Genomic DNA, 56,518 nt, shown 5'->3' on the forward strand with positions numbered 1-56,518 from the left:
CACCGGACCCGGCACCCTCCCCATGCCCCTCCAGGGCCTGCTCGTCGCCGAGGCGGTCTCCCGCATCCAGAAGTACGAGGTGGAGCCCCTGCTCGGCACGCCGGTCGGCCAGATCGTCGGCCGTATGAACAGCGAACGCAGCGTCCAGGCCGTCTTCGACGACCTCACCCGGGGTTTCGAGCAGGCCGTGGACCGCATCAACCGGATCGCCGGAAGGAGCGAGGGACAGTGAGCCGAGCCCCCCAGGACCGACCCGCCCAGGACCGACCCGCCCAGGACCCCTCCCAGGGCCGTGCCCCTCGAAGCCGGCCCGCGCAGGGCGGAGCCCCGAACGCCCAGCCTCCCCAAGGCTTCTGGGCCCAGGCCACCGCCGACCCCGACCGTGCGGTGCTCATCGCCCCCGACGGGCAGGAATGGACCGCCGGGCGTCTGCACGCCGAGACCAACCGCCTGGTGCACGGACTGCGGGCAGCCGGGCTGGAGCGCGGTGACGCCTTCGCCGTCGTCCTGCCCAACGGTGTCGAGTTCCTCACCGCCTACCTCGCCGCCACCCAGGCCGGCTTCTACCTCGTCCCCGTCAACCACCATCTGATGGGCCCAGAGATCGCCTGGATCGTCTCCGACTCGGGCGCCAAGGTGCTCATCGCGCACGAGCGGTTCGCCGACGCGGCCCGGGGCGCGGCCGACGAGGCGAGGCTCCCCGCGAGCCACCGCTACACGGTCGGTACGGCCGAGGGCTTCCGCCCGTACGCCGAACTCCTGGACGGACAGCCCGGGTCGGCGCCCGGGGAGCGCACCCTCGGCTGGGTCATGAACTACACCTCCGGCACCACCGGCCGCCCGCGCGGCATCCGCCGCCCGCTACCGGGCAAGCTCCCCGAGGAGTCCTACCTCGGCGGCTTCCTCGGCATCTTCGGCATCAGGCCCTTCGACGACAACGTCCACCTGGTCTGCTCGCCGCTCTACCACACGGCCGTCCTGCAGTTCGCCGGCGCCTCCCTGCACATCGGGCACCGACTGGTGCTGATGGACAAGTGGACGCCCGAGGAGATGCTCCGCGTCATCGACGCCCACCGCTGCACGCACACCCACATGGTGCCCACCCAGTTCCACCGCCTGCTCGCCCTCCCCGAGGAGGTGCGCGCCCGCTACGACGTGTCGTCCATGCGGCACGCCATCCACGGGGCCGCGCCCTGCCCGGACCATGTGAAGAGGGCCATGATCGAGTGGTGGGGCGAGTGTGTGGAGGAGTACTACGCGGCCAGCGAGGGCGGGGGCGCCTTCGCCACCGCCGAGGACTGGCTGAAGAAGCCCGGCACGGTCGGCAGGGCCTGGCCCATCAGCGAACTCGCCGTCTTCGACGACGACGGCAACCGGCTGCCGCCCGGTGAACTCGGCACCGTCTACATGAAGATGAGCACCGGCGGTTTCTCCTACCACAAGGACGAGGGCAAGACGCGCAAGAACCGCATCGGCGACTTCTTCACCGTGGGCGACCTCGGACTCATCGACGAGGACGGCTATCTCTTCCTCCGTGACCGCAAGATCGACCTCATCATCTCCGGCGGCGTCAACATCTACCCCGCCGAGATCGAGTCCGCCCTGCTCACCCACCCCGCCGTCGCCGACGCCGCCGCCTTCGGCATCCCGCACGACGACTGGGGCGAGGAGGTCAAGGCCGTGGTGGAGCCCGCCCCCGGCTTCGCACCGGGGCCGGGGCTCGCCGAGGAGATCCTCGCCCACTGCGCCCGTCGGCTCGCCGGGTACAAGCGGCCGAAGAGCGTCGACTTCACCGAGGCGATGCCGCGCGACCCCAACGGCAAGCTCTACAAACGGCGGCTGCGCGAGCCGTACTGGGAGGGACGGCAGAAGGCCGTCTGAGGGCCGCTGTCGCGCGTGCCGTGCGCGGGCCGCACGGCTCGCGCACGGTTCTCAGGGCATGCGCGCGCGGCCCTCATGGCTTGCGGGCCACCCCGCCCACCGCGATCACCTCGCCGGATCCGCCGGCCGCCGTGGGGTCCGGCCGCCAGTCGTTCAGCGGGACCACCCCCGGCGGCAGCAGTTCCAGACCGTCGAAGAAGCCGGCGAGTTCGGCCGGGCCGCGCAGGTGGTAGGGGGCCGCGCCGCTCTCGTTGTAGCCGCGGGTGGCTTCGGCGTTGTCCTCGTGGGTGTCCACGCTGTCGTTGAACGCGAGGTAGCTCCCGGACGGCAGGGCGGCCATGAGGGAGCCGACGATGGAACGGGCCTCGTCATAGTCGGCTATGTGCCCGCTGACCTGCATCATCGTCAGCCCGACCGGCTGGGAGAGGTCCAGCGTCCTGGCCGCCTCCCGCAGGACCGTCCGCGGGTCGTGCAGATCGGCGTCGACGTAGTCGGTCGCCCCCTCGGGGGTGCTGGTGAGCAGCGCCCGCGCGTGGGTCAGGACCAGCGGGTCGTTGTCCACGTAGACGATCCGCGCCTCCGGGGCCACCCGCTGGGCGATCTCGTGGGTGTTGTCGGCGGTCGGCAGACCGGTGCCGATGTCCAGGAACTGGCGGATGCCCGCCTCGGCGGCGAGATGGGTGACCGCGCGGCCGAGGAAGGCCCGGGAGTCGCGGGCCAGGTCGGTGATGCCGGGGAACACCGCGCGGAAGGCGTCGCCCGCCGCGTGGTCGACGGGATAGTTGTCCTTGCCGCCCAGCCAGTAGTTCCAGATGCGGGCCGAGTGCGGCACCGTCGTGTCGATCCTGGCGGTCGAATCCGTCCACGGACGTAACGAGTCCTGCGCCACCGGGCGGCCTCCTCGGGGAAAGCGGTGATATGCCAACGGCAAGGTGCCGCCATGAAAATGGTGCCGCCCCGGACGGGGCGGCACCACCTCCCTTCGCTCATTGGCTCACACGGACCACCTTCAGCTTCGGCGAGGACAGGATGTCCTTCTCGCAGAAGCGGGACGTCACCCACCTCTCCGCCGCGAACAGCCGCGTCTGGTCCAGGTGGTGCGGCGAGTTCGGGTTGGAGGACTGCGAGTACGTCAGCAGCGTGCGGGCCACCGGGCAGCGGCCGCCGTCCCAGCCGACCGCCTGAATATGGCTGGAACCCGACGAGACCTCCGGGTAGCCGCCCTCGGCCGGACGCCAGGACGACTCGATCTTGTTCCACACGCCCAGCGACTCCGTGCCGCCGGACACGGGGATGCGTCGACCGTCGCGTACGACGAACTGGTGGTCGCCGAGCTTCGCGTCCAGGGGTATGCCGGCCGCCCGCAGTTCCGTCACCGTCTCCGCGAGGGCCGTCCCGAAGCCGGGCACGTCGGTGTTCAGCGTGTTCGGGGTGCCGACCGGGTCCGCCGCCGAGAACGGCACCTTCCACAGCTGCGCGCGCGGCACCACGGCGTTCAGCCGTCGCCAGAACCGGTCGAAGAGCAGCGCGCCCCGGCTGTCGCTGTCGGCGGTCCGGTTCCAGGCGCGCAGCACCCGGCACGCCTCGGAGACGTCGACCGCCTGGCCGTCACCCGTGCTCGCCGTGCCGCCCGGCAGCGCGGCACACGCCCGCGCCGCGTCCCGGGCGGCGAGGTCGGCCGCGGGCACCCGGTTCGCGAACTGCTGCCGCTGCAGGTCCCGTACGGTCAGGCCGCCCTCGTCCGCCATCGCCGCCACGTCCTCGATCGCGCCGCGTGTGCGCATCGAGCGCTGCGTGCCGAGGTTGCCGAAGACCCGCTCGTACCCGGTCAGCGGCTGGTCCGCGTTGGCCAGCCACGCGCTGTCGTTGGAGTTCTCCGCGTACGGCGCGTCCTTCAGCGTCGGCATCTTCGCGGGCCCGAAGATCCCCGGCTGCACGGCGTCGGCGTCACTGCCGAGCGCGCAGTCGGCCCGGGAACCGTCCAGGATCGCGACGCCCGCCGAGGGATACGTGGCCCTGCCCAGGGGCGTCGAGCAGCGGGCCGCCAGGTCGTCGGTGATCCGGGGCAGCGTCTGCGACTGGGTGAACAGGGTGTGTCCGGCGGAGTCCGCGGCCACGGTGTTCACCCAGGGCAGGCCCTGGTGCCGGGCGAGGGACCTGAGGACGTCCGCCGTGCCGCCGGCCTTGGCGAAGCCCAGCGAGGTGTCGGTGAAGCGGATGTTCGCCGTGTTGGGGTCGTTCAGCGCGTACGCGGTGCCGGCCGTCCAGGGGAGCGGGAGATCGGCACCGAGCGAGGTGACGACCGGGCCGTAGCGGGTCCACCACTGGGTACGGGTGACCGGGGAGCCGTCCTTGACGCCGACGGTCACGGTCCGCTTCGTCATCCGCTCCGCCGCGCCGTCCACCAGGTACGTGGTCGGGTCGGCCGGGTCCAGCGTCAGCTGGTGGACGTTCATGGGGACGCCGGTCGCCACGGTGTGGCTCCACGCGACCTTCGCGTTGAAGCCGATCTGGGTGATCGGCGAGCCGAGCAGCGACCCTCCCGAGACGTTCAGCTCCCCGGGGATGGTCTGCTGCGCCTGCCAGAACCGACGGCCGCCGGCCCACGGATAGTGCGGGTTGCCCAGCAGCAGGCCGCGGCCGTTCGCGGTGGTGTCGCCGCGGAAGGCGACGGCGTTCGACCCCATGTCCGCGTCGGCGGCGTCGAACAGTTCGCGCGCGGCGCGGGCGGCGGCCGCGGGGTCCGCGGCGGTGGCCCTGTCCGTGGTGCCGGGGACCGGCGGCTGCGCGGTGGTGATGGCGTCCACCAGGCGCCCCTCGCCGCCGAGCACGGCGAGGGCGTACGCGCGGGAGAAGACGTCGAGCGTGGAGACCGGCCGCACCCAGGCGGCGCCCTCGCAGGCCGGGTCGGTGATCCGGTTCTTCCTCAGCCACGCGTTGTAGCCGGCCGCCCAGCCCCGCATCAGGTCCTTGACCGCACGGCTCGGCCCGAGCGGTTCGGGCCGGTCCAGCAGCCGCTGTACGGTGCCCGCGTCCCGGACGCCCCGGAAGTACAGGTCGCTGGTGAGGTTCTTGGAGGCGGAGGAGAGGGAGAAGTCGGGTGCCGCGTCGGGCCCGAAGTGGCGGGAGCGCTCCCCCCTCACGGTCACGAACCCGTCGGCGAGGACACACACCTGGTCGGCGGCCTGCGCCCAGCCGGTCCCGAAGCCGAGGTTCGCGTAGTCCTTCGCGACGATGTGCGGTACGCCGTACTCGGTGTAGCGGATCACGGCGGACAGGCCGCCGTGGGAGGTCCGGCGCTCACCGGTTCGCGCGTCGTCGGCGGTGGCCGAGGGCAGGACGGCGAAGGCGGTGAGCAGGGCGACGGCCGAGACCACCGACTGTCTGAGGCGGGTGCGCATACGGGCTCCCAACATCGTTGTGGAAAAGGATGGTTGAGCATGTCGACACGTGTCTGCGTAGTCCATACGGGTGCGGGATCTTCCCTCAAGGTGACTCGTCGTCCGGCGGTCGGAGTTGAGCCACTTCTCGCCATGCGTGCCGGATTCCGGCCGCGCGGGTGGCGCGCTTGACCTCGCTCGTGGGACGGAACGAGGATCGGGCGTCGGAAACGTGGACGAAGGAGCGGGAAACATGACGGCAGGCCGCAGTGTGACGGTCGACGGGACGCTGCGCCGCAGCGCCCGGCGGGTTCCCGCCCGCGTCGCGATCCACTACGGCGAGCGGTCGTGGACCTACGCCGAACTGGACGACGCGGTCTCCCGCGCGGCCCGCGCCCTGCGCGACACCGGACTGCGGCCCGGCGACCGGGTCGCCGCCTACGGCCACAACTCGGACGCCTATCTCATCGCCTTCCTGGCCGCCGCCCGCGCCGGCCTGGTGCACGTCCCCGTCAACCAGAACCTCACCGGCGACGACCTCGCCTACCTCCTCGACCAGTCCGGCAGCACCCTCGTCCTCACCGATCCCGACCTGGCCGGCAACCTCCCCGAGGGCACCCGCGCCCTGCCCCTGCGCGACGCGGACGACTCGCTCCTCGTACGACTCGCCGGCACCGAGCCGTACGACGGCGAGGAGCCCCGGGCCGAGGACCTTGTCCAGCTCCTGTACACCTCGGGCACGACCGCGCTCCCCAAGGGCGCGATGATGACGCACCGCGCGCTGGTCCACGAGTACCTCAGCGCGATCGCCGCCCTCGACCTCCAGGCGGGCGACCTGCCCGTGCACTCCCTGCCGCTGTACCACTCCGCCCAGATGCACGTCTTCCTGGTGCCCTACCTCGCGGTCGGTGCCACGAACACGATCCTCGACGCCCCCGACGGCGACCGGATCCTCGACCTCGTGGAGGAGGGCCGCGCCGACAGCTTCTTCGCCCCGCCCACGGTGTGGATCGCCCTCGCGGGCCGCCCCGACTTCGACACGCGTGACCTCGGCGGCCTGCGCAAGGCGTACTACGGGGCGTCGATCATGCCGGTGCCCGTCCTGGAGCGGCTCCGGGAGCGGTTGCCCAAGCTGGCCTTCCACAACTGCTTCGGGCAGAGCGAGATCGGCCCGCTGGCGATGGTCCTCGGACCGCACGAGCACAAGGGGCGCATGGACTCCTGCGGGCGTCCCGTCATGTTCGTCGAGGCGAAGGTCGTCGACGAGGACGGCGAGGAGGTGCCCGACGGCACTCCCGGCGAGATCGTCTACCAGTCGCAGCAGCTCTGCGAGGGCTACTGGGAGAAGCCGGAGGAGACCGCCGAGGCGTTCCGCGACGGCTGGTTCCACTCCGGGGACCTCGCCGTGCGCGACGCCCACGGCTTCTTCACCGTCGTCGACCGCGTGAAGGACGTCATCAACTCCGGCGGCGTGCTCATCGCCTCGCGCCAGGTGGAGGACGCGCTCTACACCCATGAGGCGGTCGCCGAGGTCGCGGTGATCGGCCTGCCCGACGACCACTGGATCGAGGCCGTCACGGCGGTCGTCGTACGGCGGGGAGAGGTCACGGAGGACGAACTCCTCGCCCACGCCCGCGAGAAGCTCCCGCACTTCAAGGCACCCAAGTCGATCCACTTCGTGGACGCGCTGCCGCGCAACGCGAGCGGGAAGATCCTCAAACGGGAGCTGCGGGACCGCCTCACGCGGACGTGAGTGCCGGCGGCGTCGTGAACCCCGTTGCGGCGCACACCGCCCGTCCTCGAAGATCGACACCATGCCGGCCTTCACCGCACCCGACGGAACCGAACTCGCCTACCACCTGCGAGGCGAGGGCGACCCGTTGATCGTCCTCCCCGGCGGAGCGATGCGCGCCTCCGCCTACCTGGGCGACCTCGGCGGTCTGACGGCCCACCGGCGCCTGGTCCTGCTCGACCTGCGCGGAACGGGCGACTCGGCCGTCCCCGCCGATCCCGCGACCTACCGCTGCGACCGCCAGGTCGACGACGTGGAAGCACTCCGCGCCCACCTGGGCCTGGACCGCGTGGACCTGCTCGCCCACTCGGCCGGCGGCAACCTGGCCACGCTCTACGCGGCCCGCCACCCCGAGCGCGTCTCCCGTCTGGCGCTGATCACCGCCACCCCCTGGGCGGTGGGCCTGCCGGTGACCGTCGAGGACCGCCTCGCCGCCGCCCGCCTGCGCGAGGGCGAACCGTGGTTCGCCGAGGCGTACCCGGCCTTCGAGGCCGCCTGGACCGGCCACGGCCCCTTCGCCGACGCCATGATGCCGCTGTTCTACGGCCGTTGGGACGACACCGCCCGCGCCCACATGGCCGCCGAGGAGGACCAGACGAACGACGAGGCGTCCACGGTCTACGGCTCCGCGGGCGCCTACGACCCGCCCGTCACCCGAGCCGCCCTCACCGCACTGCGGGCGCCGGCCCTGGTGTACGCGGGCGAACTCGACACCGGCCCCCCGCCCGCACTCGCCCACCGCGCGGCCGCCTTCTTCCCGGACGCGCGGTTCGTGGTCCAGCCGGGCGGCGGCCACTTCCCGTGGCTGGACGACCCAGAGTTCTTCGTCGACCGTGTGACGGCCTTCCTCGACGGGCGGTGAGTCCATCGCGGAAGCGAAACCCCGCCGTGGAGTACGGCACCCGGGCCCTCGCCGCACACGGGCGAGCGGTTACCGCAGGGGTCAGGCGGAGGCCCTGGAGATCCTCGGGTGGGCCGCGGCGACGACCTCCGGCGCCGACCCGTCGCCGTACTGGACCGCGGCCCTGGAGATCTTCGACGCCCTTCGGCACCAGCGGCAACGGCCCTGCGGCACCGGCTGGCCGCCGGGCGGAGCTGACCGTGCGAGAGCCGCACGCGGTCAGTGCTCGGCCGCCACCGCCACCGACCGCGCCCAGCGGTAGTCCGCCTTGCCGCTGGGGGAGCGCTGGATCGCGTCGGTGAGGACCAGCTGGCGGGGGATCTTGTAGCCGGCGAGGCGGGCGCGGCAGTGGCTCTGGATGTCCTGGAGGGACGGCAGGTCCGCGCCCTCGCGTAGCTGGACCACGGCGGCGACGTGGTTGCCCCAGCGGGCGTCGGGCACCCCGGCCACCAGCGCGTCGTACACGTCGGGGTGGGCCTTCAGGGCCTGCTCGACCTCCTCCGGGTACACCTTCTCGCCACCGGTGTTGATGCACTGGGAGCCCCGGCCGAGGACCGTGACGACGCCCTCCTCGTCGACGGTCGCCATATCGCCGAGGAGCACCCAGCGTTCGCCGTCCCGCTCGAAGAAGGTCTCGGCGGTCTTCCGCGGGTCGTTGTAGTAGCCGAGGGGGACATGGCCGCGCTGGGCGACCCGGCCCGGCACGCCGACCGGCACGGGTTCGTACGTCACCGGATCCACGACCTGTGTCCGGGAGTGGACCCGTATCCGGAACCCGGCGCCGGCGCCCGAGTCCGCCGTCGCCGTGCCGTTGAAACCGGACTCCGACGACCCGAAGTTGTTCAGCAGCATCGCGTTCGGCACCAGGGCCTGGAACTGCCGCCGGACGGTCTCCGACATGATCGCCCCGGACGACGACACGCTGAACAGGGAGGAGCAGTCCGTGCCCCGCATCGGGCCGTCGAGCGCGTCGATGAGCGGGCGCAGCATGGCGTCGCCGACCAGCGACACACTGGTGACCTTCTCCTTCTCGATCGTCCGCAGGGCCTCCTCGGGCACGAACTTGCGGTGGATCACCACCCGTTGGCCGAAGTTGAACCCGATGAACGCGGTGAGCGTGGAGGTGCCGTGCATCAGCGGGGCCGTGGGGAAGAACGTGATCCCCTCGCCGCCGGCCGCGACGCGCTCGGCCAGCTCCTCCGGTGACTTCACCGGCTCCCCGGTGGGGGAGCCCCCGCCCAACCCCGAGAAGAACAGGTCCTCCTGACGCCACATCACGCCCTTGGGCATGCCCGTGGTGCCGCCGGTGTAGATGATGAACTGGTCGTCGCCGAAGCGCGCGGGGAAGTCCCGCTCGGCGGACGCGGCAGCCGCCGCGTCGGTGAAGTCGACCACGTCGAGCGGGGGCGCGTCCGGCGCGGGGGTCCCCACCCGCACCAGGTGCCGCAGCTTCTCCGTGCGCGGCAGCGTGGCCGCCACCCGCCCCGTGAACTCCGTGTCGAAGACCAGACCGGCCAGATCCGCGTCCCGGTAGAGGTAGACCAACTCCTCTTCCACATAGCGGTAGTTGACGTTGACCGGCACGATCCGGGCCTTCAGGCACCCGAGCGCGGTCTGCAGGTACTCGATGCCGTTGTACAGGTGCAGCCCCACGTGCTCGCCGGGCCGTATCCCGCTGTCGAGCAGATGGTGTCCGACCCGGTTGGCCGCCGCGTCCAGTTCCGCGTAGGTGAGCCGGTGCTCCGCGCCCGTGCCGGGGATGTCGAGATACGCGAGCGCCGCCCGGCCGGGCACCACGTCGACCACCGACTCGAACAGGTCGGCAAGGTTGTACTCCACCGCGCTCCTCCTGACCTCGCTGCCCCTCGGTTGCCGGTCATCAGAGCAAAGGGCGGCACAACTGTGAAGAGTCCCCGCACAGAAATCTGACTGTCTGTCAGAAACCCCTTGAAGTGCCGCCCCGTCTCCTGCAACCTGTTCTCGTTTCCTGTGGAGGGAGAACCCCGATGGGCGGCACCGAACACCTCACCGTGCGGCGCGAAGGCGGCACACTGGTGCTCACGCTCAACAGGCCCGAAGCCAAGAACGCGCTCTCGCTGCCGATGCTCGTCGGCCTGTACGACGGCTGGGTCCAGGCCGACGAGGACGAGGAGGTCCGCTCGATCGTCCTCACGGGAGCGGGCGGCGCCTTCTGCGCCGGGATGGACCTCAAGGCCCTCGCGGGCAAGGGGATGGAGGGACAGCAGTACCGGGACCGGCTCAAGGCCGACCCCGACCTGCACTGGAAGGCCATGCTCCGCCACCACCGGCCGCGCAAGCCGGTGATCGCCGCCGTCGAGGGGCACTGCGTCGCCGGCGGCACGGAGATCCTCCAGGGCACCGACATCCGGGTCGCGGGCGAGTCGGCGACGTTCGGCCTCTTCGAGGTCAGGCGCGGGCTCTTCCCGATCGGCGGCTCCACGGTCCGTCTCCAGCGGCAGATCCCGCGCACGCACGCGCTGGAGATGCTGCTCACCGGGCGGCCGTACAGCGCGCGCGAGGCCGCCGGGATCGGGCTGATCGGGCAGGTCGTGCCCGACGGCACGGCCCTGGCCAAGGCCCTGGAGATCGCCGAGCGGATCAACGCGTGCGGGCCGCTGGCCGTGGAGGCGGTGAAGGCGTCCGTGTACGAGACGGCCGAGATGACCGAGGCGGAGGGGCTGGCCGCCGAGTTGAAGCGGGGGTGGCCCGTCTTCGACACGGCCGACGCGAAGGAAGGGGCTCGTGCCTTCGCCGAGAAGCGGTCCCCCGTCTACAAGCGGGAGTAGGCGTCCGGCCGGTGCCGTGTCTCGGCTGCGGACCGGACGTGGCTGGTCGCGCAGTTCCCCGCGCCCCTGAAGGGGCGCCCCTGTCGCCCCTCTTTCGAAGGAGGCAAGCCCTGATGGCCGCGATCCTCAAGGCCCCGCTCACCGTAGAGTTTCCCTTCACCCGCTCCGTCGGCCCGGTACAGAGCGCCTTTCTCACCGGGCTGCGTGAGGGGACCGTCCTCGGTGTGCGCACCGGTGACGGGCGGGTCCTCGTGCCGCCCGTCGAGTACGACCCCGTCACCGCCGAGGAGATTCGCGATCTCGTCGAGGTCGCCCCCACTGGGACAGTCACCACCTGGGCCTGGAACCACGACCCCCGTCGTGGCCAGCCCCTCGCCACCCCCTTCGCCTGGGTACTGGTGCGGCTCGACGGCGCCGACACGGCCCTGCTCCACGCCCTCGACGCGCCCGGCCCCGACGCCGTCCGCACCGGCATGCGCGTCCGCGTCCGGTGGGCCGAGGAACGGTCCGGCGCCATCACGGACATCGCCTGCTTCGAGCCGTACGCCGGGCAGGCGGCAAAACCGGCGGGCCACAGCGGCGAGTTCGAGGACGCGGTCACCGGGATCGTCGCCCCCGCCCGCCTCGACTACACCTACTCGCCCGGCCGCGCCCAGACCGGCTACATCAACGCCCTCGGCGGCCGCCGCACGGTCGGTGAACGCTGCCCCTCCTGCCGCAAGGTGTACGTCCCGCCGAGGGGCGCCTGCCCGACCTGCGGGGTGGCCACGGCCGAACAGGTGGAGGTCGGGCCCGGCGGGACGGTCACCACGTTCTGCATCGTCAACATCAAGGCGAAGAACCTGGACATCGAAGTCCCCTACGTCTACGCCCACATCGCCCTCGACGGCGCCGGACTCGCCCTGCACGGCCGGATCGCCGGCATCCCCTACGACCAGGTGCGCATGGGACTGCGCGTCGAGCCGGTGTGGACCGAGGGGGCCCGCTACCCCGACCACTACCGGCCCACCGGCGAACCCGACGCGGACTACGAGACGTTCAGGGAGACGCTGTGACACGCGAGGCAGCACGAGAGGCGGGCGCACGTGACATCGCCGTCGTCGCCTTCGCCCAGACCGACCACCGGCGCACCAGCGACGACGTCTCCGAGGTGGAGATGCTCATGCCGGTGCTCCACGAGGTCATGGAGGCCACCGGACTGAAGACCGCCGACATCGGCTTCACCTGCTCCGGCTCCAGCGACTACCTCGCGGGCCGGGCATTCTCCTTCACCCTGGCCCTCGACGGCGTGGGCGCCTGGCCGCCGATCTCCGAGTCGCACGTCGAGATGGACGGGGCGTGGGCGCTGTACGAGGCCTGGGTGAAACTGCGGACCGGCGACGCCGACACTGCGCTCGTCTACTCCTACGGCAAGTCCTCGCCCGGATCGGTACGGGACGTCCTGACCCGGCAGCTCGACCCCTACTACGTGGCCCCGCTGTGGCCCGACTCCGTCGCCCTCGCCGCACTCCAGGCGCAGGCGCTCATCGACGCGGGCACCACGGACGAGCCGGCACTGGCGGCCGTCGGGGCCCGCAGCCGCGCCGACGCCGCCGCCAACTCCCACGCCCAGCTGCGGGGTTCGGTGCCGCAGGGGGACTATCTCGTACGGCCGCTGCGCACCGGGGACTGTCCGCCCATCGGCGACGGCGCCGCCGCCGTGATCCTCGCGGCGGGGGACCGGGCCCGTGACCTGTGCGAGCGGCCCGCCTGGATCCGGGGCATCGACCACCGCATCGAGGCGCACGGCATCGGCGTACGCGATCTCACCGACTCGCCGTCCACCCGGCTCGCCGCCGAGCGCGCCGGAGCGTTCGCCCGCCCGGTGGACACCGCCGAACTGCACGCGCCGTTCAGCTCCCAGGAGGTGATCCTGCGCGAGGTGCTGGGGCTCGACGACAGGGTGCGCGTCAATCCGTCGGGCGGGGCCCTGGCCGCCAACCCGGTCATGGCCGCCGGCCTCATCAGGATCGGCGAGGCCGCCGCCCGCATCCACCGGGGCGAGTCCGACCGGGCGCTGGCACACGCCACCTCCGGCCCCTGTCTGCAGCAGAACCTGGTCGCCGTCCTCGAAGGGGATCCCCGATGAGCAAGGAGCCCGTGGCCGTCGTAGGCGTCGGCCAGACCAAGCACGTGGCGGCGCGCCGGGACGTGTCGATCGCCGGGCTCGTCCGCGAGGCCGCCCGACGGGCCCTGGACGACGCCGAGTTGACGTGGGCCGACGTCGAGGCCGTCGTCATCGGCAAGGCGCCCGACTTCTTCGAGGGCGTCATGATGCCCGAGCTGTATCTCGCGGACGCGCTCGGCGCGGTCGGCAAGCCCATGATGCGGGTGCACACGGCCGGCTCGGTGGGCGGTTCGACCGCGCTGGTCGCCGCGAGCCTGGTCGCCGCCCGCGTCCACGGCACCGTGCTGACCCTCGCCTTCGAGAAACAGTCCGAGTCGAACGCCATGTGGGGCCTGTCCCTGCCGATCCCGTTCCAGCAGCCGCTGCTGGCCGGCGCCGGAGGCTTCTTCGCCCCGCACGTGCGGGCGTACATGCGGCGCAGCGGCGCCCCCGACACCGTCGGCTCCCTGGTCGCGTACAAGAACCGCCGCAACGCGCTGAAGAACCCCTACGCCCACCTCCACGAGCACGACATCACGCTGGAGAAGGTCCAGGCCTCGCCCATGCTGTGGGACCCGATCCGCTACTCCGAGACCTGCCCGTCCTCCGACGGGGCCGTCGCCATGGTCCTCACCGACCGTGCGGGGGCCGCCCGGGCGCCCCGGCCCGCCGCGTGGATGCACGGCGGCGCGATGCGCAGCGAGCCCACGCTGTTCGCGGGCAAGGACAGCGTGTCGCCGCGCGCGGGACGGGACTGCGCGGCCGACGTCTACCGGCAGGCGGGCATCGCCGATCCCCGCCGGGAGATCGACGCGGTGGAGATGTACGTCCCGTTCTCCTGGTACGAGCCGATGTGGCTTGAGAACCTCGGCTTCGCCGCCGAGGGGGAGGGCTGGAAGCTCACCGAGTCCGGTGTCACCGAGCTGGACGGGGATCTCCCGGTCGACATGTCCGGCGGAGTCCTGTCGACCAACCCCATCGGTGCCTCCGGCATGATCCGTTTCGCGGAGGCCGCGCTCCAGGTGCGGGGCCTCGCGGGAGAACACCAGGTGGAGGGCGCCCGCCGGGTGCTCGGGCACGCCTACGGCGGCGGATCGCAGTTCTTCTCGATGTGGCTGGTGGGCGCCGAGCCGCCCACCTCCTGAACCTCCCCCTCACGTGGCCTGTCGGCGGTGGGGGCCGATCGCTAGTCTGGCGGGCGGACGACGAACCGGGAGGAGCACGGACGTGGCCGAGACCACCATGCAGCAGCGATCCCTCGAAGGCTGGCACAAACCGGCGGAACTGGACCTGAGCAACGCGGACTGGCGGTCGAGCAGCCAGGGGCGGGGAGATGTCCAGATCGCCTTCGTCGAGGGCTTCATCGCCATGCGCAACAGCGGCAGCCCCGAGAGCCCCTCGCTGATCTTCACCCCCGCCGAATGGGGCGCCTTCGTCTCGGGTGCCCGCGAAGGCGAGTTCGACCTGACCTGAGCGGTGGTACGCGTGGTGTCGCCGGGCCCTCGGAGCCCGACGGCGGCCACCGACGAGGAGGGGGTGGGACCGAGGATCCGAAGGCGGGAGCGAGCCTGCCCTGTACATTTGTTCGGTCAGGGGGCGCCGCAGAGGGCCCGCAGTGGCTCCGCTCCCTTGGAGAAGCAGTCTCATGAACGACGCCGTGCGCCGACGCCGGCAGGCGTTGTTCCTGGTCTTCCTGCTCGCCGGCATCTCGATGTCGTCGTGGGTGACCCGCACGCCCGCGATCCGGGACCGGCTGGACGTCTCCACCGCGCAGATGGGACTGGTCCTGTTCGGGCTGTCGCTCGGCGCGATGCTGGGGATCAGCTGTTCGGGGCGGCTGACGTCCCGATACGGGACACGCCCCGTGATCGTCTGGGGGACCTGGCTGCTGCTGGCCGGGATGGTCACGGTCTGCTTCGGCGGCTTCGCCGCGTCGGTGCCGCTGGTGACCACGGGCCTGTGCGCGTTCGGCGCCGGCATGGGCGTCGGGGACGTGGCGGTGAACGTCGACGGCGCCGACGTCGAACGGATCAGCGGACGCACCACACTGCCCCCGCTGCACGGCTTCTTCAGCCTGGGCACGGTGTGCGGAGCCGGTGCCGGAATGGCGGCGACGGCGGCCGGAGTCCCGGTCCACTGGCACCTCGCGGCGGTCGTCGCGCTGTCCGCCGCCCTCCTGCTCCACGCCGTGCGCGCCATCCCGGCGGGCACCGGACGCACCGCCCCCGCCGAGCCCCGGGACGACGGCCGCGCGGCGCGCCACCCGGCGGTCTGGAAGGACGGCAGGCTCCTCCTCATCGGCGCGATCGTGCTGGCCATGGCCCTGGCCGAGGGCTCGGCCAACGACTGGCTGCCCCTGCTCATGGTCGACGGGCACGGCATGGACCCCACCGCGGGCTCCCTCGTCTACGCCGGATTCGCCGCCGCCATGACGGTGGGCCGCTTCACCGGCACCCATGTCCTCGACCGGTACGGCCGCGTCACCGTGGTCCGCGCCAGTGCCGCCTCCGGCGCACTCGGCCTGCTCCTCGTCGTCGTCTCCGACAACCCCGCCGTGGCCGGTGCCGCCGTGCTGTTCTGGGGCCTCGGCGCCTCGCTCGGCTTCCCGCTGGCGCTCTCCGCCGCCGGGGAGTCCGGCCCCGACGAGACGGCCCGGGTCAGCCTGGTCGCCGTCATCGGCTACGTCGCCTTCCTCGTCGGACCGCCGGGGCTCGGCTTCCTCGGCGAGCACATCGGCCTGCGCCCCGCCATGCTCGTCGTCCTCGCCTGCGTCGCCTGCGCGGCGTTCCTGGCCCCCGCGGTCGACACCACCCGCCGGTCCACCGCCGCCGGCGGGGCGCCCCTCGCCGACGGCGCCCCCACCGGCTCCGGCTCGCCGGAACGCTCGCAGCCGTGACGGACGGCCCGCGACGCCACTGAACGGGAGTTGCCGCCCCCGTCCCGTCCCGGCGGCACCACGGGGAGGGTGCGCCGGCACCGCCCCCTGGATACGCCCCCGCCCCCACGGCTCCCTCGGCCCCACCGCCGCACAGCACGCCGTACCATTGCCGCATGTCCTTCCTCCGCCGCCGCAGCGCCACTCCCGCCGGTCCCGAATTCGACGTACTGGCCATGGATCCGGGCGACTGGCCGGGCAATCTCGGTGCCGGCCTGCTGCCCGCCCCCGACGGCAGCTGCCAGGGCGTCTTCCTGCGATACGACCTCTACGGCGGTCGCGGCCCCGCGATGATCATCGGCAACCTTCCGGAGGGCTCCCCGGCGCGCGAGGTCTCCGACGGCGAGATCCCCTTCGAGGTGAGCCAGCTGCTGATCGCGCTGGAGAACGAGGAGGACATCACCGTCGTCGGCTCCGAGGACATGCCGGTGATGCAGGGCGACAACCTCCTGATCGTCCGCCGCCTCAAGCTCTCCGAGTCCCGGATCTCCTGCGTCCAGTTCGACCGCAGCGACAACGTCCTGGTGACCATCGCCGCCTGGGACCGCCCCATCACCGACGACCTGTACGCACTGCTCAAGCCGCTCCCGGCGGAGCTGTTCCAGCAGGGCTGAGCGCAGCAGAGGACGGAAACGAGAAGGGCCGGGTGCGCACCCGGCCCTTCTCGTTTCCTCGTCCTCGGACGCTCTCACCTCACGCGGCGGGCAGCACCCGCACGTCCGCCGCCCGCACGAACGCCACCCGGTGGCCGAACTGGATCTCGTAGTAGAGGTCCTTGCCGACCACGACCCGGTGTCCGCTCGTGGCGAAGGAGACGGCGTAGTAGTACTCGCCGGGCACCTGGTCGCCGGCCACGTACCTCTGGTCCTTGAGGAGCTTGTACGGCAGCGGGGACACCGCCTGCGCGGGCACGCCCGCCGGGTACGCCGACTCCTCCGGGTAGGCGCGGCCGTACACCGGGACGTCCGCCAGGCCGGCCCGGGGCGTCACGAGCAGACCGGCCGCGCCGACCGCCGTCGGCTTGTCCTTCGGGTTCTTGAACCAGGCCTTCTGCCCCAGGTACCAGATCGCCGTCCAGTCGCCCTGCCGCTCGGCCACCGCGTAACTCTGCCCGGTGGAGACCCGTGAGCCGAGGTCGTTCACCCCGGTCGTCGAGGCGCTGCCGTCCGGCCGCAGTCCGATGTCCTTGATCAGGGGCGAGGTGGTGTCGGGCCGGGTGTACAGGCGTACGGCGCTGGAGCCGTGCACCGCACAGGAGCCGCCGCCGGACGTACAGCCGGTGAACACGGGCCGGTTGTCGGCGTAGTCCGGGCGGATGGTGACCATGGCGCTGTCGCTGCCGGACGTCGCGCCGAGGGGCGCGCCCAGCAGCTCGAAGTAGTGCCGCCAGTCCCAGTAGGGGCCCGGATCGGTGTGCATCCCCCGGACCGTCGCCGTCGTCGGGCCGGGCACCGTGTCGTGGCCCAGGATGTGCTGCCGGTCCAGCGGGATGCGGTGCTTGTCGGCGAGGTATCTCACCAGCCGCGCCGAGCTGCGGTACATCGCCTCCGTGTACCAGGCGTCGGGCGCGGCGAGGAACCCTTCGTGCTCCAGGCCGACCGACGCCGCGTTGACGTACCAGTTGCCGGCGTGCCAGGCCACGTCCTTGCTCTTGATGTGCTGCGCGATGTGACCGTCCGTGGAGCGCAGCGAGTAGTGCCACGACACGTATGTCGGGTCCTGGACCAGTTCGAGGGTGGTGTCCCAGTAGCCCTCGGTGTCATGGACGACGATGTACCGGACGCGCTGCGAGTTCGGCCGGTCGGCCAGGTCGTGGTTGCCGTAGTCGTTGTCACCGAACTCCTGGTACGGCGCCGGGATCCACTCGCAGGACACCGTCGTCGGACACTCCGTGCCGCCCGCGGCCGAGGGGCGCAACCCCGCCCGGGACAGCTGCCCGGAGCCGGGGCGCAGGCCCGGCTCGGCGTCGAGCGACACCCGCTGGCCGGCGTCCGTGACGCGCTCGGCGCCGTCGCGGATCACCGCGAACACCTCGTTCGCGTACGCCGCGGCCGTCGCCCGGTCGTCGGCGCCGGAGAAGCGGGCCACCGCCCCGTACCAGTCCGCCGGATCGGAGCTGGGCCGCGCGCCCAGCTCCCGCTGCGCGGCGGCGAGCAGCGCGGCACCGCCCGCCACGTTCGCGCCGGGGTCGGTGCGCAGTGTCCGTGCGGACAGACCGGTCAGTTCGGCGGCCCGCGTCAACGTCGCCAGCCGAGCGGGCAGTCGGGCGGGGTCGGGCAGGCCGGCCTCGGCGACCAGGGGCCGCCGGGAGTCGTCACCGCGCGCGTCCTCGGTGCCCTCGCTGTGGTGCGGGGCCTCGGCCAGGGCCGTACGCGCGTCGGTGAGGTGCATGGGGCCGTAGCCGCCGGTGACGCTCGGCGCGCCGCCGTGCGTGTCCCAGCGGGACTGGAGATAGGAGACACCGAGCAGGACCTCGCGCGGTACGCCGTACTCGGCGGCCGCCGCGCCGAAGGCGCCCTGGAGGCGAGCCGTGGCGGCGGACGCCTGGCCGGCGGGCGGGGCCGCGCCCAACAGGGGAAGCAGCAGGACGGCGGGGGCTGCGGCGAAGGCTGTTCTGCGGATACGTCCGGGGTGCGGGATGGGCCTGCGGTCGGTCGGGGAACCTCGCAAGGCGGCCTCCTGTAACGGTGGGGCGTTGGCGGGGGCGTGCGGGACCGAACGGCACCGGTGCTGCCGATCGGCCGACGATCCGTCAATCATGCCCGCAGAAGGCCCGTTCCCCGGTGATTGCCGACCCCGCGACCACGAACGCCGCGCGCGCTGACGGTTTCGCCCGCACCCGGAGGCGGGGTCCGCCGACACGACGAAGGTCCGCGGTGCACCCCTTGTACAGGGGCGCACCGCGGACCTTCCCACCCTTCAGCGCGTGCCGACCGCCGCCCGGACGGCCTTGCGGGCCAACTGGCAGTCGTCGTGCAGCCGCCTGAGCAGCAACCGCTGTTCCTCGCCGGACGGCGCGGCGGCCGGGTGGGCCGCGCCCGGCGCCGCCGGGGTCGCGTCGTGCATCGAACGCTGCACGGCGGTTTCGTAGGTACGGATCTCCCGTGTCAGGACGAGCATCAGGTTCACCAGGAACGCGTCTCGCGAGGCCGGGCCCGCGGACTGCGCCAGCTGACTGATCTGCCGCCGCGCCACCGGCGCGTCCCCGAGCACCGCCCACAGCGTGGCCAGGTCGTACCCCGGCAGATACCACCCCGCGTGTTCCCAGTCCACCAGCACCGGACCGGCCGGTGAGAGCAGGATGTTCGACAGGAGGGCGTCGCCGTGGCAGAACTGGCCCATGCCCTGACGACCCGACGCGTGCGCGATGCCGTGCAGGAGTTTCTGCAGGTCCCCCATGTCCCGGTCGGTGAGCAGACCCAGCTCATGGAAGCGGGAGATCCGCTCCGCGTAGTCCAGCGGGGCGTCGAAGGTCCCCGTCGGTGGCCGCCACGCGTTCAGCCGGCAGATCGCGCCGAGCGCCGCCCGGATGTCGGCACGCGGCGGCGCCTCCACCGGATGCCGCTGCAGGGCCGCCACCCGGCCCGGCATCCGCTCGATGACCAGGGTGCAGTTGTCCGGATCCGCTGCGATCAGCCGCGGCGCCCGCACCGGGGGGCGGTGTCGGACGAACGAGCGGTATGCCGCTATTTCGTGCCGTAGCCGCTCCTCCCAGATGGAGGAATGGTCCAGTAAGCACTTGGCGACGGCAGTGCTGCGGCCGGTCGTCCCGACGAGCAGCACCGAGCGGCCGCTGCGGCGCAGTACCTGGACCGGGGTGAACTCCGGGCAGATGCGGTGCACCGAGGCGATCGCCGTGCGCAGCTGTGCGCCCTGGGGGCCGGACAGATCGAGTCTGCCGCTGAGCGGCTGGGTGCCGAGGCCCGGCACGCGCCGCGCCCGGCCGGCACCGAGCACCGGGGCCGCCGTACGCGTGGGGTCGAGGTAGGGGCCGCCGCCGCCCGGCTGGCGGGGGTGCAGCGACCGGGGGGGAGCGGACACGGAGGACGATGCTGCGTACATGGGGGAAGACAGATCCCTTCGTGTGCCGGCAATGTCACGCGCTGCCCGCCCCGGTCGTCCGGGGACACCCTGGGGAGTGCCCGTCGGGGCGACCGGGTCGGGGTGGCGCTTTCCTACCTGACACCGGATGGGCCCTGGCACACCATGTAGCGCACCCTGGCGAAGCCTGGCGAATAGTCCCCGTGCAACTGACAGCGGGCTACATTCAACTCAGCCGAGAACCTGGGGGCTTGACGTGAGCGGACAACCCAACAACCGACTCGCAGACCTGTTCGGCCTGGCCGGCTGGTCCAAGGGAGAGCTCGCGAGGCTGGTCAACCGGCAGGCGGCGGCCATGGGCCACCCCCAGCTGGCGACCGACACCTCACGGGTACGGCGGTGGATCGACACGGGAGAGATCCCGCGCGATCCCGTGCCGCGGGTGCTGGCGGCCCTGTTCACCGAGCGTCTCGGCCGTGTCGTGACCATAGAGGACCTCGGTCTGGTCCGGCACGGGCGTACGGGGAAACGGCGGGGCGGCGGGAATGTGGAACATCCCGACGGCGTGCCGTGGGCGCCCGAACGGACTGCCGCGGTCCTCACCGAATTCACGGGAATGGACCTCATGCTCAACCGACGCGGCTTGGTGGGCGCGGGTGTCGCGCTCACCGCGGGACCTGCTCTCAGCAGCGCCATGCACGACTGGCTGCACACCGATCCGGCCCTGGTGGCCGACGCCCCCGACCTCGACAACCCCCTGCACGCCGACCCCGCCGGGTTCGACCGCTACGAGGCCGCCCCCATCGGGGTGCAGGAGATCGAGGAACTGGAGCGCTCGGTCGAGGTGTTCCGGGCGTGGGACGCGGCCCGGGGCGGCGGACTGCAACGCAAGGCTGTCGTGGGACAGCTCAACGAGGTGGGAGGCATGCTCTCCTACCACCACCCCGAACGCATCCAGCGGCGCCTGTGGGGCGTCGCCGCCAATCTCGCCGTTCTCGCGGGCTGGATGTCGCACGACATCGGCCTCGAACCCACCGCCCAGAAGTACTTCATCATCGCCGCCCACGCGGCCCGGGAGGGCGGTGACCGGCCCCGCGCGGGCGAGGCCCTGTCCCGGGCGGCCCGACAACTGGTGCACCTCGGCAAGCCCGACGAGGCGCTCGACCTCATGAAGCTCGCCCAGTCCGGCTCCGGCGAGCAGGTGCTGCCGCGCACCAAGGCCATGCTCCACACCGTCGAGGCCTGGGCCCAGGCGTCCATGGGCAAGGGCCAGGCCATGCGCCGCACCCTGGGGCAGGCCGAGGACCTGTTCGTCTCCGACCGGTCGGACGTGCCGCCGCCCAGCTGGATGCAGATGTTCAAGGAGGAGGACCTCTACGGCATGCAGGCCCTGGCCTACCGCACCCTCGCGGAGCACGACCCGGCCGCGGCCAAGCAGGCCCGGTACTACGCGCAGAAGGCACTGGAACTGCGCGTCGACGGCCGGCAGCGGTCCAAGATCTTCGACTTCCTGTCCATGGCCTCGGCCTGCTTCATCGGCGACGACCCCGAACAGGCGGACCGGTACGCCCGCCTCGCTTTGATGTCGATGGGTTCCAACTCCTCCCACCGCACCTGGGACCGGCTGCGTCAGATGTACCGGCTCACCGGTCAGTACTCCAGCTATCCGAAGATCCGGGAGCTGCGGGAGGAGCTCAAACTCGCTCTGCCCAAGCCGCAGTCGAAGAACAGGGGCGACATCGCGCCGGCGTGAGCGCGGCGAACGGTCCCCGGGCCGTCCGGAGCCGATGCCGGCACTTCCTCAGGAGCTGACCCTGGCGACGAGTACACAGGCGTCGTCCGCACGCTCGGCCTCGCCGAACTCCTCCACCACAGTCCGTACACATTCCTGGGCCGTACGGGCCCCGCCGAACCGTGGGGCCAGGTCCAGCAGCCGCTGCGCGGCGGCCTCTCCATCGCGCCGGGGGACCAGCCCGTCGGTGTGCAGGAGCAGCAGGTCGCCCTGTTCGAGCGTCACTTCGGCCTGCCCGTAGACGGCACCCGAGGTCGCTCCGAGCAGGACGCCGTCCGGCGCCGTCAGCACCTGCCCCGTCCCGTCGCGGAACAGCAGCGGGGCGGGGTGTCCCGCCTGTGCCCACACGAGGGTGCGGGTCTGCGGCCGGTAGCGGCAGCAGACGGCGCTGCCGAGGGCCGGTTGCACGGTGCTGTCCAGTAACTGGTTGAGACAGGCCATCAGCCGGCCCGGCTCGGTGCCCGCCATCGCCATGCCGCGCAGGGCGCCGATCAGCATCGCCATGCCCGAGGTGACGGTCACGCCGTGACCGGTGAGGTCGCCGACGCTCAACAGGCTCTCGCCGCCGGGCAGTTCCAGGGCGTCGTACCAGTCGCCGCCGATGAGCGCGCTCGTCGAGCAGGGCAGGTAGTGGGCGGCCAGGTCCAGCCTCTCGGGGCCCCGCCGGGGGAGGCGCAGGGAGGCGCGCCACGGTGGCAGCACGGCCTCCTGCAGTTCGACCGCGAGGCGGTGCTCGGTCTGTGCGATGTGCCGTTGGCGGTGCAGCGAGTCGCGGCTCTCGCTCTCCGCGCGCTGGCTGCGCCGCAGTTCGCTGACGTCCCGCAGGACGGCCCACATCGAGGCGGTGGCGCCGTCGTCGTCGAGCACCGGCTCGCCCATCATGTGCACGGTGCGCACCCCGCCGTCGGGGAGCACGACCCGGAATTCCCCGTCGATGCGCTTGGCGTCGATCAGACAGTCCGTCACCATCGCGGTCAGGGTCGGCCGGTCCTCGTCGAGCACCAGCGACGGCAGTTCGTCGAGGGTCAGTGGTGGCGAGGCGGGGTCGCGGCCGAGGATCTGGTACAGCTCCCCGGACCAGCCCGCCTCGTCCGTGAGCAGGTTCCATTCGGCGCTGCCGACCCGGCTGAGCAGCGACGTGCGCGTCGGGGGCGCCGAGGGCGGCGCGACCTGGGGCTCGGGGGCCGGCGGCAAGGTGGGGCCGTCCCTCAGCTGGGCCAAGTGGTCGTCGAGGTCGCTGAGTTGGTGCAGGGCCAGGTCGTAGAGCGCGCGCTGCCAACGGACCTCGGGGTCCCCTCCGTCGGCGGGCGCGTCGCGTCGTACGGCGTCCACCTCGCCGCGCAGCCGTCGCGTCTGCGTGATGAGCGCGTCGACCGTGCCGCGGCGGGGCGGCTGGGCGCCGGGACGATCCGCAGAGAGAGGGGACGGCATCACGTACTCCGATGGGGGACGGTACGACCAACGCTGACGTAAGGGCCGATTACGACTGTTGCACAGCCCTCGACGCGCTGTAAGGGATTTGGCAAGACACGATGCGGTGGTGCTTGCGGCATATGCCACCGTCCTCGCGGTCGGGGTCGTCCACTGCGCGCCGGTATGCGTCCACGGGCATCAAGTCGTAGGAATGGTACGTGACTTGGCGGATCATCGACCGCCCGCACACTTCTTTCATTCCCGTGTTCGAGGGGCATATGTACGAGCCTCGTGGCGGGAAATCAAGTGACTTGGGTCACAGTGATGAATCCAGGAAGCCGCGGGTCACGAAAACCCTTCACGAGGTCGAGACGCACGTCGGCGCACGGGCCGGACGCGTCGCGGAAAGAGCTTCACCGAAACGGAGACCGTTCAATGACCGTCACGCTGGAACAGCCCGCCCGCGCTCTCCTCGTCACCGCCGAGGACCGGGAGGTGCCGGTGCCCGCGAGCCTGCGCTATTCCTCGGACGATCCGCTGGCCGTGCACCTCGACTTCCCGGCAGACATCTCGCTGAACGGCACCATGGTGACCTGGACCTTCTCCCGTGATCTGCTGGAGAAAGGGGTCGCGGCCCCGGCCGGCACCGGCGATGTGCACATCTGGCCCTGCGGCCGCCTGCGCACGGTGGTGGAACTGCGCTCCCCCTACGGCACCGCCCTGCTCCGGTTCGAGAAGGCGGCGCTCCAGCGCTTCCTGCTGCGCAGCTACGGCGTCGTCCCCGCCGGAAGGGAGGAGCTGGGCCCGGCGCTCGACCGGGGCCTGACGTCCCTCCTCGGCGGTGTGTGACACCCGCGCGGCTACGGTCGGCGCGCGCGGGCCGGGCTCAGTAGCGCAGGACCCCGGCGATCCCGCGGGCGTCGCCGAGCATGCCGTCCGGCACGAAGAAGACCTCGGCGCCGGTGTCCAGGCACCGCTCGACGATCTCGTCCACGATGTCCTCGCGGACGTCGAGCTCGCCGCTCTCGGCCGGCACCAGGTGCCCGCCACCCGCCCCACCGGGGCCGGCGCCGTCACCGTCGGCTCGCACGCTCGTGCGGTAATTCTCCTCGACGGCCAGGAACTGGATGCGGCCCTGCTGCGCGTTCTGCCAGATCTCGTCGACGCTGGCCGCGAACGCCTTGTGGCCGCGGGCCGTCTCCAGCCGCCGGGCCACGCTGTCGGCGTTCCTGCGGTCCTCGGCCGCGACCAGGGGCCCGACCGCCTGCCACACCGCGTCCGGGGTGCCGTGCGCGAGACCGCCGTGCGGGATGTGAGTGGCGTCCCTGGTGACCGTGCCGATCTCGTGGAACAGGGACAGCGCTGCCGTCGCCCCGGTGACGTACACAGGCCGGTGCTGTGCGCGCATGACCCGGGCCAGCATGGTGTCGGCGTCCCGCAGGAAGCGGCGGGTGTCCTCGTCGCGGAAGGTGGACGGCAGGTCGCCGGTGCGCTCCTGGCGCTCGGCGTCGAAGTTGTCGCGCTCCCTGGTCATCGGGAAGCCGCCGATGTGTGCCTCGGTGACGCGGTCGGGGCCGCCGTTCCACAGGGTGACCCGGTCGGCGGAGACCGAGAGCACCCAGAACGACCGCTCGGCGGCCTGCGCGGCCACCAGGTTCCGGGTGAGGAAGGTGTCCGAGAGCACCACGCGCTCCGGCACCGGCCGGGCCAGTGACCAGACCTGGTGCTCGCCGGGAGCCGCGAAGATCACCAGGCCGTCCTCGGCGTGTGCCAGGTCCACCTCGGCCAGCGCCTGGTCCAGTTGCCGGACCACGTCGGCGCGCCGCTCGCGCGTGACAGCGGGATCGTGCTCCAGCCGCTTCTTCGCCTCGGCCACCACATTGCGCAGCCGGACCGGATCCTGGGCGTTCTCGGGTTCCCTGCGATGGGTCGGCGTCAGCACCGACACCGCGGGGTAGGGCCGCGGGCGGCGCAGTTCGGTGAGGGTCGCGGGACTGAGGGCATGCTCCATGACTTCACGATAGGACTGATTCGCGTGTCGGGCATTTGGGGTAATCCGGCTCTCGGTGCGCGTCGCCGCGGCGATCGGCGGAGCCATGGCGCGGGACAGCGGACGAGCCCGTCGGCGCGCACCGTACAGGTGCGCGCCGACGGGCTCGGTGGTGCGGTGCGGCAGCCGCGTGGGTCAGCCGACTTCCTTCTCCAGCGCCTTGTCGGCGGCGGCCTTGGACGGCTTCCACCAGGTGGTCACCGGCTCCCAGACCCTGACCTTCTTGGTCGCGCCCAGCTGCTTCAGGGTGAACGTGCGGCCGTTGAGGTTGGGGTTGGCCGACACCGTGATCGTGTCGACGCGACGCGCCTCGGGGTCCTTGAGATCGGCGATCGTGCGGACGGCCGCGTAGACCGTCTTGCCCGCGCCGACCTTGTACGGGCCGCTCTCGCCCGACGGCACCGGCTGGGCCGCCCCGTCGAGGTCGCCGAAGGTGACCACGGGCAGACGGTCGACGGTGCAGGTGCGGGTGCCGGTGTTCTTGACGCTGATGTGCACGATCCGCGCGTCCTTCGACTGCTTGGCACCCAGCTTGAGGACCTTCGACTTGCAGACCGGGGTCTTCGCGGCGGGCTGGGCGGCCACCCCCTGCGGCGCGGCGGCGATGAGCAGCGCGGCGCCGGCGGTCGCCACGGTCGAGACGGTGAGCAAGGAACGAATACGCATCGGTGGAATCCCCCAGTTTTGGTCACGTACGGGTACGGCACGCGCAAACGTGACGTCTGCCCAGTGTGACGTCCGGGGTGGGCGCTCGGTTGTACCGGACCGGTGCGTGTTACACGCCCGATGCTCAATCGTCGGCTCCGCATGAACTTCCGTCGTCCGGCAGCGTCCCGAACAGCAGGAAGTCGTCGACCTTCTCGTGCACGCACTTCGACGATCCGTACCCGGTGTGCCCCTTGCCCTTGTTGTCGAGCACGACGGCCGAGGAGCCGAGCCGCTTCGCCGTCTCCACGGTCCAGCGGAAGGGGGTCGCCGGGTCCCCCCGGGTGCCCACGAGCAGGATCTTCGGTGTGTCGACGTCCCGTACCTTCTCGCGGATGAAGTCGGTCCCCGCGGGGCGGCCGTAGCACATCAGCACCTGGGTCAGCCGGTACGCCCCGAAGACGGGAGAGGCGTCCTCGTAGGCCGCCCGCAGCTCCGCCAGGTTGTCGGTGATCTCCCTGGCGGTGGGACGGTCGGGGTCGTCGGCGCAGTTGATCGCCATGAGCGCGGCCGGGTAGTTGTCCAGCGGCACCTTCTCGGCGTCGACGAGCCCGGCGTGCGGAGTCGGTGTGCCGGACGCGGTGGGCTCGGTGGGCTCGTGCGGGCGGGCCGGTACCGCGGAGGACGGCGCCGACCGGTACGGGGTGGTGTGCGGGGCGAAACCGCCGCCCGTGAGGGCGATGACACCCCGGGTGTCGCCGTCGTGGACGAGCATGTTGAGCGCCTGCGTGAGCAGGGGCCACAGCTGTTCGCTGTAGAGGGCGTGACCGATGGCGCCCACCAGGTCCTGGCCCGTGAAGTCCGCCCCGAAGTCCGACGGCACCGGGTATTCGTCCAGTGACGCGACCAGTGATTCGACCTGCTCACGGGCCGAGCGGGAGTCCTGCCCGAACGGGCACGTCAGCTGCTCGGTGCACGCGTCGAGGTAGTCCTCCAGCGCTGTCTGCTGCCCCGCCGCGCCCACCAGCCCCTGCTCGGTCAGCGGCTCGGTGAGGGTGTCCACCCCGTCGAGGACCATGCGGCCCACCTTGTCGGGGAACCGCGCCGCGTAGACCGCGCCGAGCCGGGTCCCGTAGGAGAAGCCGAGGTAGTTGAGCTTCTTGTCGCCGAGGGCGGCGCGCATCACGTCCAGGTCGCGGGAGGCGTCGACGGTGCCGATGTGCGGCAGCACGGGGCCGGAGTTCTTCCGGCACGCGGCGGCGGCCCGCCGCAGCCGCGTGAGCGCGGCCTGCGGGTGGTCGGCGTCGCTCCCGTCGTCGGTGGCCTCCAGCGCCTCCTCGGTGCCGTCGCCGCAGCTGACGGGGGAGGAGCGGCCCACCCCGCGCGGGTCGAAGGAGACGAGGTCGTAGCCGTTGGTGAGATCCATGAAGTCCGCGCCGCTGTAGGCGAGTTCGGGAACACCCGGGCCGCCGGGGCCGCCGAAGTTCAGCAGCAGCGAGCCGCGCGGGTCGCCGGTGCCCCGGTAGCGGGCCACCGCCAGGTCGAGGGTGCCGGCCGTGGGCCGGGCGTAGTCGAGCGGCACGGTGATCTTGCCGCACCGCAGATCCCTGGGCACCTCCATGCCCTCGCACTTCGACCACGTGATCTGCTGGCGGTAGAAGCGGGTCAGGTCGGCCCGCTCGTCGTCCTGCTTCTTCTCGGCGCTCGCCACCGTGGCCGGCAGCCCGGCCCCCAGCAGGGCCAGCACCGCGACCGCGGCTCCGGCGAGTGGGCGCCGTCTGTGCGTGGACCGCATGCGTGCCTCCAGGGACACCCGGCCGGGGCGGCCGGGGACAACCCCCGGATCACCATAGGCGGCCCCTCGCGGCGACGCCTCCCAGCGGGCGGGGCGGCCGCGAGCGCCGTATCCTGCGCCGCGCCGGCCCCGTACGGCGGCCGGGAGCGGGTCGCTCGTCCGTGTGAAGGTGGCCGGCCGGCGGGCCCGTCGCCCGGCGGGATCGGCCGTATCCGGCGTCGCGGGCGTGATCGGGCTGCGGCGAGGATGCTGTGCGGGGCGGGCCGACCACCGCACCCCCGGCCGCCCGGCGGCCGCGCGTCCGCGTCAGCGTCAGCGAAGGAGCGCAGAGATGACCTCTGCGGGGCATCAGGACCTCGTCGTCACCCGGGCCACGCTCGACGACTGGGCGGTGGTCGCCCGATGGGCGGGCGAGGAGGGCTGGAACCCGGGGCTCCGCGACCCCGCGTGCTTCTTCGCGCAGGACCCCGAGGGCTTCTTCATCGGCCGGATCGACGGCGAACCCGTCTCGTCCGTCTCCGTGGTCACCTACGGCGACCACCACGCCTTCCTCGGCTTCTACCTGGTCCGCCCGGACCTGCGCGGCCGGGGCCACGGCCTCACCACCTGGAAGACCGCACTCGCCCACGCCGGCGACCGCACGGTCGGCCTCGACGGAGTGGTCGCGCAGCAGGACAACTACCGCCTGTCCGGCTTCGAGCCCGCCCACCGCACCTTCCGGTACGCGGGCGTGATCCCCGGGGCGGCCGCCCTGCCCGACGGAGTGCGGCCGGTCCGGGACGCCGCGTCGCTCGCCGCGTACGACAGCGCCTGTCACCCGGCCGACCGTCCCCGCTTCCTTCAGCGGTGGCTGACCGCCGACGGGCACCGGGCTCTCGCGCGGATCGTGACGGGCGGCTCGCCGGCTACGGCGTCATCCGCCCGGGCCGGGACGCCCTGCGGATCGGCCCCCTGTTCGCCGACACCGCCGCCGACGCCCGCGCGCTCCTCACCGGGCTCGCCACCGAGGCGGCGGGCCGTGAACTGGTTATCGACGTGCCGGAGCCGCACACGGCCGCCGTCGCGCTGGTGGAGGAGTACGGGCTGACACCGTCCTTCGAGACGGCCCGTATGTACACCGGCCCGATCCGGCCGTACGCGGCGGAGCGCGTCTTCGGGGTCACGACTCTCGAACTCGGCTAGGCGACGCGGGGGACGGCGGGGCGGCGTTCTCCGGCCCGCCTCCGACCGGGGCGTCCTCGGCCCTGGCCGGCGGGGCGGCGTCGCCCTTCTTGAACGCCCACTCCATGCGTGGCTCGACGACGCAGCGGAGCGCGGCGCGTACGGGCGCGGTGCACAGCAGGGTGATGCCGCCGACCGCGAGGGCCGTCACCGTCAGCTGCCCGACCGGGGTGTGCGGCCACTCCACGGCGTACCAGTCCCGGAAACGCGCCCACTTGATCACGAAACCGTGCAGCAGGTAGCCGTACATCGTGCCCGCGCCCAGCGTCGTGAACCACAGGTGCCGGCGCGGCACCCAGGCCAGGAAGCAGGCTGTCAGCAGCACCGCCAACGCGAACAGGGCGGGCGTGGTCAGCAGGCCCGTCCAACGGGACACCCCCTGGCCGGTGACACTGCCCCGGTGATAGAACCAGCCCGCGTCGAACCACGGCGCCACCCGGTACGCGGCCGCGAACGCCCCGAGGCCCACCGGGAGCAGACACAGCCGCACCCGGCGGGTGCGCAGCCGCTCGAAGTGCTCGGCCCGCATCGTCAGCCCGAGGACGAAGAACGGCAGGAACCCCAGCACGCGCTGGATGGAGACGTCACCGCCGAGATCCGGTGAGACCGCCGCCAGCATCGCCAGACCCAGCGCGACGGGCAGCGGATGGCGCAGCATCAGCCACAAGGGCGTGGTCAGCCGCCAGATGAAGAGGGCGACCAGGAACCACATGACGTACCAGGGATCCAGCAGGCTCAGCGGATAGCCCGGGTCGTCCTGCGCCCACCGGTAGAACAGGGTGTACGCCGTCTCGAACACGACGTACGGCAGCACCACCCCCGTCATCAGCCGCTTCAGCCGGCCCGGCGCCATGTCGAAGCTCCGCGAGAAGTATCCGGAGATCAGGGCGAAGGCGGGCATGTGGAACGCGTAGACGGTCAGATACGCGGCCGTCACGGTCCGGCTGCCGTACGTCAGCGGCTCCCACGCGTGCCCACAGGCCACCAGGACGATGGTCAGGTACTTCGCGTTGTCGAAGTACGGGTCCCGGGAGGTCCGCCGCGGCCGTGACCTCGCCCCCTCGGGCGGGGCCGACGGGACCGGGCCGGTGTGCGGCACCACGTCTTCGGACATCGGTGAAGGTCTCCGGACGACGACGACGGAACCCGGACCGCCTGCCCCGTCCCGACCGTCTCAGTCCTTCTTCCGCCTCTCAGTCCCCGTTCCGCCCGTCTCCGTCCTCGGCGGCGACCGCGTCGCCCGCTCCGGCGTGGAACCGACGGTGCAGGGCCCGCACCTCCGCGGCCAGCTCCGGCACCGGCCCCTCGACCGTCACCCCGGGCGCGATCTCCCGCACCGGCAGCGTCCGCACCGGCGGCGCGGGCACTCCCAACTCGTCCAGCCAGCTGCCCAGTTGCTCGGACGAGGCGACGTACACGATGCGGCCGAGGCCCACCCAGGCGTGGGCGGCGGCGCACATCGGGCAGTGCTCGCCCGAGGTGTACACGGTGGCCGCCGCGCGCTCCTCGGCGGTGAGCCGTGCCGCCGACCAGCGGGCCAGCTCGAACTCCGGGTGACGGGTGCGGTCGCCACCGGCCACCCGGTTGTGATCCTCGGCCAGCACGGTGCCGTCACCGCCGACCAGGACCGAACCGAACGGTTCGTCACCGCTCTCCAGTGCCTCGGTCGCGAGCGCCACACAGCGTCGCAGGTGCACCAGTTCGGATTCCTTCACCATGGTCGTCCACGCCCTCCTCGCACCGCTCGGCCACCCGTCGCGAGGTGCACCTTACGTCGCGTGCCGGGCGGGCGTGCGGGGATTGTTGTCGCATGTCAGCAGCCGGGGCTTGCCCACCGAGGCGCTTCGTGAGACGCCTGGGACTGCAAGACCATCGTCCATCCCGAACTCGGCCGCATCGACGTCGACGCCCAGCTCCTGCACACCGAGAACCGAGCCCAGACCCTGGTGGTACCGACCACCCGCCCCGGCACGGAGAGCCACAGCAGACTCGAACTGCTCTCCATCATCGGACACCGACAGCTCACCCCCTGACGTCCCGGACCGGGCTCGCGCGGCAGGGGCCGGACAAGGGCACCCTGGAATGGTGCAGCCGGCACGGCTTCTGCCCTGCGCTCTGCGGCCAGACATGTCGGCCCCCGCCCGGTCAGGGCTCCCGTGGTCGGGCCGCCGGTTTGACCGGATGCCGCCTCCGCTTTACGCTCGAACATGTACGGAGGCAGCATCCGTTTTGATGCGGCCGCCAGATCACGGCAGGCAGGAGGGCGCATGAGCGCCGGTGAACAGCGGGGACGCAAGCCTCGCGCGGACGTTCAGCGCAACCGAGCGGCCCTCCTGCAGACCGCGCAGCGTCACTTCCTGCAGCAGGGGGTCGGTACCTCCCTCGAGGCGGTGGCCAAGGAGGCGGGGGTGGGGCCCGGCACCCTGTACCGGCACTTCCCCACCCGGGAGGCGCTGCTGGCGGCTGTGCTCCAGACGCGCTCCGAGGAACTCGTGGCCCGTCAGGCGGACATCGATCAGCTCGGCGATCCCGCCGAGGCGCTGGAGCAGTGGCTGCGGGCGATGGAGGAGTACTTCAGCGCCTTCAGCGGGCTGCCGGACCCGCTCATGGCCGCGGCCAGGGCGCAGGAGCCGGACAACCCGCTCACGATCCCCTGCGACATCCTCATCTCCGCCACCGATCAGTACGTGCGAGCCGCGCAGCGCGCGGGGCGCGTGCGTACGTCGGTGCGGGGGCACGACCTGTTCCTCGCGGCCTGTTCCATCGCCTGGATCAAGGGCACCGGCACCGAGGAGGAGTCGCTCGACCGGCTCCGCACGCTCATCGCGAGCGGCTACCGCGAGCAGGACACCCAGGCGTAAACCGCCAGGCGCCCCGCCCTGCCCGCCCCGCCCTGCCCCCCGCAACGCCAGGCTGCACCACCACCCGGCCGTCACATCGCGCTGCCCTCAGGGACGGCACAACCTCTCAAGGAATACATCATGAAAATCACTGTCATAGGCACCGGTGCCATCGGAGGGAACCTCGCCGCCAAGCTCAGCACGGCGGGTCACGACGTCCAGGTGGCCGACGCCCGCGGCCCCGAGGCCGTCCGGGCGGAGGTGCTGGAGTCCGGGGCCCGCGCGGTGGACCTCGCCGACGCCGTCCAGGACCGGGACGTCATCGTCCTGTCGATCCCGTTCGGGGTGGCGGGCCGGCTGGCGGGCCTGTTCGCGTCGGTCCCCGCCGAGACGGTGGTCATCGACACCTCGAACTACTACCCCGGCATGCTCAGTGAGCCGATCGAGGCGGTGGACAACGGCCAGGTCGAGAGCGTGTACACCGCCGAGTCGCTCGGCCGCCCCGTGGTCAAGGCGTGGAACGCCGCCCTGGCAGAAACCCAGCGGACCAAGGGCGTCCCGGCGGGAACACCCGGCCGCCTCGCCATCCCCGTCGCCGGCGACACCGAGGAGGCGCGGCGCGTGGCCATGAGCCTGGTGGACGACACCGGCTTCGATCCCTACGACGCCGGCACCCTGGCCGACTCCTGGCGCCAGCAGCCGAACAGCCCCGCCTACTGCACCGAACTCACCCTCGACGAGTTGCCCGCCGCCCTGGCCGCGGCCGACCGCGATAAGGACGCGGCCATCCGCGACAGCCTCCCGGAACGCTTCGCCGCCCTCGGCGTCAACCCCACAGTCGACGACGTCGTCGAGATGAACCGCGCCGCCCACCGCTGAGACAACCGAGGCGGCTCTCGCCCACGCAACGACACGAGAGCGGCAACGCCGGCACGCCGCGAACGCACACGACGAACACGAAGAACGGCGCTCAGTTCGACAAGGCCGCCATCACCCACCCGCACCACGGGGCCGCTCGCGCAATCGTGGCGGCAACAGCCCGGTACCCCCGCCTACTGCACGGATCTCACCCGTCAGGAGCTGCCGGACGCACTGACGACGGCCGACGCGGCGCGATCACCGAAGCGGCGCGACCTCGGGCTCGCCGTGCTCCAGGAACGCTTCCCGGTCGGCGGGCAACCAGACGCGGAATACCTTGTCCGCCTGAACCGCGCAATCTACATGTGAGGAGGGACGGGGGCTGACGCGGTGACCCGTCATTGTCGGCCCATTGGCGTGGGCATCGTCGGTCTTTCCGCCAGGCGCGGCCGGGCTTCTCAGGCCCACCTTCCCGCGCTGCAACAGCTGGACGGCTTCGAACTGCGCGCACTTTCGGCGAGCAGCGCCGAGTCCGCGCGACAGGCTTCGGAGAAGTACGGAGTCGCCTAGTCCTTCGGGACGGCCGGAGAGCTGGCGGCGGCCGACGGGATCGACCTGGTGGTGGTCGCCGTGAAGGTGCCGGACCATCGGGAGATCGCGGCTGGCCGAGGGGCAGGAGGCCGGGGTGTGGGAGGAGCTCCAGCGGGTGCTGCTGGACGGGTTGCGGGCGGCGGACCGTCTCGACTTCTCCCGCGCCACCATCGACGCCTCTCATGGGCAGGCCGAGCGGGGGCGAAGCAGCCCGAAAGTCGCCCCTCTGCATGACACTCGCCCGCAAGCACCCGGCTTTTCGAAAGCACCCCTAGAAGCGATGTGGCCACGTGAGATGGATGACCCGCCGGGAAATGCGCCAGCCGTCATCGGTGCGTCGCAGGTCGTCGGCGTAGACGACGCTGGCGACACCGCCGCCCTCCAGCAGGCTCAGACCTTTGGATCGGGCCCGCACCTCGTCGCCCGGGCCTTCCGACACGACGATGTTCGTCGTGTGGTGCGCTTTCGCGTGTCCGGGGGCGTTCATGAAGGCCGCGATCGCGTCCAGCCCGACGACCGGGTCGCCGCCGAAGACGCTGCCGTCCCACACCGCGTCTTCGGTGAGGCATTCGCCGAGACGGTCCAGTTCATGGTCGTCCATGATGTGCGCCCACAGCGCCACGGCCCTGCTGATCTCGACAGTGTCCTCATTCGTGGGTTTCACGTTCGGCTCTCCATTTTGTACGTTGCTGGATCAGCTCGCCGCAGGGGCCGGGCGCGCCCGGCAGTCTCGACTATGAGGGTGTATCGGCGGGGGCGGGAGAGGACCACATATCCATGGACCGGCAATCCTCCCCAGCCCGCCACCATGGAGATCGCAAGAAGGGGCTGCGGACCCTAGCGGGCCAAGCCCGTGCCCGTCGTGCGCGTCGGCGGCCGGCGCAGCCGCTCCAGCGCCGAGACCCTGCGCCCCTGCGGCACACCGAGCAGCGCCACCAGATCCGCCGACAACGACGCGTCCGCCCGCCGCGCGGCACCCGCGACCGTGGCGTACAGCCGCCTCTCCGCGACCGCACCGCGGCGACCTGCTTGACCGGCACCGAGACACCCGCCAGCAGCATCCGGTTGCGCCGCAGCTACCCCACCGCCCGGTTGAACAGCGCCACCGGCCCCTCGGCGCCTGTCCACGACCGGCCGAACAGCAACGTCCGGAACTTCCGGCCCCTCCGCATCCTCGATGGGGTGGTGGCCGTAGGCGTCCCGGATCTCCCTCTCGTACGCCGTCTTCAGCCGCTCGGTGTACCGCTTCACGCATGACAGGTCCTCGATCCCCAACCGCGCGGCCAAGTGCTCGACCACCGACCACGGCACGTCCAGCGGATCGCCCACCGGGAACCGGCCGACATACCGCACGGTGCACATCTGCGTCGCGAATCCCAGCTGGTGGCTTCCTCCGCCGCGACGTGATCAGGTCCCGATCCACGTCGTCCAGGTAAAAGCCTTCAGCGAACCACTGCCCCGGGGACGATCACTGCGCTAGCCGACCATGAGGGCGGCGGAACGGTGGGGTACAGCGGTTATCGGTGAGAGAGCCGGATTCGGTTGTGTCGGCAGCCCGTGCGTCGGTGACCTTCTGGCGCATGTCGGTCGGCCTACCGGACCGTCGGCAGCAGGGAGTCGTGGAAGAGTGCCGGGGGCAGGGGTCCGGTGCCGGTGGCGCACATGCCGTCGAAGGTGAGCCGCAGGTAGCGCCGCCAGGCCGACGGATCGGCAGCCAGCAAGGGGGCGGCGGTGTAGTACACGCCGCAGATCAGCAGCATCACGTCCTGCCCGTTCAGGTCCGCACGGAGTGAGCCGTCGCGTTGCGCCCGCCGCGCCAGTGTCTCGGCAGTCGCGACCAGCTGCTCCTGTCCGGCCTGTATCTCCGGGTGTCGAACATCCGACACCATACGGAGTGCCTCCGCGAGCGCCCGGTTGTTTGCGTAGAGATCGACGCCGGCGCTCATGAACTGCAGCAGGGCGGTGTCGGCGTCGGCCTGCTCGGCCTGCCGGCGGCCCACTGTCACCAGCCCGTCGATGGCCTCGCTGATGATCGCGGCGAACAGGTCCTCCTTGGTGGGGAAATGCCGGAAGACGGTTCCCTTTCCGATACCCGCCCGTGCCGCGATCTGCGCGATGGAACCTTCCGCGCCGTGCTCGGCGAACACCTCCGCGGCAGCCTTCAACAGCGCCTTGCGCGTCCGCACCGCGTCGGCTCTCATCCGTCGCGCGGGCGGCGCTGCAACGGCTTCTTCTTCAGTGCTCATGGGTCCACTCTACGCAACATGACCGAGCGGTCCGGTTAGGTGGTACGTTAGTTAAAGTGACCAGCCGGTCCGGTTACGGTTCGTGGCTGCGGCTGGTCCGGCATTTCCTCATCCCATAGGAGAGCAGAGCACCATGAACAAGACACTCGCCTTCATCGGCTGTGGCAACGTCGGCGGCACCCTGGCCCGCCTTGCTGTCGCCGCAGGCCTGGATGTCGTCCTGAGCAACTCCCGCGGCCCCGAGTCCCTCGCCGCTCTCGTCGCCGAACTCGGCCCCCGCGCCCGGGCGGCCACTCCCGCCGAGGCCGCCGAGGCCGGGGGCCTGGTGGTGGTGTCCATCCCGCTGGGCGCCTACGAGAAGATCCCCGCGCAGCCGCTGGCGGGCAAGGTCGTGATCGACACGCTGAACTACTACCCGGAGCGCGACGGCCGCATCGCCGAGCTGGACGCGAACGAGCTGACGAGCAGCGAGCTGGTGCAGCGACACCTGGCCGACTCCCGTGTGGTCAAGGCGGCCAACAGCATCGTCTCAAGCCAGCTGTTCAGCCTTGCCCGCCCCTCGGGTGCGCCGGACCGCAGTGCCATGCCGATCGCCGGCGACGACGCCGCCGCCAAGGCAGAGGTCGTGGAGTTGCTCGACCTCCTCGGCTACGACGCGGTGGACATCGGCAGGCTCGCCGACAGCTGGCGCAGCGAACCAGGCACGCCCGTCTACTGCAAGCCCTACTCCGGGGAAGTACCCAAGGACGTGAGCTTGGACAAGACGATGGAATGGATCTTCCAGACCCCGGGCGTTCCGGTATCTGGCGACCGTGTGAGGGAACTGACCGCCACGGTTGTCCGGGGCCCCGCGGGCGGCAGCTTCTCGGTCGACGCCTGGAGGTGAGTGGAGAGCATCGCGGAAGAAGAGGTGGGACCGGAACTCCGGACCGGGTCCGCACACACCCACCGCGGTGGTTCTGGCCGCCGGCGGGGAGGCAGGCGCCCGCGGCTGCCGCCCCGGCTGAGACTGGGCCAGCACCTGCACGAGGCAGAGGACCCCGGCCGTCATACGGCCGGGGTCCTCTTCGGCCCAGACCATCTCCGCGAGGGCCTCGTCCGCCGTGGTCTTCCCGGAGCTCTCCGCACCGTGCCGTCCGGCCACAGCGGTGACCCCCACCGACCGCAACCGCCGTCGGCGGCCCAGTTCAGCCGCCACCTGCCGGGCCTGTGCACGGTTGACCACCCACCGAGGGATCTCCGGCGCCGCTGGCGCCCGTATCGCTCCCGATGCGAAGAAGCGGGCGAATTCCGTTGCCATGGCGAACGACTGGTGATGGAGTGAGCGGTATGGATCACGCTGCTGTGCTGGCACTGTTCGACCGGGACATGCGGGTGGGCGCCCGCCCCGACGGGCCCGGAGCCCGGATCGAGCGCGTGGGCGGGGTGGTGCGGCAGGTCGGTTTCGAGAACGGCTGGAGCGGTGTCGTCTGGTCCGACCTGGACGAGGCACGCGCGGACGCGGCGATCACCGAACAGATCCGGTACTTCTCCGGCCTCGGCCGCGACTTCGAATGGAAGCTGTACGGCCACGATCTCCCGGTCGACCTGGGGCAGCGCCTGCGCGACGCCGGATTCACGGCCGCTCCGGAGGAGACGCTGATGATCGCGGAGGTCGCTGACCTGAGCCTCGACATCGAGCCGCCCGAGGGCGTACGGCTGCTCCCGGTCACCGACAGCGCGGGCGTGGATCTGGTGGCCGACGTCCACGAGAGGGCGTTCGGCACGGACAGCACCCGGATGCGCCACCAGCTGCTGGCCCAGCTCACCGGGGACCCCGAGTCGGTCGTGGCCGTCGTGGCCCTCGTCGGCGACGAACCCGTGAGCGCCGCGCGGATGGAACTGGTCCCCGGCACGCGCTTCGCCGGCCTGTGGGGCGGCGGCACCGTCGAGGGATGGCGGGGCCGCGGTGTCTACCGGGCCCTGGTCGCCCACCGCGCCCGCGTCGCCGCCGACCGCGGCTACCGCTACGTGCAGGTCGACGCGCTCGCCACCAGCCGTCCGATCCTGGCCCGCCTGGGCTTCGAGCCGCTCACGACCACCACGCCGTACGAGTACGCGGTCGGGAGCACGGCAGCCGCCTGACCCTCCGGGCGGCGGTCGGCGCCGACCGCGTCACAGGTCGAGCTGGTACTCGATGGACGTGTGCGTGGGCCGGTAGCCGAGCGTGTCGTTGACCCGGCGCATCGGGGCGTTCTCCTCGGCGGTGTCGGTGAGCAGCGCCAGGGCGGGGGCCAGGCGGTGGGCATGGAGGACGGCCTTCGCCTTCATCCGGAGCCCCAGCGCGTGACCCCGGTGCTCGGGCAGCACGGCGGTGCCGTAGTGCTGGCCCTCGCCCTCGCCGTCGCCCGGCAGGACGAGTTCCGAGAAGCCCACGACGGTGCCGCTCGACGTGTGCACCGCGGCCACCGTGTACAGCGAGTCGCCGCGCTGCGCGATCGCCTCGGCGGCTGCGACCACGCGCTCCACGTCCCAGACCACCGTCCCGTAGTCGGTGTCGCCCATCGGCATGTCGTCCATCGCGCGGCGTGACGCGGCGTAGCTCCGCGCGAGTTCCTCCGGTACGACGCCCGTCCAGCTGGTCAAGTGGTAGCCGGGACAGGGCTGTTCGAGGATCCGCGTGACGTGGTCGGGGTCGATCGCGGCGAGTTCGAGCCGGGCGTACACCAGGGTCAGCACCCGGCGGAAGCCGCGTGCCGCCAGAAACGCGTCGCCCGGGGAGCCTTGTCGGGCCTGGGCGATGAGAGCGCGCCGGCCGTCGGCGCGTGCGGAGCCGACCGCCGCGTCGAGGAGCGCGGTGCCGACGCCCTGCCGCCGCTCGGCCGGGTGTACGGCGCCGTCCAGCTCGGCCAGATGCGTCTGCCCCTCCTTGGCGAACAGCCGCAGGAAGACGGATCCGCGGGGGACGCCGTCCGCCTCGGACGCCAGCCAGGCGAGGCGGCGGCCGGACGGGGTGGCGGCGGGGTCGACGAGTGGCGTGACGCGCGGGGGCAAGGGGGCTCCGAGGCTGGTCGGCGGGTGGATGACGAGGCCCGGCGACGCTAGCCGTCGGGCGGGCGGCCCCGCAACGCGATTCCGGGCGCGCCCGGCGCCGCCGCTGGTACCACCCCGTCCGGCAGCCCCCGCCACCACCCGTCCGGCAGCCACCACCCGTCCGGCAGCCCCCGGTCGCGGGGGACCGGCCGCCCGTGGCGGCGATGACGGCGTGCGGTCCCGCCGTTGGTCATGCGGTCGGCTCCCCGGTCGTCACGCGGACGGCTCCCCGGCACGGCCCCTTCGGTCGCCCGCCTGGACGAAGTCGGGGCTCGGGTGTGCCGCGCACCGCAGCGCCCGCCGGATCACCGACGTCGGGTCCCCCTCGTGGTACGGCCGCTCGGACGGCTCGATGCCGTCGAGGAACTCCTGGTAGCGCAGGGCGTACGAGAGGTGCGCCAGGGGTTCGGCCAGGGCGAGCGCGCGGACGGGGTCGCCGTCAGGGACGTGGCTCCGCCAGGCGTCTGCCCAGACACGGACGGCCGTCGGGCGTACCGCCTCGGGGAGGAAGTCGTGCAGGCGCAGACAGTCCAGTACGGGATTGCCCCAGTGGGAGTCGGCGAAGTCGACGACGACGGCCGGCCGGCCGTCGCTGCGCCAGTTGCCCGGATGGAAGTCCGCGTGGACGAGCGTGTCGGGCAGCCCGCATTCGGCGAGCCGGTCCCAGCGGTGCGTCAGCTCCCGCGCCCGGTCCCGCTCCTCGTCGGTGAGGCCCAACTCCACTCGCCCGTCGAGCAGTTCGCGCACCAGATCGCCGAGGAACCGGTCCCGCCGGTCGCGAAGTCCTGGAGGGCGTCGGCCGGCCAGGGCCGCCTGGGCGGCGACGAACCGGCGGACCCCGGCCGCGACCGTGGCGTCGTCGGCCGTCCAGCAGTCCTCGCCCGGGATGTGCTCCAGCAGGACGCGCCGCTCGCCGACGGCGAGGACCGTCGGCACGAGGCCGGTGTCCACCCCGGCGAACGCGGCGATGACCGCGGCCTCGTCGGAGGCGAAGGGCGGAGTCACCTTGAGCCAGACCGGCCCTCGGGCGGTGGGCAGCCGGAAGAGTCCCGCCAGGTTCCACGTCCGCCGCTGCTCGACAGGCCCCGTCACCGGCCGCCCCCGCGCGGCGAGTGCGCGCGCGGCCCAGTCCAGCAGTTCCCGCAGCCCGTCGGCCCGCGCCCAGGGCGAGCGCAGGGCGTTCTCCGTCCACAACAGGGTCTGGTCCACCGGGTGTTGGCACAGGGACCCGGCCCGGGGGCGTCCCGACGCCTCCACGTGGTACGTCACATGCCCGTCGCGGCCGCTCTCGCCGCCGTCCACCCGCAGCAGGCGCAGCACGAACACCGGGACCCCGAGGATGTGCTCCAGTCGCTCCACGACGGGCTCGACCTCGGCCCACCACGGAACGTCGACGGGGAACGGACCGGTGACCCCGAGGAAGTCCGCACCCGAGGTCACCCATGCGCTGAAGGTTCGACTCACGGCGACAGTCTGGGGGCGTCGATCGACGGCGGGCCAGCGAATAACCGTGCGCGGGTAACCGTGCGCGGGCCGGTGCGGACGGCCGGCGGCCGGCCCGCCTGAGCGGGTCGGCCGCCGTCACCCCTCGCGGGCGTCCAGTTCTACACCTATGACGTGCGGCCCGCACGCGTGGTGCCCTTGGCCGCGGCGCCTGCGCACATCAGCCCCAGCAGCAGTGCCAGGCAGCCGATGATGATGTTGTTGACCACGACACCGGCGTCCGGGCTGTCGCCGACGATCCACGCCGCGACGATCATCCAGACACCCAGCGCGCACATGGCCCAGCTCAGGCCGTACATTCTCTCCGGTGCGGCGGTGAACCCGAGGGCCAGCAGACCGATGGCGATGCCCACGATGAGGTTGTGGGACGCGAGCGCCGGCTGGCTCGTCGTGTAGTGGAGTATCCACGGGGACACGGCGCAGTACAGACCGAGGAGGAACACCGGTCCGTCCACGAGCGCCACATCGCGGCCTCCGAGCATGCTGGCGAACCGGGCCTGCATTTCGGGTGCGTCGGGGTGGCTGGTGATGTCACTCCTGTGTGAGACGTTGGCCATGACTCGAACTCCTTTGAACTCTGCAGGCCTGACCGCGTCTGGTGGGGTATGCGGTAAGCGCCGCGTACGTTCATTCTGCGCTTATTTTACCTTTATGTGTAGTCGTCGGAGTCCTCGGTGTCGTCGGTGTCGAGGGAGTGCAGGGGGCGGACCTGCCCCCGAGAAGCGCCGACCGCTCCTCGGAGGCGGGTCCTGGCGGAGGTCGCGCCGTCGACCGGAGTGACCCGGTCGTTCGGACCCCGCGCCTGCTTCTTCTTCGGCCGGGCGGCAGCCGGATGCACTTGGTCTCCTGAAACGTTTGTGCATCGAATGCCTGCACGGCTGTGTGGGTTCATGCTCCGCCCGAGTCCTTCAGGCGACTGTGCAGCCGGCGCAGCGCCCGCCGGGTGTGGCTCTAGACCGTGCCGAGCGGCAGACCCGTGCGTTCCGCGCTCTGGGTGCCTCGGGGCGACGCGCGGACGGGCTCGTCGGCGAGCGTGAGCGCCATGCCGACCGAGGTCACCAGATCCGCACGACGGGTCCGCGCGGACAGGGCGTCGGTGATCCGGCGCCGGGCGGTCCCGACGATCCAGGCCCCCACCGCGCCGCGCCCAGGCCGGTAGCCGTGCCGGCCGCGCCATACGCCCAGGAACACGCCGGGCGAGAGCGTGGACCAGGGCGGACCAGCGGTGGTACGCGGCCGCCAGGCAGTCGTCGTCGCCCGCCGCCAGGCCCCGCGCCAGTTCCTCGTCCGCGGGTACGACGGCGGGACCCACAGGGCCCACAGGGGCCACAGAGCCGACAGGACACGCAGGGCTCATGAGGGCGGCTCCTCCCGCCGGGCGGTGCGCATGCCGCCATCGTGCGAGCCCGCGAGGCAGCGCTTCACCTCGCATCGGTTGTGCATCGTATGATCGCCCCCATGGGTGCGTACGGGGAGGAGAACCCCGCCGATCCGGGCCTGACCAGCGGTGCCCTGGCACGACGGCTAGGCGTGTCGCCCACGACGCTGCGGTCCTGGGACCGCCGCTACGGCATCGGGCCGGCGGTCCGCGCGGACGGACGGCACCGGCGCTGGAGCCCGCGGGACGTGGCGGTGCTGGAGGAGATGTGCCGGCTGACGTCCGCCGGGCTGCCACCCGGCGAGGCGGCACGCGTGGCACGGGCGGGGGCAGGGACCCCGACGGCGAGAGACGCGGAGGACGGGCGCGGAGGAGCACAGGTACCGGACGGGGATGTCATGCGGCGGCCACCCGCGTCCGGCCGGCCGTCCCCGGGAGAAGGCACCCGCGAGGAGTGCCGGGGCCTCGCCCGCGCCGCCGTACGCCTCGACGCCCCGGCGGTGGAGGACCTGTTGGCCGGGGCCGTCGAGCGGCACGGGCTCACGGCCGCCTGGCAGGACGTGATGGTGCCGACGCTGCACGCCGTGGGCCGCAAGTGGGCGTCGTCCGGCGACCGTTACGTCGAGGTGGAGCACCTGCTGTCCTGGCACGTCTCCACCGCCCTGCGCCGCCACACCCGGGCGCCCGCGCCCCCGCACGGTGCCACCACCCAGGGCCCGGTCGTCCTGGCCTGCGTGCCCGGCGAACAGCACAGCCTGCCGCTGGAGGCGCTCGGCGCGGCACTCGGTGAACTGGGCCTGCCCGCCAGGATGTTCGGCGCGGCCGTCCCCGCCGAGGCGCTCACCTCGGCGGTCGAGCGGCTCGGCCCGGCGGCCGTGGTCCTGTGGGCACAGGCCCGCTCCACGGCGAGCCCGCCCCTGGCCCGTCATGTCGCAGCCATGCGCTGGGGCGTCAAGGGCGCCCGCAGCCGGCCGCTCGTCGTGCTCGGGGGCCCCGGCTGGCACGGGCGCCCCACATCGGGGACGGTCCGGCCGTCCTCGCTCGAAGAGGCGGTGGAGGCGCTGTCCGGTCTGTTCGGACGAGCGGCCCGGCCGGATCAGGAACTGCGCCCCCGCAGGAACCGCTCCCGCCCCTCCGACAGCTCGACGAGCGGCTCTGGATAGTCGAGCCCGGCACGGTCCAGCCCCTGCAGCTTCCAGGGCTCGTGCACCGCCGGTGCCGCGAGGTCCGCCAACTCCGGTACCCAGCGCCGTACGTACTCCCCGTGCGGGTCGTACCGCTTCGCCTGGGTGACCGGGTTGAGGACCCTGTTGGGACGGGTGTCGGTGCCGGTGCCGGCCATCCACTGCCAGTTGAGCTGGTTGTTGGCCATGTCGCCGTCGACCAGGAGGTCCAGGAAGTGCCGGGCGCCCACCCGCCAGTCGACGTAAAGGGTCTTGGTGAGGAAGCTCGCCGTCAGGAGCCGGCCCCGGTTGTGCATCCAGCCCTCGTGCCGGAGCTGGCGCATGGCCGCGTCGACCACCGGGTAGCCGGTGCGACCCGCCCGCCACGCCTCGACCTCGTCCGGCGCGGTCCGCCAACGGTCGTGCTTGGCGCGGTAGTCCACGGTCGCGGCCGCCGGCCGCGCCGCCAGCACCTGGCGGTTGAAGTCCCGCCACGCCACCTGCCGTACGAACGCCTCGGCGCCCGGACCGCCCACCCGGCGGGAGCGGTGCACGAGTTCGACGGGGGAGAGGGTGCCGAAGTGCAGATGGGGCGAGAGCCGGGAGGTCGCGTCACCCGCCAGGTCGTCGTGCCGGTCCTCGTACGCCTCGACGCCCGACCGCAGCCAGGCCGCGAACCGGGCGCGGCCCTCCCTCTCGCCGCCCGCCGCCAGGCCGGGCGAGAGGCCGGACAGCCCTGCGCGGGACGGGAGTTCCTCGGAGCCGACGCCGTCCGGCACGTGTACCGTCCGCGGCGCGGTCAACGGGTCCCGCAGACGCCGCCGGGACCAGTGGGCGAAGTACGGCGTGAAGACCGCGAAGTGGTCCGAGGAGGTCGGCAGCACCGCGCCGGGTTCCACGGCGGTCGTCACCGTGTCGTGGACGTGCAGGCGTACGCCCTCGGCCTCCAGCGCGCGCCGCAGCCGCTCCTCGCGACGGTGGGCGTACGCGCTGACGTCGGCCGCGAGGTGCACCTCGTCGGCGTCCGCCTCGCCGGCCACCTTGCACACCTCCTCCACCAGGTCCCCGGAGCGCACCACGAGCCGGCCGCCCCGCTCCCGCAGTCCCGCGTCCAGGTCGCGCAGGCAGTCGGCGAGGAACGCCAGCCGGTTGGGTGCGGCGAACCCGGCGCGGTCCACGGCCCGGTCGCGCACGAACAGCGGGACCACCTGCCGGGATCCGTCGAGGGCGGCGCGCAGCGGCGGATGGTCGTGCAACCGCAAGTCGCAGGTGAACAGGACGACCGAGACGTTCATGACGGGCTCCGGGGAGAGGGACGACGCAGAGAGGACGAGGGGGCATCGGCCGCTTCCGGCCCGGGGCACCCGGCGGATGCACGAGCCGGGCACGGGCGCCGGGCGCACATCAGGGCAGGGGCGCCCCCTCCCGCTCCCGCGCGGTCGCGTCCGCCACCGCCGCCCGCGCGATGTTGCGGGCCATGCCGCCGAACACGACGGAGTGGAAGGGCGCCACGCTCCACCAGTACGCGTGACCGAGCAGGCCGTGGGGATGGAACAGGGCCCGCTGACGGAACAGGGTGCGTCCCGTGCCGTCGGTGTCCGCGTGCATCTCCAGCCACGCCAGACCCGGCAGCCGCATCTCCGCCCGCAGCCGCAGCAGCCGCCCCGGCTCGATCTCCTCGACCCGCCAGAAGTCCAGCGAGTCGCCCACCCGCAGGCGGGCGGCGTCCCGGCGGCCCCGGCGCAGACCCACCCCGCCCGCGAGCCGGTCCAGCCACCCGCGTACGGCCCAGGCGAGAGGGAAGGAGTACCAGCCGTTGTCACCGCCGATGCCCTCGATGACCCGCCACAGCGACGCGCGCGGCGCGTCCACGCCCAGCTCGCGCTGGTCGGTGTAGAGGCTGCCGCCGGCCCAGTCCGGGTCGGTGGGCAGCGGGTCGCTGGGCGCCCCGGGCAGGGAGGCCGACGACCAACGGGTGGCGACGTCGGCCTCGCGCACCTTCCGCAGGGCGAGCCGTACCGCCTCGTCGAAGCCGACCGGGTGGCCGGGCGGATCCGGCACGTACCGGGCGATGTCGTGCTCGCGGCAGACCACCTCGTGCCGCAGCGACTCGGTGAGCGGCCGGGCGATCGAGGCCGGCACGGGTGTCACCAGCCCGACCCAGTGGCTGGACAGCCCCGGGGAGAGCACCGGCACCGGCAGGATGAGCCGGTGCGGCAGCCCGGCGACGACGGCGTAGCGCCGCATCATCTCGAGGTACGTCAGGACGTCCGGGCCGCCGATGTCGAAGGTCCGGCTGACGTCGTCCGGCAGCCGGGCACAGCCGACGAGCGCGCGCAGCACGTCCCGGACGGCGACGGGCTGGATGCGGGTGTGCACCCAGCTGGGGGTGACCATCACCGGCAGCCGCTCGGTGAGGTAGCGCAGCATCTCGAAGGAGGCCGACCCCGAGCCGATGACGACCGCCGCCCGCAGCACGGCCGTGGGCACACCGCAGTCCATCAGGATCCGGCCGACCTCGGCGCGTGAGCGCAGATGAGGCGAGAGTTCCCGCTCCGGTACGTCGTACGGGGTGAGGCCGCCCAGGTACACGAGCCGGCGCACCCCGGCGGTCCGGGCGCTCTCCCCGAAGATCCGAGCCGCCCGCCGGTCCGTGTCCTCGAAGTCCTCGCCGGTCCCCAGCGCGTGGACCAGGTAGTAGCCGATGTCGACGCCCCGCATCGCCCGGGCCAGGGACTCCGCGTCGGTGACGTCGCCGCGGACCGTCTCGACGTCGTCGGCCCACGGGTGGTCGCGCAGCCGTTCCGGTGAGCGGGCCAGACAGCGCACCCGCAGGCCCGCCTCCAGCAGCTCGGGGACGAGCCGCCCGCCGATGTACCCGGTCGCGCCGGTCACCAGGCAGAGCGGTCCGCTGTCGTGTGCGTCTCCCGTCATGCGTTCCTCGGTTCCTCGCGTCGGCGTCCTCCCGTCATCCCTTCCACCGCGAGAGCGGTCGTGGATGCGCCGGAGGGGTACCGCCGCGCGATCGGGTGATCGGTACGACGGCTACGCTGACCGCGTGGCCACAGTGAACGACCCCGGGCGCCGGGCGGGTGAGGACGGGTCCGGCCGCCCCGCGGCGGCGACCGACCTGCACGCCTTCGCCGTCGCGCTGCGCCGGATGAACGGCGAGATCAACCGGCTGGTGCACGCGTTCGCGGGCGATCACGGGCTGCACGCGACCGACGTCCAGGCCCTCGCGGCGATCCTGGACGCGGACACCCCCATGACACCGAAACGCCTGCGCGAACACCTCGGCCTCACCTCCGGTGCCGTCACCGCCTGTGTGGACCGGCTGGAGCGCGCCGGACACGTCCGCCGGGTCCGGGAGAGCGCCGACCGCCGGGTGGTCCACCTGTACTACGCGGCCGACGCGCGCTCGGCCGCCCGTACCTATTTCCGGCCCCTCGCGGAGGCGACCGAGGCCGCCCGCTCGCGGTTCACCGAGGACGAACTGGTCGTGGTGCTGCGCTTCCTCGCCGCGATGAACGAGGAGCTGGGCGCCGGCCCCGCACCCGCCCGCGCCCGCTGACCGGGCGGGGCACGGTGCATCCAGGGGCCGGGTGCGGGCGGAAGAACGGTTGATGTCTATGATCGCCGCCGACGACAAGTTCAATGATTGAGATTGTTTTTCATTGAGGTAGCTGTCCCGTCGACCGTTGGCGACCCGTCCGCCCCGGAGCCTGGAGCACCATGTCCACCACCCCTCGACGCGCCCGCCGGCTCGTTCCCCTCCTGCTGATCGCCGTCTGGCTCGTCGTCGGAGGAGTCCTCGGCCCCTATGCCGGCCGCCTCGGCGAGGTCGCCACCAACGACCAGGCCGCGTTCCTGCCGCGCAGCGCGGAATCCACCGAGGTCATAGCCGCCCAGCGGGCCTTCCGGCAGGACGAGACGCTCGTGGCGATCGTCGTGTGGACCGGCGAGGGCCTGGCCGAGCGGCGCGCCGCGGCCGACCGGGCACTGTCCTCCCTCGACGGCACTCCCGGCGTGACGGGACAGGTCTCACCCGCCCTGCTCTCCGAGGACCGGGCGGCACTGCGCGGTGTCGTCCCGCTGCGGCCCGACCTCGGCGACGCCCTGCCCGGCACCCTGGAGCGGATCCGGACCGCGGCCGAACACGTTCCCGGCACCACCGTCCAGCTGGCGGGCCCCGCCGCCAGTCAGGCGGACCTCTCCGACGCGTTCGCCGGGATCGACGGCCTGCTGCTCGCCGTCGCGCTCCTGACCGTGCTGGTGATCCTGCTCCTCGTCTACCGCAGCGTGCTGCTCCCGCTGGTGATCATCCTGGGCGCGGTGTTCGCCCTGGGCCTCGCCTGCGCGGTCGTGTACGCGCTCGCCGACCGGGGCATGGTCCGGGTCGACGGCCAGGTCCAGGGCATCCTGTCGATCCTCGTCATCGGCGCGGCCACCGACTACGCCCTCCTGCTCACCGCCCGGTTCCGGGAGGAACTCGGCGCGCACACCGATCGGTTCGCCGCCATGCGGGCCGCCCTGCGGCAGTCCTGGGGCGCCATCGTGGCCAGCGCCGCGACCGTCGCCCTCGGCCTGCTCGCCCTGCTGCTCAGCGACCTCACCAACAACCGTGCGCTCGGCCCGGTCGGCGCCATCGGCATCGGCTGCGCCGTCCTCGCCACGCTCACCTTCCTGCCCGCCGTCCTCGTCGCGCTCGGCCGCGCCGCCTACTGGCCCGCCGCGCCGGGCGGTCCTTCGGCCGCCCCGCGTGCCGGTGAGGGCGTGTGGCGGCGGGTCGCCGGCCTCGTCGACCGGGCGCCGCGCCGGGTGTGGGCGCTGACCCTGGCCGCGCTGCTGGCCGGGGCCGCCTTCGCGCCCACGCTCACCGCCAAGGGCGTCCCCCTGGACGAGACCTTCGTCAACGACGCGCCCTCCGTCGCCGCCCAGAAGACCCTCGGTGACCACTTCCCCGGCGGCTCGGGCAACCCCGCCGTCGTCGTCGTGGACGCGGACCGGCTGGCGCGGGTGCTCGCCGCGGCCCGCGACACCGACGGCGTCGCGACGGCGGCCGCCGTCGACCGGACCGGCCGACCCGGCGGCGAGCCCCTGGTCGTCGACGGGCGGGTACGGGTCGACGTCACCCTGGACGCCGCCGCGGACAGCGACGCCGCGAAGCGGACGGTGGCCCGCCTGCGGACCGCCCTGCACGCCGTGCCCGGCGCCGACGCCCTCGTCGGCGGCTACACCGCACAGCGGTACGACACCCTGCGCACCGCCGAACGCGACCGCACGCTGATCGTCCCCGTCGTCCTCGCCCTCATCCTGCTCATCCTGACGGGCCTGCTGCGCTCCCTACTGCTGCCCGTCCTGCTGGTCGCCACGGTCGCCCTGAACTTCCTCGCCACACTGGGCGTCTGCGCGCTCGTCTTCCAGCACGTCCTCGGGTTCACCGGCACCGACCCCTCCGTGCCGCTCTACGGGTTCGTCTTCCTGGTCGCGCTGGGCGTGGACTACAACATCTTCCTGATGTCCCGGGTCCGCGAGGAGGCACTGCTGCACGGCACGCGCCAGGGAGTGCTGCGCGGGCTGGTCAGTACGGGCGGGGTCATCACCTCCGCGGGCGTGGTGCTCGCCGCGACCTTCGCCGCGCTGGGCGTCATCCCGCTCGCCTTCCTCGCCCAGATCGCCTTCATCGTGGCCTTCGGTGTCCTCCTCGACACCCTCGTGGTGCGTTCGCTCCTGGTGCCGGCGCTGGTACGGGACCTCGGCGAGCGCGCCTGGTGGCCGGGGAGCGTGGGGTCCGGCGGGACGCGGCACACGGTGACCGATGAACAACGACCGATGACCAGCAACCGATGACCAGCAACCGATGACCAATGACCGATGACCGACGGGGTGCCCGGGCCGAATCGAGCCCGGGCACCCCAACGGTCGTTGATGCACCGGTGTGTTGTGCGATCCGGCTGTTCCCTCGGCGACGCGCCTGCCGAATGCGCGCCGCCTTCCGACCCGTTCCAGCTTTTTCCTGACGGGCCGTCGTGAAATGCGATGGTCCGCGATACGAGACCCGGTCGGGTTCTTCTTGACGGTCGTCGTCGACGGCTGTCACGATCGACTCCATGAAGATGCGACTGGACCTCACGCGGCGACGCCATGTCGACCTCGCGCGCGTCTCCAGTGCCTCCTGTCGCTCCGCGGCCTGATCACCTCTCCCGATCCGCCGCGCATTTTCGCTTTCCGCGCCTGAATTCACCCCGCCCGCGCACTCCTTGAAGCGAACGCGCCCCTCAACAGGCATCCCGCGCACTCCCTGATTCCGAATTCGGCGTGCCCGAAAACATTCCGCGGCATTCCGCGACCGGGACCGAGCGGAGCAACGGCTTCGGCCATGCCCCGGCCGGGTCCGAGCCGTTCATGTCCGGCCAGGCGCGGGCAGGCCGCCCCGACCCAGCCGGTACTTCAGACCACCTCCTTGCGGGGCGCCCGTCCGCTCGGGCTCCCCGTGCTCCCAGAAAGAGGGCCCATGGCCACCGTCCTGTCCGTCTCCGGCAGCCCCTCCGTCTCCTCCCGTACCGCGAAGCTCGTGCGCCACCTCGACGCGCGTCTGGTCGCCCAGGGGCACGAGGTCGTCCCGCTCGACATCCGCACGATCCCGGCCGAGGCCCTGCTCGGAGCGGACTTCAGGCATCCGGCCATCGTCGAGGCCACCGAACTCTTCGAGCGGGCGGACGGGATCGTCATCGGCACCCCCGTCTACAAGGCCGCCTACTCCGGAGTCCTCAAGGCCCTGCTCGACCTGCTCCCGCAGTACGCCCTCACCGGCAAGACCGTGCTGCCCCTGGCCACCGGCGGCACCACCGCCCATGTCCTCGCCATCGACTACGCGCTGCGGCCGGTGCTCAGCTCCATGGGCGCCCGGCACATCGTCCCCGGCTGGTTCACCCTCGACAAGGACATCGCCGTGGGGGAGGACGGCTCGGTCACGGTCGCCCCGGCCACGGCCGAGGCCCTCGACCAGGTCGTCGACCAGTTCCTCACCGCCCTCGGCCCGGCGCCGGTACTGGCCGCCGTGAGCTGACGCGTGACGCGGCGCCGGACCGGACCCGGCCGGACGGCGACCGGGACGACCTGCAGCCGCGGACACCCCTGATCGGAGACCCCACGTGTCCCTCACCTTCCACTGGTTCCTGCCCACCAACGGCGACAGCCGCCATGTCGTCGGCGGCGGCCACGGCACCCCCGCCACCGCCTCCGGCCGGGACCGGCCGCCGACGGTCGCCTACCTGGGGCAGATCGCCCGCGCCGCCGAGGACCTGGGATTCGTCGGCGCGCTCACCCCCACCGGTGCCTGGTGCGAGGACGCCTGGCTGACCACCGCGATGGTCAGCCAGCACACCGAACGCCTGAAGTTCCTGGTCGCCTTCCGCCCCGGCTTCGTCTCGCCCACCCTCGCCGCCCAGATGGCCTCCACCTTCCAGCGGCACACGGGCGGACGGCTCCTCCTCAACGTCGTCACCGGCGGCGAGAGCCACGAGCAGCGCGCCTACGGCGACTTCCTCGACAAGGACGCCCGGTACCGTCGTACCGGCGAATTCCTGCACGTCGTCAGGGGGTTGTGGGAGGGCGGTACCGTCGACCTCGACGGCGAGCACCTCCGGGTCGAGGACGCGAGGCTGGCCCGGCTGCCCGACCCGGTGCCCGAGGTGTACTTCGGCGGCTCCTCGCCCGTCGCCGGGGAGATCGCCGCCCGGTACGCCGACGTCTACCTCACCTGGGGCGAGCCGCCGGCCAGGGTGGCCGAGAAGATCGCCTGGATCAAGGGGCTGGCGGCGAAGGAGGGCCGTACCCTGCGCTTCGGGATCCGGCTGCACGTCATCACCCGCGACACCGCCGAACAGGCATGGGCGGAGGCGAACCGGCTGCTCGACGGTTTCGACGCCGGGACCGTACGGTCCGTGCAGGCCGGACTCGCCCGCAGCGAGTCGGAGGGCCAGCGGCGCATGCTCGCCCTGCACGGTGGCAGCCGGGACGGCCTGGAGATCCACCCCAACCTCTGGGCCGGCATCGGCCTGGTGCGCGGCGGCGCGGGCACCGCGCTGGTCGGCAGCCACGACGAGGTCGCCGACCGCGTCAAGGAGTACCACGCCCTCGGCATCGACGAGTTCGTCCTCTCCGGTTACCCCCACCTGGAGGAGGCGTACTGGTTCGGCGAGGGCGTCCTCCCGCGCCTCGCCGCCCAGGGCCTGTGGCAGCACCCCTTCTCCCCGCCGCCGGCCGCCTCGGCGCAGGTGCCGTTCGCCGGCCGGTCGGCGTGAGCGGAGACGATCACATGGCGCGTTCCATGCACACCAGTCGCTCGCGCTCGTCCCACGACTCGGTGACGTGGAAGCCGAGTCGCCCGTACAGGGCGATGGCCCCGGTCCGCCACTGCCACACCGACAGCCGTACGGTGTCCGCGCCGAGGTCGGCGGCGTGCGCGAGGGCGGCGTCGAGGAGGGCGGTGGCGGCGCCCCGGCCCCGGAACGCCGGGTCCGTCCAGAGTCTCTTGATCTCCGACCGTCCGCGGGTGGGGGCGGTCACCACCACGCAGCCCACCGGGGTGTCGCCGTCCAGGGCCAGCAGGACCACATCGCCGGCGAACGCGGATCCCGGGTCGGTGATCTCCGCCCGGTAGCGGTCCGGCAGCTCCGCCGCATCGGTGACGGGGTCGCCCTTCTCGGCTTCCGTCCGCAGGTGGTAGGCGGCCAGCAGCGGGGCCGGGCCGCCCCCGGTGGACGCGGTGCGGCCCGGCCACCGGACGACGGAGACAGCGCGCTGATCGGTCATGACGCCAGCATCACATGGCACCGGCCGGACTTCGCACGAGCCCGGGGCGCCCGGGGTCAGTAGGCGGCCGACAGGGAGCCGAGGTGGGCCCGGCGCACCTCGGCGGTCTGGCCCTGCACGAGCAGGAACAGGGCCTCGCGGGCCAGGCGTTGCGCCCGGTTGTCCAGGTCGAGCGCGCGTCCGCCGCCGGCGACGACCGCGGCGGTGGTCGCCGTGCGCATCAGGTCGAACGCCTTGGTCTTCAGGGCGAGCCGCTCCTCCATGTGCTCGTGGGGCGCGGGATGGTCGGCGAGGGCGTAGGCCTGTCGCCGCACCTTGTCCACCCGGAGGCGCAGCCCCTTGGTCAGGGGATCGTCCTGGTCCAGCAGGGCGAGGGCGGACTCGGCGACCCCGAAGACCGCCGGTGAGGCGTTGGTGGGCTTGGGGCGGTCGCCGGCGGCCCAGGACTCGTACGGGGCGTGCAGGGCCACCGCGTCGTCGGGGATCCACAGCCCGTCGAGGTGGAGCGAGACGGTACGGGCGGCCGTGAGCGCCGCGAGCCGCAGGGGCGCGGAGGCCTTCAGCCCGGACTGCTCCCTGGCCTCGGCGAAGGCGAACACCACCTCGTCCGCGTCCGTCACCCCGGCCAGCATCATCACGTCGTTGAGGCCCCACCCCGTGTACCAGGGCACCGTGCCGTGGAACAGCCAGCCACCGCGCTTCGGCACCGCCCGGACCGGTACCTGCGGATACCTGCGCAGATGCGCGTACGCGACGCCGGACAGCAGTTCGCCGCCGGCCAGCTTCGCCAGCAGGCGTTCACGAGCGGGGAGTTCGCTCTTCATCAGGGTCAGCACGGGCGTGTGGTGCTGGGTCTGTACGAACCACGTGGAGCAGCAGGCCCCCGCGAGGATCTCGGCGGTCTCCCGCGCCACGGAGGGGGGAGCGCCCGACCCGCCGTAGGCCACCGGCGCGCTCACCCCGAGCAGCCCCGAGCGTTTGATCGCCTCGACGCTGTCGGCGGGCACCCCCTCCTGGTCGACGCGCTCCGCCCGAGGCGCGAGCACCTCGGCGGCGAGTCGGCGCGCCTGGACGACGAGGGGGTGCGGTGACGTGGTCATGGAGTGATTCTCCCCGGCTCCTGCCCCAAAGATCACATCATCGGGGCCGGAGCATCACGTCTTTTCCCCAGCCGGCCTTCTCGCGGCGCACCTGACCTGCCGTCATACGAGTTGACTGGTCTACACCCTTGACTGGTACAGACCAACGCGGTTGAGTGTGCCCCACACCCCCCACCGCCGCCCCACGCCGTGACCGGCCCCGCCGGCGCGTGCGCGCGAGGTCCCGTCCCGTCATGCCTCGCCCGGGTGCGGCCGTGCTCCACGAAGGAGTTGGTCCCGTGTCGAGGCGCCGTATCTCCGCCGTACTGACCGCGCTGGTCATCGGCGGTTCCACACCGTTGTTGCTGCCCGCCCAGAGCGCGTCAGCGGCTCCCTGTTCCAGCTACGCGAGCTGGGTGGCCGGCAAGTCCTACGTCACCGGCAACATCGTGCGCTACACCGACGGCAAGGCGTACATCGCCGAGCACGACAACCCGGGGTACGACCCCACCATCAGTACCTGGTACTGGGAGCCGTACGCCTGTGACAACGGGCCCGGCAACCCCTCCGGATTCGTGGTGAGCGAGGCGCAGTTCAACCAGATGTTCCCCAACCGGAACTCGTTCTACTCGTACAGCGGGCTGCGGGCGGCCATGAGCGCCTACCCTGCCTTCGCCACCACCGGCAGCGACACCGTCAAGAGGCAGGAGGCCGCCGCCTTCCTCGCCAACGTCGACCACGAGACCGGCGGTCTCGTCCACATCGTCGAGCAGAACACCGCCAACTACCCCACCTACTGCGACTGGAGCCAGTCCTACGGCTGCCCGGCAGGGCAGGCCGCCTACTACGGGCGCGGTCCCATCCAGCTCAGCTGGAACTTCAACTACAAGGCGGCCGGCGACGCGCTCGGCCTGAACCTCCTGGGCAACCCCTGGCTGGTGCAGAACGACTCGGCCGTCGCCTGGAAGACCGCCCTGTGGTACTGGAACACCCAGCGGGGCCCCGGCTCGATGACCGGCCACAACGCGATGGTCACCGGTGCGGGCTTCGGGCACACGATCCGCAGCATCAACGGCTCGCTGGAGTGCGACGGCAAGAACCCGGCGCAGGTGCAGAGCCGGGTGAGCGCGTACCAGCGGTTCGTCCAGATCCTCGGCACCTCGGCGGGCGGCAACCTGTACTGCTGAGGCCCGCACACCGAGCCAGGGTGTCATGTACCTGGCTTTTCCGCGGGGTCCCGCCGGTCGCGGCCGGGCCCCGCGACTCCCTGTCGCTTCCGTGCGCCGGGGCGAGGCGCCGGGGCAAAGCGGCGTCAACAGGTTCATATAGGCTGCCTGTTCTGTCCCTGCCGTTCGTCACCACCCGGGAGCGTCACCCGTGAGCGTAGCCACCGCCCACTCCGCATCGGCCGTACCGCCCTCCGACGAGCCCCCCGCCGCGCCGGAGGCCGCCGAGGCGATCCCGGCACAGGACGAGGGTTTCTGGGTCGAGCCCGTCGCGGCCGAGGGGTCCGAGGACGCGTCCGGTGCCGGGGTGCCGGCGCAGCCGTCCGGGGCGCGGGCGCCCGAGGGGGACACCCCCGCCGACGTCGTGGACGAGCGGGTCGCCCGTGACGCCCGGGAGTTCGGGGTGTACGCGCGCACCGGCGGCTGGGCGTTCGCGCTGAAGGTGGCGCGCAGCGTGCGGCCCGGCGGGGAGACGGCGGGTGAGACGGCGAAGGTGTCGGCGAAGCGGTTCGCCGAACTGGCCGAGTGCTCGCCGGAGCGGGTCATGCGGTACTACAAGGCGTGGGACCGGGCGGCCGACGACGGCATGGTCCCGCACTTCGAGGCGCTCGCCCCCGGCGCGGAGATCGACCTCCCGGACTCCGACGTGTGGCTGTCGTACTACAGCTCCCGTTCCAGCGCGACCTCCGACCGCGGCACCGCCATCACGGCGGCGGCCGAGGCCGAGGGCATCCGCCCGACCAAGGCGCTGGAGGTCGCCGAGAACCCCACCGCGCTGCGCGCCGCGATCCTCGCCGACCCCTCCACCGCGCAGGCGGCCCGCACCGCGCTCCTCGACCGCCTGAAGGAGGACCCCTCCCTCCAGACGGAACTGGCCCGCGACATCGCCCGCACCGACGAACTCAAGAAGGCCGTCGCCAGCGAGACCCAGGCGGCCAGCCGTATCGGGTACGTCCGGCAGATCGTGGAGAACGGACAGGTCAAGACCCCGGCCGGCCAGGTGATCGACGCCACCGCCGAGCTGCGCGCCGAGGCCGAGCGGCACCTGTCCCTCATCGACGAGCTGGACGACGACGAGGACACCGGCGAGTGGGCGACGGAGGCGTACGACACCGTCAAGGAACTCGTCGTCCAGACCGTCGAGGCGGACCCCGAACTGCGGGTCCAGGAGCGTCGGACGAAGTTCTACAGCAGCCTCCAGAAGGCGACGAAGGTCTTCGAGGAGCTGACCCTCGACGACGCCGTCGACCTCGACGCCATCTACGAGGACGACATGCTCCAGCGCCTGGAGGACCTCCAGCAGGCCCTCAGCACCTGCATCGCCGCCCTGCGCAAGGCATCGCCGGGCGAGTGATCCCGGGCCCCGGCCCCGCCGGGTGATCAGGGCTTACGGCCCGCCGGGCCCCGAGGCCCCCCGCGCGGCGGGGGGCCTCGGTCGTGCCGCGCGGCGCCTCTGCGGCCGTACCGGAAAAATGCTATTTGCCGTCCGGTGCGTGTTACGTATAACCTCCCGGGAACCCCGAGCGACCCCGAGAGGCCCCGATGAGACGCATTGCCCTGGTCACCCTCGTGGTCGACGACTACGACGAGGCGATCCGCTTCTACACCGAGGCGCTCGGCTTCCGGCTCGTGGAGGACGAACCGAGACCGGGCGGGAGCCGCTGGGTCGTCGTCGAGCCGGGGAGCGAGGGGCAGGGCGGCGGACTGCTGCTCGCCAAGGCCAGGGACGAGGCCCAGCGCGGCCGGATCGGCGACCAGACCGGCGGGCGCGTGGGCTTCTTCCTGCACACCGACGACTTCGCCCGCGACCACGCCCGGATGCGGGCCGCCGGTGTCACGTTCCTGGAGGAACCGCGCCATGAGCCGTACGGCTCCGTCGCCGTCTTCGAGGACCTGTACGGCAACCGCTGGGACCTCCTCCAGCCCGCCGCCGACTGACCCGGGCCGCCCGAACCTGTCCGCCGCCGACCGAGCCCCTCGGTCACCCGCCCCCGACCCACCACCGCACCACCTGCCGAGGAACGAACGCCATGACCGTGCCCCGCATCGACGCCGACACCATCCGCCGCCTCCCCAAGGTCGTCCTGCACGACCACCTCGACGGCGGTCTGCGCCCCGCCACGCTCGTGGAACTCGCCGCGCAGGTCGGTCACACCCTCCCGGAGACCGACCCGCAGGCGCTCGCCGCCTGGTTCTACGAAGCCGCCAACTCCGGTGACCTGGTGCGCTACATAGCCACCTTCGAGCACACCCTCGCCGTGCTGCAGACCCGTGAGGGACTGCTGCGGGCCGCCGAGGAGTACGTGCTCGACCTGGCCGCCGACGGTGTCGTCTACGGCGAGGTGCGCTACGCCCCCGAGCTGAACACGACGGGCGGGCTCACCATGAGCGAGGTCGTCGAGACCGTCCAGGAGGGCCTGGCCGCGGGTATGGCCAAGGCGGCGGCCCAGGGCACCCCGGTCCGCGTCGGCACGATCCTGTGCGGGATGCGCATGTTCGACCGCGTCCGCGAGGCCGCCGACCTGGCGGTGGTCTTCCGGGACGCCGGCGTCGTCGGCTTCGACATCGCGGGCGCCGAGGACGGCTTCCCGCCCGCCGACCACCTGGCCGCGTTCGAGCACCTGCGCCGCGAGAGCGTTCCCTTCACCATCCACGCCGGCGAGGCCCACGGGCTGCCCAGCATCCATCAGGCCCTCCAGGTCTGCGGCGCCCAGCGCATCGGCCACGGCGTCCGCCTCACCGAGGACATCGTCGACGGCAAGCTCGGCCGCCTCGCCTCCTGGGTCCGCGACCGCCGGATCGCCCTGGAGATGTGCCCCACCTCCAACCTCCAGACCGGCGCCGCCGACTCCATCGCCGGGCACCCGATCACGGCGCTGAAGGACCTCGGCTTCCGCGTCACCCTCAACACCGACAACCGTCTGGTCTCGGGCACCACCATGACCC

50 protein-coding genes and 3 pseudogenes (2 of these 53 only partly in view) are annotated in these 56,518 nt (G+C 72.4%); 30 read left to right on the forward strand and 23 right to left on the reverse strand.

Annotated elements, in window-relative coordinates; genetic code table 11:
• Both STRBO_RS0120200 and STRBO_RS0120205 read left to right on the forward strand, forming a co-directional pair.
• Positions 1-232 carry the final stretch of an NAD(P)H-dependent flavin oxidoreductase gene (locus tag STRBO_RS0120200; protein ID WP_020114684.1) on the forward strand. It extends 881 nt beyond the left edge of the window, so the window shows 232 of its 1,113 coding nt (coding positions 882-1,113); the start codon falls outside the window, past its left edge; its stop codon occupies positions 230-232.
• Positions 229-1,881 (forward strand): acyl-CoA synthetase, encoded by a 1,653-nt coding sequence (locus STRBO_RS0120205; RefSeq protein ID WP_020114685.1) that lies wholly within the window; start codon positions 229-231, stop codon positions 1,879-1,881. Before STRBO_RS0120200 ends, STRBO_RS0120205 begins: the two co-directional genes overlap by 4 nt.
• 73 nt (positions 1,882-1,954) lie before the next feature.
• Here the strand turns inward: STRBO_RS0120205 and STRBO_RS0120210 are convergent, their stop codons facing one another.
• Both STRBO_RS0120210 and STRBO_RS0120215 read right to left on the reverse strand, forming a co-directional pair.
• Positions 1,955-2,770 carry an SAM-dependent methyltransferase gene (locus STRBO_RS0120210; protein WP_005474419.1) on the reverse strand — a complete coding sequence of 272 codons (816 nt, stop codon included), beginning with the start codon at positions 2,768-2,770 and terminating at the stop codon, positions 1,955-1,957.
• A 97-nt stretch (positions 2,771-2,867) separates the two neighbouring features.
• A complete protein-coding gene (locus tag STRBO_RS0120215) occupies positions 2,868-5,282 on the reverse strand; it encodes a penicillin acylase family protein (RefSeq protein WP_020114686.1) in 2,415 nt (804 codons plus the stop codon).
• A 232-nt stretch (positions 5,283-5,514) separates the two neighbouring features.
• On the opposite strand from STRBO_RS0120215, the gene STRBO_RS0120220 reads away from it, so the two are divergent.
• Both STRBO_RS0120220 and STRBO_RS0120225 read left to right on the forward strand, forming a co-directional pair.
• Entirely contained in the window at positions 5,515-7,014 is a 1,500-nt protein-coding gene (locus STRBO_RS0120220) for an acyl-CoA synthetase (protein ID WP_020114687.1), read from the forward strand.
• A 61-nt stretch (positions 7,015-7,075) separates the two neighbouring features.
• Entirely contained in the window at positions 7,076-7,915 is an 840-nt protein-coding gene (locus STRBO_RS0120225) for an alpha/beta fold hydrolase (protein ID WP_005474411.1), read from the forward strand.
• 258 nt (positions 7,916-8,173) lie between these two features.
• Here STRBO_RS0120225 and STRBO_RS0120230 read toward each other — a convergent pair whose 3' ends face one another.
• On the reverse strand, positions 8,174-9,793 hold the full coding sequence (locus STRBO_RS0120230; protein WP_005474409.1) for an acyl-CoA synthetase: 1,620 nt from the start codon (positions 9,791-9,793) through the stop codon (positions 8,174-8,176).
• 167 nt (positions 9,794-9,960) lie between these two features.
• On the opposite strand from STRBO_RS0120230, the gene STRBO_RS0120235 reads away from it, so the two are divergent.
• From STRBO_RS0120235 to STRBO_RS0120265, 7 genes are all read left to right on the forward strand, one after another.
• Complete coding sequence (locus STRBO_RS0120235; RefSeq protein WP_005474402.1) at positions 9,961-10,761, forward strand: crotonase/enoyl-CoA hydratase family protein; 801 nt, start codon at positions 9,961-9,963, stop codon at positions 10,759-10,761.
• 113 nt (positions 10,762-10,874) lie between these two features.
• A complete protein-coding gene (locus STRBO_RS0120240) occupies positions 10,875-11,816 on the forward strand; it encodes a Zn-ribbon domain-containing OB-fold protein (RefSeq protein ID WP_005474400.1) in 942 nt (313 codons plus the stop codon).
• Positions 11,813-12,889 (forward strand): thiolase domain-containing protein, encoded by a 1,077-nt coding sequence (locus STRBO_RS0120245; RefSeq protein WP_005474399.1) that lies wholly within the window; start codon positions 11,813-11,815, stop codon positions 12,887-12,889. Before STRBO_RS0120240 ends, STRBO_RS0120245 begins: the two co-directional genes overlap by 4 nt.
• Complete coding sequence (locus tag STRBO_RS0120250; protein WP_005474398.1) at positions 12,886-14,052, forward strand: thiolase domain-containing protein; 1,167 nt, start codon at positions 12,886-12,888, stop codon at positions 14,050-14,052. Before STRBO_RS0120245 ends, STRBO_RS0120250 begins: the two co-directional genes overlap by 4 nt.
• A gap of 82 nt (positions 14,053-14,134) precedes the next feature.
• Positions 14,135-14,380 carry a DUF397 domain-containing protein gene (locus STRBO_RS0120255; RefSeq protein WP_005474397.1) on the forward strand — a complete coding sequence of 82 codons (246 nt, stop codon included), beginning with the start codon at positions 14,135-14,137 and terminating at the stop codon, positions 14,378-14,380.
• 100 nt (positions 14,381-14,480) lie between these two features.
• Positions 14,481-15,803, forward strand: a complete 1,323-nt coding sequence (locus tag STRBO_RS0120260) for an MFS transporter (protein ID WP_425336037.1) — start codon at positions 14,481-14,483, stop codon at positions 15,801-15,803.
• A 155-nt stretch (positions 15,804-15,958) separates the two neighbouring features.
• The gene (locus STRBO_RS0120265) at positions 15,959-16,456 is read left to right on the forward strand and encodes a hypothetical protein (RefSeq protein ID WP_005474395.1); all 498 of its coding nucleotides are present in this window, start codon (positions 15,959-15,961) and stop codon (positions 16,454-16,456) included.
• A gap of 79 nt (positions 16,457-16,535) precedes the next feature.
• On the opposite strand, the gene STRBO_RS0120270 is transcribed toward STRBO_RS0120265, so the two are convergent.
• The gene (locus STRBO_RS0120270) at positions 16,536-18,512 is read right to left on the reverse strand and encodes an N-acetylmuramoyl-L-alanine amidase (RefSeq protein ID WP_020114688.1); all 1,977 of its coding nucleotides are present in this window, start codon (positions 18,510-18,512) and stop codon (positions 16,536-16,538) included.
• Positions 18,513-18,761: 249 nt separating this feature from the next.
• Positions 18,762-19,904, reverse strand: coding sequence for an aminoglycoside phosphotransferase family protein (locus tag STRBO_RS0120275; protein ID WP_005474392.1), 1,143 nt, complete (start codon positions 19,902-19,904; stop codon positions 18,762-18,764).
• 235 nt (positions 19,905-20,139) lie between these two features.
• Here STRBO_RS0120275 and STRBO_RS0120280 point away from each other — a divergent pair, with 235 nt between their 5' ends.
• Positions 20,140-21,636, forward strand: coding sequence for a DNA-binding protein NsdB (locus STRBO_RS0120280; RefSeq protein WP_005474390.1), 1,497 nt, complete (start codon positions 20,140-20,142; stop codon positions 21,634-21,636).
• Positions 21,637-21,684: 48 nt separating this feature from the next.
• On the opposite strand, the gene STRBO_RS0120285 is transcribed toward STRBO_RS0120280, so the two are convergent.
• Positions 21,685-23,106, reverse strand: a complete 1,422-nt coding sequence (locus tag STRBO_RS0120285) for a PP2C family protein-serine/threonine phosphatase (RefSeq protein ID WP_005474388.1) — start codon at positions 23,104-23,106, stop codon at positions 21,685-21,687.
• Positions 23,107-23,523: 417 nt separating this feature from the next.
• Between STRBO_RS0120285 and STRBO_RS0120295 the strand changes: the two genes are divergently transcribed.
• A complete protein-coding gene (locus STRBO_RS0120295; RefSeq protein ID WP_005474386.1) occupies positions 23,524-23,937 on the forward strand; it encodes an SsgA family sporulation/cell division regulator in 414 nt (137 codons plus the stop codon).
• A 37-nt stretch (positions 23,938-23,974) separates the two neighbouring features.
• On the opposite strand, the gene STRBO_RS0120300 is transcribed toward STRBO_RS0120295, so the two are convergent.
• The 3 genes from STRBO_RS0120300 to STRBO_RS0120310 form a co-directional block, all read right to left on the reverse strand.
• On the reverse strand, positions 23,975-25,099 hold the full coding sequence (locus STRBO_RS0120300; protein WP_005474384.1) for a baeRF3 domain-containing protein: 1,125 nt from the start codon (positions 25,097-25,099) through the stop codon (positions 23,975-23,977).
• A gap of 174 nt (positions 25,100-25,273) precedes the next feature.
• Positions 25,274-25,804: a DUF4232 domain-containing protein gene (locus tag STRBO_RS0120305; RefSeq protein ID WP_005474382.1), complete on the reverse strand. Its 531-nt coding sequence runs from the start codon at positions 25,802-25,804 to the stop codon at positions 25,274-25,276.
• Positions 25,805-25,928: 124 nt separating this feature from the next.
• Positions 25,929-27,578, reverse strand: a complete 1,650-nt coding sequence (locus STRBO_RS0120310) for an alpha/beta hydrolase (RefSeq protein ID WP_020114691.1) — start codon at positions 27,576-27,578, stop codon at positions 25,929-25,931.
• 331 nt (positions 27,579-27,909) lie between these two features.
• Here STRBO_RS0120310 and STRBO_RS40280 point away from each other — a divergent pair.
• Positions 27,910-28,760, forward strand: a pseudogene (locus tag STRBO_RS40280) (GNAT family N-acetyltransferase).
• On the opposite strand, the gene STRBO_RS0120320 reads toward STRBO_RS40280, so the two are convergent.
• Positions 28,738-29,913, reverse strand: coding sequence for an acyltransferase family protein (locus STRBO_RS0120320; protein ID WP_005474376.1), 1,176 nt, complete (start codon positions 29,911-29,913; stop codon positions 28,738-28,740). The pseudogene STRBO_RS40280 and the gene STRBO_RS0120320 sit on opposite strands and share 23 nt — an antisense overlap.
• Positions 29,914-29,992: 79 nt before the next feature.
• Positions 29,993-30,517, reverse strand: coding sequence for a nucleoside deaminase (locus STRBO_RS0120325; protein ID WP_005474375.1), 525 nt, complete (start codon positions 30,515-30,517; stop codon positions 29,993-29,995).
• A 153-nt stretch (positions 30,518-30,670) separates the two neighbouring features.
• Here STRBO_RS0120325 and STRBO_RS41790 point away from each other — a divergent pair, with 153 nt between their 5' ends.
• The 4 genes and pseudogenes from STRBO_RS41790 to STRBO_RS44130 all read left to right on the forward strand — a co-directional run.
• Positions 30,671-30,832 carry a hypothetical protein gene (locus STRBO_RS41790; RefSeq protein ID WP_280634027.1) on the forward strand — a complete coding sequence of 54 codons (162 nt, stop codon included), beginning with the start codon at positions 30,671-30,673 and terminating at the stop codon, positions 30,830-30,832.
• A gap of 234 nt (positions 30,833-31,066) precedes the next feature.
• Complete coding sequence (locus STRBO_RS0120330) at positions 31,067-31,660, forward strand: TetR/AcrR family transcriptional regulator (RefSeq protein ID WP_005474373.1); 594 nt, start codon at positions 31,067-31,069, stop codon at positions 31,658-31,660.
• 120 nt (positions 31,661-31,780) lie between these two features.
• Complete coding sequence (locus STRBO_RS0120335; protein WP_005474372.1) at positions 31,781-32,518, forward strand: NADPH-dependent F420 reductase; 738 nt, start codon at positions 31,781-31,783, stop codon at positions 32,516-32,518.
• A 637-nt stretch (positions 32,519-33,155) separates the two neighbouring features.
• Positions 33,156-33,314: pseudogene (locus STRBO_RS44130) on the forward strand (IS5/IS1182 family transposase); the annotation flags it as partial.
• 45 nt (positions 33,315-33,359) lie between these two features.
• Here STRBO_RS44130 and STRBO_RS0120340 read toward each other — a convergent pair.
• The 3 genes and pseudogenes from STRBO_RS0120340 to STRBO_RS0120350 form a co-directional block, all read right to left on the reverse strand.
• Complete coding sequence (locus STRBO_RS0120340; protein WP_005474368.1) at positions 33,360-33,752, reverse strand: nuclear transport factor 2 family protein; 393 nt, start codon at positions 33,750-33,752, stop codon at positions 33,360-33,362.
• Between the two features lie 176 nt (positions 33,753-33,928).
• Positions 33,929-34,526 (reverse strand): annotated as a pseudogene (locus STRBO_RS0120345) (DUF4158 domain-containing protein); the annotation flags it as partial.
• 154 nt (positions 34,527-34,680) lie between these two features.
• Positions 34,681-35,334 (reverse strand): TetR/AcrR family transcriptional regulator, encoded by a 654-nt coding sequence (locus tag STRBO_RS0120350; RefSeq protein WP_005474366.1) that lies wholly within the window; start codon positions 35,332-35,334, stop codon positions 34,681-34,683.
• Between the two features lie 133 nt (positions 35,335-35,467).
• Here STRBO_RS0120350 and STRBO_RS0120355 point away from each other — a divergent pair, with 133 nt between their 5' ends.
• Entirely contained in the window at positions 35,468-36,220 is a 753-nt protein-coding gene (locus STRBO_RS0120355) for an NADPH-dependent F420 reductase (protein WP_005474365.1), read from the forward strand.
• Positions 36,221-36,663: 443 nt separating this feature from the next.
• Positions 36,664-37,458, forward strand: a complete 795-nt coding sequence (locus tag STRBO_RS0120360) for a GNAT family N-acetyltransferase (RefSeq protein WP_005474364.1) — start codon at positions 36,664-36,666, stop codon at positions 37,456-37,458.
• A gap of 30 nt (positions 37,459-37,488) precedes the next feature.
• Here the strand turns inward: STRBO_RS0120360 and STRBO_RS0120365 are convergent, their stop codons facing one another.
• From STRBO_RS0120365 to STRBO_RS45660, 5 genes are all read right to left on the reverse strand, one after another.
• The gene (locus STRBO_RS0120365; protein WP_005474363.1) at positions 37,489-38,367 is read right to left on the reverse strand and encodes a GNAT family N-acetyltransferase; all 879 of its coding nucleotides are present in this window, start codon (positions 38,365-38,367) and stop codon (positions 37,489-37,491) included.
• Positions 38,368-38,619: 252 nt separating this feature from the next.
• Positions 38,620-39,870, reverse strand: coding sequence for an aminoglycoside phosphotransferase family protein (locus STRBO_RS0120370; protein ID WP_245170593.1), 1,251 nt, complete (start codon positions 39,868-39,870; stop codon positions 38,620-38,622).
• 146 nt (positions 39,871-40,016) lie between these two features.
• Positions 40,017-40,466, reverse strand: coding sequence for an SPW repeat protein (locus STRBO_RS0120375; RefSeq protein ID WP_005474361.1), 450 nt, complete (start codon positions 40,464-40,466; stop codon positions 40,017-40,019).
• 92 nt (positions 40,467-40,558) lie between these two features.
• Positions 40,559-40,747, reverse strand: coding sequence for a hypothetical protein (locus tag STRBO_RS0120380; RefSeq protein ID WP_005474360.1), 189 nt, complete (start codon positions 40,745-40,747; stop codon positions 40,559-40,561).
• 113 nt (positions 40,748-40,860) lie between these two features.
• Positions 40,861-41,100 (reverse strand): sigma factor, encoded by a 240-nt coding sequence (locus tag STRBO_RS45660; protein ID WP_005474358.1) that lies wholly within the window; start codon positions 41,098-41,100, stop codon positions 40,861-40,863.
• A 267-nt stretch (positions 41,101-41,367) separates the two neighbouring features.
• On the opposite strand from STRBO_RS45660, the gene STRBO_RS40285 reads away from it, so the two are divergent.
• A complete protein-coding gene (locus STRBO_RS40285) occupies positions 41,368-42,450 on the forward strand; it encodes a MerR family transcriptional regulator (RefSeq protein ID WP_020114694.1) in 1,083 nt (360 codons plus the stop codon).
• Here STRBO_RS40285 and STRBO_RS0120395 read toward each other — a convergent pair.
• Together STRBO_RS0120395 and STRBO_RS0120400 are read right to left on the reverse strand one after the other, a co-directional pair.
• Complete coding sequence (locus STRBO_RS0120395) at positions 42,384-43,745, reverse strand: cryptochrome/photolyase family protein (RefSeq protein WP_005474357.1); 1,362 nt, start codon at positions 43,743-43,745, stop codon at positions 42,384-42,386. The two genes, STRBO_RS40285 and STRBO_RS0120395, sit on opposite strands and share 67 nt — an antisense overlap.
• A 109-nt stretch (positions 43,746-43,854) precedes the next feature.
• On the reverse strand, positions 43,855-45,384 hold the full coding sequence (locus STRBO_RS0120400) for an SDR family oxidoreductase (protein WP_020114695.1): 1,530 nt from the start codon (positions 45,382-45,384) through the stop codon (positions 43,855-43,857).
• Between the two features lie 124 nt (positions 45,385-45,508).
• Between STRBO_RS0120400 and STRBO_RS0120405 the strand changes: the two genes are divergently transcribed.
• The 5 genes from STRBO_RS0120405 (at position 45,509) to STRBO_RS0120420 (ending at position 50,756) form a co-directional block, all read left to right on the forward strand.
• Positions 45,509-46,021: a MarR family winged helix-turn-helix transcriptional regulator gene (locus STRBO_RS0120405; protein WP_028796762.1), complete on the forward strand. Its 513-nt coding sequence runs from the start codon at positions 45,509-45,511 to the stop codon at positions 46,019-46,021.
• Between the two features lie 161 nt (positions 46,022-46,182).
• Positions 46,183-48,300, forward strand: coding sequence for an MMPL family transporter (locus tag STRBO_RS0120410; protein ID WP_005474354.1), 2,118 nt, complete (start codon positions 46,183-46,185; stop codon positions 48,298-48,300).
• A 266-nt stretch (positions 48,301-48,566) separates the two neighbouring features.
• On the forward strand, positions 48,567-48,644 hold the full coding sequence (locus STRBO_RS45945) for a putative leader peptide (RefSeq protein WP_352234107.1): 78 nt from the start codon (positions 48,567-48,569) through the stop codon (positions 48,642-48,644).
• A 320-nt stretch (positions 48,645-48,964) separates the two neighbouring features.
• Positions 48,965-49,519 carry an NADPH-dependent FMN reductase gene (ssuE, locus tag STRBO_RS0120415; protein WP_005474353.1) on the forward strand — a complete coding sequence of 185 codons (555 nt, stop codon included), beginning with the start codon at positions 48,965-48,967 and terminating at the stop codon, positions 49,517-49,519.
• Between the two features lie 85 nt (positions 49,520-49,604).
• Positions 49,605-50,756: an LLM class flavin-dependent oxidoreductase gene (locus STRBO_RS0120420; protein ID WP_005474352.1), complete on the forward strand. Its 1,152-nt coding sequence runs from the start codon at positions 49,605-49,607 to the stop codon at positions 50,754-50,756.
• A 10-nt stretch (positions 50,757-50,766) separates the two neighbouring features.
• Here the strand turns inward: STRBO_RS0120420 and STRBO_RS0120425 are convergent, their stop codons facing one another.
• Both STRBO_RS0120425 and STRBO_RS0120430 read right to left on the reverse strand, forming a co-directional pair.
• Positions 50,767-51,267: a GNAT family N-acetyltransferase gene (locus tag STRBO_RS0120425; protein WP_005474351.1), complete on the reverse strand. Its 501-nt coding sequence runs from the start codon at positions 51,265-51,267 to the stop codon at positions 50,767-50,769.
• 56 nt (positions 51,268-51,323) lie between these two features.
• Positions 51,324-52,367, reverse strand: coding sequence for an acyl-CoA dehydrogenase family protein (locus STRBO_RS0120430; RefSeq protein WP_005474350.1), 1,044 nt, complete (start codon positions 52,365-52,367; stop codon positions 51,324-51,326).
• A 278-nt stretch (positions 52,368-52,645) separates the two neighbouring features.
• On the opposite strand from STRBO_RS0120430, the gene STRBO_RS0120435 reads away from it, so the two are divergent.
• The 4 genes from STRBO_RS0120435 to STRBO_RS0120450 form a co-directional block, all read left to right on the forward strand.
• A complete protein-coding gene (locus STRBO_RS0120435) occupies positions 52,646-53,533 on the forward strand; it encodes a glycoside hydrolase family 19 protein (RefSeq protein WP_020114696.1) in 888 nt (295 codons plus the stop codon).
• 190 nt (positions 53,534-53,723) lie between these two features.
• Positions 53,724-54,926 carry a hypothetical protein gene (locus tag STRBO_RS0120440; RefSeq protein ID WP_005474348.1) on the forward strand — a complete coding sequence of 401 codons (1,203 nt, stop codon included), beginning with the start codon at positions 53,724-53,726 and terminating at the stop codon, positions 54,924-54,926.
• Positions 54,927-55,114: 188 nt separating this feature from the next.
• A complete protein-coding gene (locus STRBO_RS0120445; protein ID WP_005474347.1) occupies positions 55,115-55,510 on the forward strand; it encodes a VOC family protein in 396 nt (131 codons plus the stop codon).
• Between the two features lie 92 nt (positions 55,511-55,602).
• On the forward strand, positions 55,603-56,518 hold the 5' portion of the coding sequence (locus STRBO_RS0120450) for an adenosine deaminase (protein WP_005474346.1). Its footprint extends 155 nt past the window's final position; 916 of the gene's 1,071 nt are visible here — the first part of the coding sequence; its start codon is at positions 55,603-55,605; the stop codon falls past the right edge of the window.

It is taken from the genome of Streptomyces bottropensis ATCC 25435 (assembly GCF_000383595.1).
In the GTDB taxonomy this organism is placed as follows: Bacteria; Actinomycetota; Actinomycetes; order Streptomycetales; family Streptomycetaceae; genus Streptomyces; species Streptomyces bottropensis.

Excerpts from the sequence above, each read along its gene's own strand:
- STRBO_RS0120310 (WP_020114691.1), bottom strand. The coding sequence starts at position 27,578 with ATGCGGTCCACGCACAGACGGCGCCCACTCGCCGGAGCCGCGGTCGCG.
- STRBO_RS0120350 (WP_005474366.1), bottom strand. The coding sequence starts at position 35,334 with ATGAGCACTGAAGAAGAAGCCGTTGCAGCGCCGCCCGCGCGACGGATG.
- STRBO_RS0120320 (WP_005474376.1), bottom strand. The coding sequence starts at position 29,913 with ATGTCCGAAGACGTGGTGCCGCACACCGGCCCGGTCCCGTCGGCCCCG.
- STRBO_RS0120355 (WP_005474365.1), top strand. The coding sequence starts at position 35,468 with ATGAACAAGACACTCGCCTTCATCGGCTGTGGCAACGTCGGCGGCACC.
- STRBO_RS0120305 (WP_005474382.1), bottom strand. The coding sequence starts at position 25,804 with ATGCGTATTCGTTCCTTGCTCACCGTCTCGACCGTGGCGACCGCCGGC.
- STRBO_RS0120295 (WP_005474386.1), top strand. The coding sequence starts at position 23,524 with ATGACCGTCACGCTGGAACAGCCCGCCCGCGCTCTCCTCGTCACCGCC.
- STRBO_RS0120445 (WP_005474347.1), top strand. The coding sequence starts at position 55,115 with ATGAGACGCATTGCCCTGGTCACCCTCGTGGTCGACGACTACGACGAG.
- STRBO_RS0120325 (WP_005474375.1), bottom strand. The coding sequence starts at position 30,517 with ATGGTGAAGGAATCCGAACTGGTGCACCTGCGACGCTGTGTGGCGCTC.
- STRBO_RS45945 (WP_352234107.1), top strand. The coding sequence starts at position 48,567 with ATGCGACTGGACCTCACGCGGCGACGCCATGTCGACCTCGCGCGCGTC.
- STRBO_RS0120235 (WP_005474402.1), top strand. The coding sequence starts at position 9,961 with ATGGGCGGCACCGAACACCTCACCGTGCGGCGCGAAGGCGGCACACTG.
- STRBO_RS40285 (WP_020114694.1), top strand. The coding sequence starts at position 41,368 with ATGGGTGCGTACGGGGAGGAGAACCCCGCCGATCCGGGCCTGACCAGC.
- STRBO_RS0120285 (WP_005474388.1), bottom strand. The coding sequence starts at position 23,106 with ATGCCGTCCCCTCTCTCTGCGGATCGTCCCGGCGCCCAGCCGCCCCGC.
- STRBO_RS0120400 (WP_020114695.1), bottom strand. The coding sequence starts at position 45,384 with ATGACGGGAGACGCACACGACAGCGGACCGCTCTGCCTGGTGACCGGC.
- STRBO_RS0120265 (WP_005474395.1), top strand. The coding sequence starts at position 15,959 with ATGTCCTTCCTCCGCCGCCGCAGCGCCACTCCCGCCGGTCCCGAATTC.
- STRBO_RS0120215 (WP_020114686.1), bottom strand. The coding sequence starts at position 5,282 with ATGCGCACCCGCCTCAGACAGTCGGTGGTCTCGGCCGTCGCCCTGCTC.
- STRBO_RS0120250 (WP_005474398.1), top strand. The coding sequence starts at position 12,886 with ATGAGCAAGGAGCCCGTGGCCGTCGTAGGCGTCGGCCAGACCAAGCAC.
- STRBO_RS0120335 (WP_005474372.1), top strand. The coding sequence starts at position 31,781 with ATGAAAATCACTGTCATAGGCACCGGTGCCATCGGAGGGAACCTCGCC.
- STRBO_RS0120430 (WP_005474350.1), bottom strand. The coding sequence starts at position 52,367 with ATGACCACGTCACCGCACCCCCTCGTCGTCCAGGCGCGCCGACTCGCC.
- ssuE (WP_005474353.1), top strand. The coding sequence starts at position 48,965 with ATGGCCACCGTCCTGTCCGTCTCCGGCAGCCCCTCCGTCTCCTCCCGT.
- STRBO_RS0120225 (WP_005474411.1), top strand. The coding sequence starts at position 7,076 with ATGCCGGCCTTCACCGCACCCGACGGAACCGAACTCGCCTACCACCTG.
- STRBO_RS0120240 (WP_005474400.1), top strand. The coding sequence starts at position 10,875 with ATGGCCGCGATCCTCAAGGCCCCGCTCACCGTAGAGTTTCCCTTCACC.
- STRBO_RS0120300 (WP_005474384.1), bottom strand. The coding sequence starts at position 25,099 with ATGGAGCATGCCCTCAGTCCCGCGACCCTCACCGAACTGCGCCGCCCG.
- STRBO_RS0120220 (WP_020114687.1), top strand. The coding sequence starts at position 5,515 with ATGACGGCAGGCCGCAGTGTGACGGTCGACGGGACGCTGCGCCGCAGC.
- STRBO_RS0120425 (WP_005474351.1), bottom strand. The coding sequence starts at position 51,267 with ATGACCGATCAGCGCGCTGTCTCCGTCGTCCGGTGGCCGGGCCGCACC.
- STRBO_RS0120395 (WP_005474357.1), bottom strand. The coding sequence starts at position 43,745 with ATGAACGTCTCGGTCGTCCTGTTCACCTGCGACTTGCGGTTGCACGAC.
- STRBO_RS0120330 (WP_005474373.1), top strand. The coding sequence starts at position 31,067 with ATGAGCGCCGGTGAACAGCGGGGACGCAAGCCTCGCGCGGACGTTCAG.
- STRBO_RS0120360 (WP_005474364.1), top strand. The coding sequence starts at position 36,664 with ATGGATCACGCTGCTGTGCTGGCACTGTTCGACCGGGACATGCGGGTG.
- STRBO_RS0120275 (WP_005474392.1), bottom strand. The coding sequence starts at position 19,904 with ATGTACGCAGCATCGTCCTCCGTGTCCGCTCCCCCCCGGTCGCTGCAC.
- STRBO_RS0120375 (WP_005474361.1), bottom strand. The coding sequence starts at position 40,466 with ATGGCCAACGTCTCACACAGGAGTGACATCACCAGCCACCCCGACGCA.
- STRBO_RS0120410 (WP_005474354.1), top strand. The coding sequence starts at position 46,183 with ATGTCCACCACCCCTCGACGCGCCCGCCGGCTCGTTCCCCTCCTGCTG.